Below are 55,641 nucleotides of genomic sequence, written 5' to 3'. Positions count from 1 at the left end.
ATGATCGGCGACGACAAATCCTTCATCAGCACGAACTGCCCGCCGCCCATATCACGGCGATAGGTCTGCAGCAGGAAGGGTTTTGTGTTGGCCGCGACCTTCTTCACCGCGCGATCGGTGAACAGGCGGCGGTTGCGGCAATTGGCGTTGTTCCAGACCGGGTCCTTGCCCTGCGGCAGCCGGTAGTTCGGATTGTGGGTCGGCAGATAGCCGCTCTTCGCCCAGGCGACGCAGAACACGATGCGGGGATCGGATTTCTGGATCGGGTCCTGGATCGCCGGCAGCACGCGATCGGTGAACTCGACATATTTGGTGAGATATTGCTTGGGATCGGTGCCGGCGATCTCCCGGTAGTTCTCATCCATGAGCTGGTCGAGTGTGATCTCGCCGCGATCGACCGCGGCCTCGAACTCGGCCGTGATCCGCCTGGCGGTGTCGACGACGAGGCGGATCAGCGGCGCATCCGACGTCTCCACGCCGCTGTCGGCGATCAGCGCGATCAGGCCTTCGGAGGTGTCGAGCAGCTTCGTCACGCGTTGGTCGGCGTTCCTGAGATCGCGCGAGGACAGGTCGACGCCCTTGGCGAGCTCGTTGAGCTCGGAGATGACGGTGTCGCAATGGCCGAGATTGGAGGTCGCCGCGCGCGTGACGCTGTCGATCTCGGCCTCCACCGAGGCAAAGCCCTGCTGGACGCGCGAGATGATGCCGGAGATCTGCTGGGCGCCTTCGCCGGCGGTCTTCGCGCGCTGGGACGCATCGCTGCTCTCGCCGATCAGCCCTTCGATCTGGCCGTCGAGATCGCGCACGGTGTCGGAGATCTGGTGCGTGGCCTGCCGGGTCGCCTCCGCGAGGTTCTTGACCTCGCTTGCGACCACGGCGAAGCCGCGTCCGGCATTGCCGGCACGTGCCGCCTCGATCGTTGCGTTGAGAGCGAGCAGATTGGTCTGCTTGGCGATCGCCTCGATCGAGCCGGAGACCTTTGCGACCTGCGCCAGCGCCGAGCCGACGGCGCTCAAGCGCGCCTCGATCCGCTCCACCGCCGCGACAAGCTCGGAGATATGGCTGACAGCGGTGTCGACCGCACCGCGCGACTGCGCGATCTCGCCGACCGCCGCCGACGTGGTCGATTGCACGGCCTGCGAGGCGTTGGCGATGTCGTGGTTGGCTGAGACCATGGTCTCGGCCGTCTTCTGCAGGTGATGGAACCGCTCCGACTGGTTGGCGACGCGGTTGGCGACCTCCTGGACATTGCCGGCAATGTCGGCGAGCTCGACGCCGAGGCCGCCGATGCGGTCGGCGAGCTGGTCGATCAGCCGCTCGGCGAGCGTTCGGTTGGATCCAGTGTCCATGACTGCAAGCTGGGCAAGGGACATCTACGGGCTTTCTCCAGTCGGAGCCGTTCGCCGGCCCTCCGCGGCATTCCCATTCCAGCCTCACTTAAAGACGTGATTCGCGGCTGCCGTCTTGCCTGAGCGTGCACTACAGCTTGTAGGCCGTCCTGAACCCGCCCCAGTGCCGGCCCTGCACGCGGATCGGCACGTCGATCTCGCGCATCATCACGGTGTTGCCGTTGCCCATGTCGCGCGCATAGCTCTGGATCAGGTACGAGCGCAAATTGTGCGCCGCAGCCAACCCCGCCGGATCGTTGAAGATGCGGCGGTTGCGGCAATTGGCCGTGTTCCAGGCGGTGTCGCCCGGCCGCTGCGGGTGCGAATAGATCTTGTTGTGGACGGGCAGGAAGCCGTTGCGGTCGACCATAGCGCAGAACGCCATGCGCGTCTCCTTGGCGAGGAAGGTTTCCTGGAAGGGCGCCAATGTGCGGTCGGCCCAGTCCAGATATTTTGTGCGGTATTGCTGCGGATTGGTGCCGGCGATCTCCGCGTAGTCGGTGTCGAACAGGTCATCGATCTTGACCTCGCCGCGCGCGACCGCCTGCTCGAACAGCTTGGTGAGTGCGTTGCCCGCCTCCATCGCGCGGGTGACGAACTCCGTGTTCTCCTCGTGGATCGACCAGAGCTTGTCTTCGATCTTCTCGCGCTGCGCGGCATTGGGGCTGACGAATTGCGTGTGGGCCCCGGCCTTGGACTGCTCGACCACGCGCAGGCGGCAGGCGCCGACGTCTTCGAGGCTACCGTCGATGATCGCCTGCGGCGCGAGCCGGCCTGCTTCCGCACCGCCGATCAGGACGCCGTCCATCGCGATCTCGTAGACCGGCAGCACGCCGCGCGGGGTTTCGAATTTGAGGTGGCAGGGCAGCCGCTCGGTCTTGCGGCGATCGTTGTGCTCGCTCTGGCGCAGCAGCACCGCGCAGCGCGATTTCAGCTTCTGGGCAAAGGTCGTCACGGCCTTGCCGGCGCTGGCGACGTTCTCGCCATGGGTCTCGGCGGCCTTGGTCGCGGCGTCGATCTCGGCCGCGCTTTCGCCGACCGAGATGATGAACTGCGATGCGCTGGCCGCGTTGCCGGAGACCTCGCCGGTGGTGGCGTTCTGCTCGGCGACCGCGCCATTAACGGTGTCGAACACCGGGCGGATCGCCTCGATCGCCTGCGAGATCCGGTGCACAGCGTCTGCGGAACCTGCGGCATCGCGCTGGAGTGCGTCGATTTTTCTGGAGATCTCCTCGGTGGCGCCCTGGGTCTGCACCGCGAGTGCCTTGACCTCGGTGGCAACGACGGCAAAGCCCTTGCCGGCAGCGCCAGCCCGCGCGGCCTCGATGGTGGAGTTGAGCGCGAGCAGCGTGGTCTGCCGCGCGATCTGGGCGATCAGATTGACGACGTTGCCGATCGCCGCGGAGGATTCACGGAGGCGGTCGACATTGGCGCGCGCCTCCTGCGCGGCGGCGCTGGCCTCATCGGCGAGCTTGCCGGCCTCGCGGACCTGCGCGCCGATGCCTTGCGCGGATTGGGTGAACTTGTCGGCGGCATGGGCAAAGCCCGAGGCGTTCGACTGGGCGGCATTGGTCCGCCCGGTCAGCGCGTTGGTGCGCTGGCGGATATCCGCGAGCGTAGACGCGGTCGCTTCCGCACCACCGGCCACCGAATTGGCCGCGCGCTCGAGCTGGCGGATCATGGCGCCGAGCTCGAGTTCCAGCAGTTCCAGGATTTCCCGGGCCGAATCGACCTCGGCGGCCGGAGCGGGCGCGGGCGCCGGCTGTGCGGCCTGCGGGGCTGCCGCTGGTGCGGCCACGTCCGGCAGGCGCTTCCGAAATAATGCGAACGCCATTGGGTCTACTCTTGTCGGGAGATGGGCGGACGCTATTTTCGCAGGTCGGAATGAAATCAGGGTTAACGATGCCTGACTTCTGGGCACGGGCGACTACTGTATTACCTTAAAGTATGAGAGGCTCTTTCATTCCGGTGGGTTGGCGGCCTATAAGGCCGCGCTTCCCGACGCTCACCTTTGGCGCACGATTCCTAGAGAAGATCACGCATGGCCGGACATTCCCAATTCAAGAACATCATGCACCGCAAGGGGCGGCAGGATGCCCAGAAGTCGAAGCTGTTCGGCAAGCTGGCGCGGGAAATCACTGTCGCGGCCAAGCTGGGCACGCCCGACCCCAACATGAACCCGCGCCTGCGTGCGGCCATCATCGCGGCGCGCCAGGAGAACATGCCGAAGGACAATATCGAGCGCGCCATCAAGAAGGCGCTCGGCAACGAGGGCGAGAACTATGACGAGATCCGCTACGAGGGCTATGGCCCCGGCGGCGTCGCCGTCATCGTCGAGGCCCTGACCGACAACCGCAACCGCGCCGCCTCCGACATCCGCTCCTTCTTCACCAAATCCGGCGGCAATCTCGGCGAAACCGGCTCGGTGTCGTTCATGTTCGACCGCACCGGCATCATCGAATACGACCGCAGCGTCGCCGATGACGACGCGGTGCTCGATGCCGCGATCGAGGCCGGCGCCGACGATGTGGTCTCGGGCGAAGGCGGCCACGAGATCTACGCCTCCACCGAAGGCTATCGCGACGTCGCCAAGGCGCTGGAAGCCAAGTTCGGCGAGCCGCGCAAGGCCGCGCTGATCTGGAAGCCGCAGAACACGGTCGCGGTCGACGACGAGACCGGCGAGAAGCTGCTGAAGCTGATGGACCTGCTCAACGAGCACGACGACGTCCAGAACGTCTACGCCAATTTCGAGATTTCGGACGCGCTGGTCGCGAAGATGGGCGGCTGAGGGCCTCAGAGCGGCGCTCACCTGGGAGACCGTCTTTCTCCGGGGACTTCTGTTCTGTTTCTGTTTCGCTATCATGGGCCAACCGCTATCACTGGCCCATGACCGCGCTCCCGATTCGCCAACCCGTTCGCATCATCGGCATCGACCCCGGCCTGCGCCGCACCGGCTGGGGCGTGATCGAGGCCGACGGCAATCGCCTGATCTATGTCGCCTGCGGTTCGGTGGAACCGCCGGACGATTTGCCGCTGGCGAGCCGGCTGCTCGCGATCCATGAGGGGCTCACGGCGGTTCTCTCCCATCACACTCCGATGGAAGCCGCGGTCGAGCAGACCTTCGTGAACAAGGACGGCGTCGCGACGCTGAAACTCGGCCAAGCCCGCGGCGTCGCCATGCTGGCGCCCGCAATGTTCGGCATCTCTGTCGCCGAATACGCGCCGAACCAGGTGAAGAAAACGGTGGTCGGCGCCGGCCACGCCGACAAGCAACAGATCGCGATGATGCTGAAGATATTGCTGCCCAAGGCCGAGCCGCCGTCGGCCGACGCCGCGGACGCGCTCGCCATCGCCATCACCCATGCCCATCACCGCCAGAGCACGGCGCTCAGGCTGAAGGTGGTAGGACTATGATCGGCAAGCTCAAAGGCCTGATCGATTCCTACGGCGAGGATTATGTCCTCCTCGACGTCGGCGGCGTCGGCTATCAGGTGCATTGCTCGGCGCGGACGCTGCAGCATCTGCCTTCGCCGGGCGAGGCAGCGGTGCTCTCGATCGAAACCTATGTCCGTGAGGATCAAATCAAACTGTTCGGCTTTCGCAGCGACCAGGAGCGCGAATGGTTTCGCCTGCTCCAGACCGTGCAGGGCGTCGGTGCCAAGGTCGCGCTCGCCGTGCTCGGCACGCTCGCGCCGGCCGATCTCGCCAATGCAATTGCCTTGCGCGACAAGGCTGCCGTGGCCCGCACCCCCGGCGTCGGGCCCAAGGTGGCCGAGCGCATCGTCACCGAGTTGAAGGACAAGGCGCCGGCCTTCGCCAATGTCGATCCCGCCATCGTGCATCTCGCCGGCGCCGTCGACGAGCAGCGCGCGCCGCGCCCGGTGGCGGACGCGATCTCCGCGCTGGTCAATCTCGGCTACGGCCAGCCGCAGGCCGCCGCGGCCATCGCCTCAGCCTCGCGCAGCGCGGGTGAGAAAGCCGAAACGGCGCAGCTCATTCGCCTCGGCCTGAAGGAGCTCGCGAAGTGAGCGATCCCAAGGCCAACCGGATGGTCACGCCCGAGCGTCGCAGCGACGATGTCGGCGACACCGCGCTGCGCCCGCAATCGCTGTCCGACTTCGTCGGCCAGCAGCAGGCGCGCAAGAATCTCTCGATCTTCATCGAGGCGGCGCGCAAGCGCGGCGAGGCGCTTGATCACGTGCTGTTCGTCGGTCCTCCTGGCCTCGGCAAGACCACGCTGGCGCAGATCGTGGCCAAGGAGCTCGGCGTCGGCTTTCGCGCCACGTCGGGTCCGGTCATTGCCAAGGCTGGCGATCTCGCCGCGCTCTTGACCAATCTCGAAGAGCGCGACGTGCTCTTCATCGACGAGATCCATCGGCTCAGTCCCGCGGTGGAAGAGGTGCTCTATCCCGCGATGGAGGATTTTCAGCTCGACCTCATCATCGGCGAAGGCCCGGCGGCGCGTTCGGTCAAGATCGAGCTGTCGAAATTCACCCTCGTCGGTGCCACCACGCGCGCCGGCCTGCTCACCAATCCCCTGCGCGATCGCTTCGGCATTCCGGTCCGCCTCAACTTCTATACGATCGAGGAGCTTGAGAGCATCGTCACCCGGGGCGCGCGTGTGCTTAATGTCGGCATGAGCGCCGATGGCGCCAACGAGATTGCGCGCCGCGCGCGCGGTACGCCGCGCATCGCCGGCCGCCTGTTGCGCCGCGTGCGCGATTTTGCCTCGGCGGCCGATGCCGCGTCGATCGACCGCAAGATCGCCGACCACGCGCTCAGCGCGCTCGAGGTCGACGCCGCGGGCCTCGACGCCATGGACCGCCGCTATCTCACGACCATCGCGATGAACTACGGCGGTGGCCCGGTCGGCGTGGAGACGATGGCGGCGGCGCTGTCCGAGCCACGCGATGCGATCGAGGACATCATCGAGCCGTATCTCATTCAATGCGGCTATCTCCAGCGTACCCCGCGCGGCCGCCTGCTCACCTCGCACGCCTTCCGCCATCTTGGCATCGCCGAGCCGTCGCGCGACGCGGCGGCCCAGTTCGGCCTGTTCGGCACGGACGAAAGCGACGAGTGACCTGCGCCGGCGCATGGCCCTGGTGTCATGAACTTCCGTTAATCTCTTTGCAGATGATCTGCACAAGCACACCGCAATTCCGCTCAAATCCGGCCGCATCGAGGACGTGCATCAGAAGCGGACTTCCATGATCAATCGGCGTCATCTCATCCGTTCCATCGGCGGCCTCTCCGCCCTCGGCGTCTCGACAGCGGCTTACGGCGTCGGCGTCGAGCCGGTGCTGCGGCTGCGCGTGACGCGCTATCATCCAAAGCCGCGGCAATGGCCGGCGGATTTTCCGCTGAAGATTGCCGTCGTCGCCGACATCCATGCCTGCGATCCCTGGATGTCGCTGGATCGGATCGAGGCCATCGTCGAGCGCACCAACGCGCTGAACGCCGACCTCGTCGTGCTGCTCGGCGACTATGTCGCTGGCCATCACCATGTCACGCGCATCATCCCGGCCGATGAATGGGCGAGGGTGCTGACCGGCCTGAAGGCGCCGCTCGGCGTTCATGCCGTCATGGGTAACCACGACTATTGGGACGACAAGGTCGTGCAGCGGGCCGGGCGCGGGCCGACGGTCGCCCATCGTGCGCTGGAAGCGGCCGGCATTCCCGTCTATGAGAATGACGTCGTCCGTCTCACCAGGGATGGTCGCCCGTTCTGGCTTGCCGGCCTCGGCGATCAACTCGCCTATGCGCCGTCGCAGCGCTACGGCCGCGCCCAGCGCTTCGGTGCCGACGATCTCACCGCGACGCTCGCAAAGGTCAGCGATGATGCGCCAATCATCCTGCTCGCGCATGAGCCCTATATCGCGCCGCGCGTGCCCGCGCGCGTCGCGCTCCAGCTGTCCGGCCACACCCATGGCGGCCAGATTCGCCTGTTCGGTTGGTCGCCCGCGCTTCCGCCACAGCACGGTGTTCCGCTCGTCTATGGCCATCTGCGGCTGAAGTGCGACGTCATCATCTCCGGCGGCCTCGGTTGCAGCATTATGCCGATCCGCGTCGGCGTGCCGCCGGAGATCGTCGAGGTGACGCTGGGGCGGCCGCCGGTGGCAACTGTGTCCTAGCCGCGCTTGCGCGGCCGGCCGTTTTTGCGCAAAACGGGCCGGTAGCGACAAGCGAAGAGGCTCGCGACGTGACAGCTCATCTCGACGGCGAGATCCGCGACGGCCGCCACCATATGCAGGTCCGCGTCTACTACGAGGACACGGATTTCTCAGGCATCGTCTATCACGCCAATTATCTGCGCTTCATGGAGCGCGGGCGCACCAACCATCTGCGGCTGATGGGTGCGGAGCAGCAGGCGCTGTTCGATCAGCCCGAGACCGAGGGCGCCAGCTTTGCCTTCGTCGTGCGCTCAATGCATCTGGATTTTCACAAGCCCGCGCGGATGGACGACGTGCTTGACATCGTGACCTGGCCGGTTGCGGTGAAGGGCGCCTCCATCATGCTGGCGCAGGAGGTGCGGCGCGGCGGGGACGTGCTGGTCAAGGCCGAGGTGCGCGTCGCCTTCATCAGCGGCGGCCGGGCGCAACCGATCCCGAAATCGATCCGCACGCTGATGAAGGCCGATTTGATTTCCTGATCGCCCGATAAGTGATCGGCCGATGGGTAACAGCCTATCGACTCCGCCGACTGCAGCGATAGATTGCGCCCCAAACCAACCGATGAGGCCATCATGTCGCGCCCGCCGCTTCCGCCCTTCACCCGAGAGACCGCCGCGCAAAAGGCGCGCATGGCCGAGGATGCCTGGAATTCGCGCGATCCGGTGCGCGTCTCGCTCGCCTATACCGAGGACAGCCGCTGGCGCAATCGCTCGGAAGTATTCCAGGGCCGCGAGGCGATCGTCGCGTTCCTCACCCGCAAATGGGAGAAGGAGCAGGAGTACCGCCTGATCAAGGACCTCTGGGCCTTCGATGAAAACCGCATCGCGGTGCGCTTCCAGTACGAATGGCACGATTCGAGCGGCCAGTGGTATCGCTCCTACGGCAATGAGCAGTGGGAGTTCGACGAGCACGGCCTGATGCGGCGACGCGAGGCCTCGATCAACGACATCGCGATTGCCGAGAAGGATCGCCGCTTTCACTGGGCCGCGCCGGGGCCGCGGCCGGCGGATGTGCCGGGGCTGGGAAGCGAGCCGTTCTGAATTGCCTCCTCTCCCTCTCCCCGCAAGCGGGGCGAGGTGAAATCAGCGCCTCGCCAAGAACCTCGTGATCGCTCCGCCGAGCTTCGCGTTGTCCAGCGGCTGTGCCAGCGAGTCCCTCGCCGTGGCAACAACATCATCCGGCGCCTTGCCGTTGCGCAGCTCGCAGCACACTTGCGCGAACTCCACGTCGAACTCGGGGTGCGGTTGCACCGTCAGGGTTGCGCCGTTGGCGTAGAGCAGGCCGGCATGCGGGGTGAATTCGGACGAGAGGATCGTCAGCGCATCGTTCGGCGGCTCGATGACCTGATCCTGATGTGAGGCGGCGATCGCAACCGCCTCGCCCTCGACGACGCCATTCTCCGGCAGCACCTGATAGACGTGCCGGCCGATGCCCCAACCATTCTCCGATTTACGCACGGTGCCGCCGAGCGCCTGCGCAATCAGCTGATGGCCGAAGCAAACGCCCACCATCGGCGTCTTGTTGGCGTAGGCGGAGCGCACGAAATCTTCCAGCGGCGCGATCCAGTCGAGCCCGTCATAGACGCCGGCGGCAGCACCGGTGATCAGCACGGCCTCGAGCTTGCTCGGATCGGGCAGCATATCGCCATTCGGGATGCTGACGACGTCGACCGTAGCCGTGGGATCCTCGGCGCGGACCATGCGCTCGAACATGTCGGGAAAGGAGCCGTGCTGCTCGCGATATTTTGGCGGAACCTGCCCGGTCTCGATGATGGTGATGCGTGCCATGTGCCCCTCAGGTCAAAGATTGCGAAGCTCAGTCGCTTCCTGCCCCATGTTGCTGGTGTGACGCTGTACGTTCCAGCAGCGCACTCTCCTTGCGGATCTCGCCGAGAAACGCCTTGGCCAGACGCGACAGCGGCTCCGCCTCCGACCATAGCATGTAGGCGACCGCGCGGGTCGTCGGCGTGAACGGCCGGACGACGAGGCCGTGGCCACCGTTCTGGCGCGGCGAGAAGGGGTCGACCACGGCGGCGCCGACGCCGGCGGCGGCGAGCACGCAGGCCGTATTGCAATAGCGCACCTCGACCGTCGGCTGGAACGGCGCGCCGGCCCGGGCAAAGCTGTCGCGCACGGCTTCGCCGAGCCGGGTGCCGCGCTCGAGCCCGATGAAGGGGAGACCGGATAGATCCGCGGCCGAGATCACCGTCCTCTCGGCGAGCGGATGCTGCGGCGGCAGCACGCAGACCATCTCGCCGGAGTGCACCACCTCATGCGCGATGCCGGGATGATGCGTCAGCCCGAGCGCGAAGCCGAGCTCGGCGACGCGGCTGAGCACGCCCTCGATGATGCCCTCATAGCGCCGGACATCGAAGAACACGCGTGTCTCCGGACGACGGCGCAGGAAGCCTGATAGCGCCGAGGGAATGATGCCGTAGGCGAGCGGCGGCGTTGCCACGATCGCGAGATGCCCGGAGCGGTTCTCGCGCAGATCGCGGACGCGGTTCTCGAGCTTGGCGTGCAGCGCAAAAATCGCTTCGCTCTCCTTGTAGAGCGCCATCGCCTCCGCGGTCGGAAACAGCCGGTTGTTGACGCGCTCGAACAGCGCAAAGCCCGCCTGTGCTTCCATGGTCTTCAGCGCGTTGCTGACCGCGGGCTGCGACAGTGCCAGCTCGTCGGCCGCCGCCACCGTGGTGCGGTGGCGGATGACGGCACGCAGGATCTCGAGCTGGCGCAGGTTCATATCACTGCCGATTATACTCAGGGCCAAAACATCATAGCACGATGAATTGCTTTTGCAGCCCCGCTTGCGCCTAATGGTCGCGGATTTGCATGCTGGATCAAAGGGTTCATTCGCCCATTGAGGCAGCATTGCGCACAGATTGGAGGCAATCTTGGTTCGTGTCCTTCGCGCGGCCGCCGCCCAGATGGGGCCGACGCAAAAAGCCGATACGCGCGAGCATACGTTGAAGCGGATGCTCGACATGCTGGAGGAGGCCGCCAGCCGCGGTGCGAGCCTGGTCGTGTTTCCCGAGCTCGCTTTCACCACCTTCTTCCCGCGCTGGCTGCTCGAAGGCGATGCGCTCGACAGGTACTTCGAGCACGGCATGCCGAACCCGGCCGTGGCAAAGCTGTTCGATCGCGCGCGTGCACTGCGCGTCGGCTTCTATGTCGGCTATGCCGAGCAGACCGCCGATGGCCGCCGCTACAATTGCGCCATCCTGGTCGATCGCGACGGCGAGATTCTCGGCCGTTATCGCAAGGTGCATCTGCCGGGCTCGGTCGAGCCGCGGGAGGGCGCGCGCTATCAGCAGCTCGAGAAGCGCTACTTCGAATATGGCGATCTCGGCTTTCCCGCGTTCCGCGCCGGCTCGGCCTGGGCCCATGCGATCATGGGCATGATGATCTGCAACGATCGCCGCTGGCCGGAATCCTGGCGCGTGCTCGGCCTGCAGGGCGTCGAGCTCGTCTGCATCGGCTACAATTCGGCGGCTTATGATCCCAATGGCGGCGTCACGGAAGATGCCTCCTTGCGCACCTTCCACTCGACGCTGGTGACGCAGGCCAACGCCTATATGAACGCGACCTGGGCGATCTCGGTCGCCAAGGCCGGTGACGAGGACGGCTCGGGCCTGATCGGCGGCTCCTGCATCGTCGATCCCAACGGCCGCATTGTCGCGCAGGCCGCGACCCTGACCGACGAGGTGATCGTCGCCGATATCGATCTCGACCTCTGCCGCCAGGGCAAGGACAAGATGTTCAATTTCGCCGCTCACCGGCGGCCTGAGCAATACAGGGTGATCGCCGAGCGCGCCGGCGTCATCGAGCCGGCCGTGCTCGACGCGGACTGACGATCTGGCACGGTGCTGGCAAGGATCGTCAAAGGAAAAGATCGGCAAAGCAAACAGTTGGCAAAGGAGCTGACATGACGCGCCTCTCGCATCTTCTCGCTTTCGCAGCGCTGGCTGCCGTGACGTCTGCGCAAGCGGCGGAGCTTCCGGCGGAGATCAAGCAGGCGGGCGCGCTAAAACTCACGGTCAACTCGACCTACGCGCCGATGGAATACCGCGATCCCGCCAGCAATGAGCTGGTGGGACTCGACATCGATCTTGCGAACGAGCTCGCCAAGCGGCTCGGCGGCCTCAAGATCGTCTGGAGCGAGACGCCGTTCGCCGAGCTGATCCCCTCGCTCCAGACCAAGCGCGCCGATTTCATTATCTCCGGCATCTCCGATCGTGCCTCGCGGCGCGAGAGCGCCGATTTCGTCGATTACCTCACGACCGGCCCGCAGTTCTTCGTGATGGCGGAGAGCGACGCGAAGGCCGCGACCGATCTCTGCGGCAAGAAGGTCGGCACCACCCGCAGCACCAGCTTCCCCGTCGAAATCGAGAAGTGGAGCAAGCAGAATTGCGAGGCGGGCGGCAAGCCGGCGATCCAATATGTGCCGGGCGAGAACTCGATCGACGTCCGCAATCAACTCAAGCAGGGCCGCATCGACGCCGCCGTGCAGGGCAGCGAGACGCTTCCTTATGCGCAGACGCAGGAGCCGGGCAAATACCGCGTCGTCGGCGAGTCCTTCGCCAAGGGCTATCAGGGCATCATGTTCCGCAAGGACGATGCCGCGCTCCGTGAAGTCGTGACGGAGAAGCTCATCGCGATGATCGCCGATGGTTCTTACAAGGCGGTTCTCGACAAATGGGGCCTGGGCGCGAATGCCGTGACCGAACCCATGCTGAACGTGGCGCCGCAATGAAGCCGGCGCCGGCACTCGCGGAGGGTTTTCCCGATCTGTCGGGAATGCGGATCGCGCGCGAGCCGCACTGGTTTCGCTGGCTCAGCGCAGCCCTGATCGTCCTGGTGCTGGCGGCGATCGCGCGGGCGTTTGCCAATGGCCAGATCGAATGGTCCTATGTCAGCCGCTTCATCACCGCAAAGGTGATCCTCGAAGGCATCGTCAACACCATGGTGATGGCGGTGCTGGCGATGGCGCTCGGCATCTTTCTCGGCATCGTCGTCGCGATCATGCGGCTGTCGCCCAATCCGGTGCTGAAGACCGTGGCGGCCGGCTACACCTGGCTGTTCCGCGGCACGCCGCTGATCCTGCAATTGCTGCTCTGGTTCAACCTCGCGCTGGTGTTTCCGACCATCGGCATTCCCGGCCTGTGGAGCGCGCGCGCCGTCGACGTGATGACGCCGTTCCTGGCGGCGTTGCTCGGGCTCGGCATCAACCAGGGCGCCTACACGTCCGAGGTGATGCGCGCCGGCATGCTGTCGGTCGATATCGGACAATATGAGGCGGCGCAGGCCATCGGCATGGGACGGCTGCGTGCGCTGCGCCGGATCATTTTGCCGCAGGCGATGCGCGTGGTGATCCCGCCGCTCGGCAACGAGTTCATCGGCATGGTGAAGGCGACCTCGCTTGCGAGCGTCATCCAATACCCCGAGGTGCTGCACAACGCCGAAAACATCTACTACGCCAATTCCCGCGTGATCGAGCTGCTGATCGTCGCCGGGCTCTGGTACCTGCTCGTCGTCTCGATCCTGACGCCGCTCCAGATGCTGCTCGAACGCCGTTTTGCACGCGGCACATTGCGATTTGCGCGATGACAAAGCCCCTCGTCGCGATTCGCTCCGTAGCCAAGAATTTTGGAGAGTTCCAGGCTCTCAAAAACGTCTCGCTCGACGTCTGGCCCGGCGAGGTGATGTGTCTGATCGGCGCCTCCGGCTCGGGCAAGACCACGCTGCTCCGTTGCATCAACCAGCTCGCCGTCATCGACAGCGGCGGCATCTGGCTCGACGGCGAGCTCCTCGGCGTGCGCGAGCAAAGCGGGCGGCTTCATCGCCTCTCCGAGCGCGAGATCGGGCGGCAGCGGTTGAAGACCGGCATGGTGTTCCAGCGCTTCAACCTGTTTCCGCACAAGACGGCGCTCGAAAACATCATCGAAGGCCCGCTCCAGGTGCAGGGCCGCAAATCCGACGAAGTCCACGCCGAAGCCATCGAGCTGCTCCGCCGCGTCGGGTTATCCGCCAAGGCCGATTCGTATCCCGCGCAGCTCTCTGGCGGCCAGCAGCAGCGCGTCGCGATTGCGCGGGCACTTGCGATGAAGCCGATGCTGATGCTGTTCGACGAGCCGACCAGCGCGCTCGATCCGGAGCTTGTCGGCGAGGTGCTCGCGGTGATGAAGGAGCTGGCAAAGAGCGGTATGACCATGATGGTGGTGACGCACGAGCTCGGCTTTGCCCGCGAGGTCGCCGACCGCGTCGTCTACATGGACCAGGGCGCGATCGTCGAGCAGGGGCGCGCCTCGGACGTGTTGGGTGCGCCGCGCGAAGAGCGCACCAAGGCGTTTCTTTCGGCAGTGATCTGAGCACTAATAAAAATTGGGGGCGTGTTGATGAAGAGAGTTTTGGTTGCGGCGGCGCTGTTCGGTGTCATGACCGTTTCGGCTCTAAGTGTTCAGGCTTGGGCGATCGAGTTGCCACCGGAGATCGCCAAGCGCGGCAGCATCAAGGTGGCGCTCGTACCGAACTATCCACCGATGGAGTTCCGCGATCCCGCCACCAACGCGCTCGCCGGCTTCGACATCGATCTCGGTGAAGCCATCGGCCGCAAGCTTGGCGTCAAGATCGAATGGCAGGAGACGAGCTTCGACCAATTCATGCCGTCGATTTCGACCGGTCGTGTCGATGCGATTCTCTCCGGCTTCACCGATTATGCGAGCCGGCACGAGACCGCGTCTTTCGTCGATTATCTCAAGAGTGGCCCGAATTTCTTCGTGCAGCAGTCGCGTGCGGCCGAGTTCAAGGACATGGCCGCGCTCTGCGGCAAGAAGGTCGGCGCCAGCCGCCGCACCAAGTTTCCGGGCGAGATCGCGGCCTGGAGCGAGAAGAACTGCGGCAGCGCTCCGATCGTCTTCGTCGGCACCGACGGCTCGGCCGATGCCCGCACCCAGCTCAAGCAGGGCCGCATCGATGCCGCCGTGCAGGGCAACGAGACGCTGCCCTACATCATGGACCTCGAGCCCGGCGCCTATGCGCCGGTCGGTACGCCCATCTCGCAGCAATTCACCGGCATCGCCATTCCGGTCAAGGAAAAGGCGCTTGCGCAGGCCATGCTCGAAGCTGTCGACGCGCTGATCGCCGACGGCAGCTACAAGACCCTGCTTGCCAAATGGAAACTGACGGACAACGCACTCGAAAAGGCGACCATCAATGCTGGACAGTAAGGCACTTCAGAGCATCCCGCTCACCCCAGCCAACACCGCGGATCCCGCCCCGGACTATCCTTGGCCGAAGCCGTACAAGTCGGCGATGTTCCTGTCGTTCGACGTCGACGCGGAGAGCGCGTGGACCAGCAAGGACGCAGTGCACGCCCAGCGGCTCATCACGATGAGCTATGGCGGCTATGAGGCGCGCGTCGGCACGCCGAAATTGCTCGAGCTGCTCGACCAGCTCGATCTCAAGGCGACGTTCTTCGTCACGGGATGGTCGGTTGATGCGCATCCGGCGATGGCGGAGTCGATCCTCAAGGCCGGCCACGAGATCGGCCATCACGGCTATCACCATCTGCTGCCCGATCCCGGTGATCCCTGGATCGAGGACGAGCTTGAGCGCGGTTTCGAGGCGCTGAAGCGTCGGCTCGGCGTCAGGCCGACCGGCTATCGGGCTCCTTACGGCGAATTCACTGAGGAGCTGCGCGCAGCACTGGTGCGTCACGGCATCGTCTACACGTCCTCGTTCCGCGACGACGTGCGGCCCTATCGTCATCGTCTCGCTGACGGCAAGCCAGGCACGATCGAGCTACCGGTGACTGCGAGCTATGACGACTGGATGCACGGCCTCTCGGCGCGCTTCAGCCCGCGCTCGATCTTCCCCAAGGAGCATGTGCTTTCGATCTGGAAGGACGAGCTCGACGAAACCAGGGACTGGGGCGCGATGGTGACGACCGTGCTGCATCCGCAATGCAGCGGCCGTCCGATGCGGCTGCGCCTGCTGCGCGAGTTCCTGGTCTACGCAAAATCCTGCCCGGACGTCTGGATTACCACCGGCGAGAAGATCGCTGAAAACTTCCTGCGCCACGAGGCCGCCAACCGTTGAGCCATGCCATGACCCGTCGCCGCATCCTCGTCATCAACCCCAACTCCTCGGCGTCGGTGACGGCGGCGATCGATGATGCGGTGGCGCCGCTGCGCATCGCCGGCGGCCCTGACATCGAGGTGGTCGGCCTCGCCGAGGGGCCGCCCGGCATCAACTCGCAGCGCGATGCCGATGGCGTGGTGATGCCGCTGGTCAATCGCGTCACGGGTGACGATGCGGATGCGTTCGTGCTCGCCTGCTTCAGCGATCCCGGCCTGCATGCGGTGCGCGAGGCGGCCGGCGGTCGGCCGGTGCTGGGCATCGCCGAATGCGGCATCTTTCGCGCGCTGATGCTGGGCGAACGTTTTGGAATCATCGCGCTGTCGCCGTCGAGCATCCGCAGGCAGCAGCGGATGGCGCGGGTGATGGGTATCGACAGCCGCTATGCCGGAAGCTGGTCGGTCGGCGCAAGCGCGGCGGAGACGGCGGGCGCGGACATCCGCGGGCGGTTGATCGACGCCGGCCGCGCGCTGGTCACGCAGTGTCGCGCCGATGTCGTGGTGATGGGCTGTGCCGGCATGGCGTCGCATCGCGCGGCGATTGCGGAAGCGATCGGCGTGCCCGTGGTCGAACCGGCGCAGCAGGCGGTCGCGGCTGCGATCGGCGCGGTCTTGTTGAATACCTAGGATATCTTCAGGAGCCTTTTGTAATGCCCATCTCCCGTCGCTCGCTCCTCAAGGCCGCCGCAACCGTGCCGGCGCTTTCGATGCCGGGCATCGTCCGCGCCGAATCCCAGAGCACGCTGCGCTTCATTCCTGTCATCGACCTCGCCTTCGTCGATCCCATCTATTCAACCGCGCAGGTCTCGCGAAACCACGGCTTCATGGTCTACGACACGCTCTATGGCATGAGCTCCGCGCTCCAGGTCTCGCCGCAGATGCTGTCGGGGCAGGCCATCTCCGGCGACGGGCTGCAATGGGACCTCAGCTTGCGCGACGGCCTGTTCTGGCATGACGGCGAGCGTGTGCTCGCGCGCGACTGCGTCGCAAGCATCCGCCGCTGGGCCGCGCGCGATGGCTTCGGCGGCGAGCTGATGGAAGCGACCGCCGAGCTGTCAGCTGCGGACGACCGCACCATCCGTTTCCGTCTCAAGCGTCCGTTCCCGCTGCTGCCGCAGGCGCTCGGCAAGGCCGCGATCAATCCCTGCTTCATGATGCCGGAGCGGCTGGCGAGCCAGGACCCGTTCAAGCCGTTGACCGAAGTCATCGGCAGCGGTCCGTTCCGCTATCTCGCCGACGAGCGCGTGCAAGGCGCCCGCAACGCCTATGCCAAATTCGAGCGCTATCAGCCGCGCACCGACGGCAAGCCGGATTGGACCGCGGGACCGAAGATCGTTCACTACGACCGCGTGGTCTGGACCACCACGCCCGATGCCGGCACCGGCGTTGCCGCGCTCCAGACCGGCGAGCAGGACTGGCAGGAAACCACGCCGCACGATCTGTTGCCGATCATCAAGGCCGCCGGCGACATCGAGACGCGTATCCTCGATCCCCGCGGCTACGCCTGCATGCTGCGCCTCAATCATCTGCAGCCGCCGTTCGACAATCCTGCCGTTCGCCGTGCGCTGCTCGGCGCGATCGATCAGTCCGCGTTCATGACGGCGGTGGCCGGCACCGACCCGGCGTTCCAGGTCTCGCCAATTGGCTTTTTCGCGCCGGGTACGCCGATGGCGAGCGAGGTTGGCCTCGACGTGTTCCGCGGTCCGCGCAACTACGACAAGGTCAAGGCCGACCTGAAGGCCGCCGGTTACAATGGCGAGAAGATCGTGGTGCTCGTGCCCACCAATTCGCTGGCGCAGAAGCCGCTCGGCGAGATCGCGGTCGATAGCTTGCGCAAGGCCGGCATGAACGTCGAATATGCCGGGCTCGATTTTGCCGCCGTGCTGCAGCGTCAGCTCAAGAAGGAGCCGATCGGGCAGGGCGGCTGGAGTGCTGCGGTCGGCAATTGGCAGGGCATCGACTGGCTCAACCCGGCCGGCAACACCAACATCCGCGGCGAAGGCAAGGTCGCCGGCTGGTATGCGAGCGAGAAGATGGCGCCCTTGCGCAGCCAGTGGCTGGCGGCGTCAGAGCTTGCCGAGCAGCAGCGCATCTGCCGCGAGATCCAGGCAGTCGCCTTCGAGGAAATCCCCTATATTCCAATCGGCCTGTACAAGCAGCCAACCGCCTATCGCAAAGCCATCACCGGCATTCTCGACGGCACCGCAGTCTTCTGGAACGTACGCCCCGCATGAGCACCACAGCAATCTTCGGCAGCTATGTACTGTCACGCAAGGACGGCGCGCAGGACGTGTTGCGCGACCATTGGGTTCTGGTTGAAGGCAAGAAGATCGCCGCGGTCACGCGCGACAAGCCGAGCGCGGATCAAGTCTACGACCGCCCCGGCCGCTTCGTTCTGCCGGGCCTGCTCAATCTGCACAATCACTGCTTCTCCGAAGCGGTGGCGCGCAGCCACAGCGAGGACGGCAACGGCCGCAAGAACAACCAGAGCATCGTCTACACGGTGCTGCTGCCGCTGACCAAACGCGGCGCCGATATCCTGTCGGCGGAAGAGCGTCTCGCGGTCGCGCGGCTCGGCATCCTCCAGCTCCTCAAGGGCGGCGCCACCACCGTGATGGAGCCGTTCAGGAATTCGATCCCCGAGATGTTCGACGCGGCAGAAGAGATGGGCATCCGCTTCTACGGCGCGCCTTATCTGTTCTCGACGTCGGACGCCAAGGCCGGCCCCGACGGCGTGGTGCGCTATTCCGGCGACGACGGCACCGCCGACATGGCGACATGGGACGCGCTCTACCAGCGCTGGAACAATCGCGGCGACGGCCGCATCTCTCTCGCGATGAGCCCGCACGCCACCGACACCTGCGGTCCCGATCTGCTGAAGGCCTGCGCCGCGCGGGCGCGTGAGCTCGGCGTGCCCATCACGACGCACATGGCGCAGAGCCGCGCCGAGGTCGAGACCATCGGCAAGCGCTATGGTGGCCGCACGCCGGCGCAATATCTGGACTGGCTCGGCCTGCTCGCACCCGATCTCATGGCAGCGCACTGCATGTTCAGCAGCGACGACGATCTGAAGCTGATGGCCGCGCGCGGCATGACCGTGCTCAATTGCCCGCGCGTGTTCGCGCGTGCCGGCGTGACGGCGGCCTTCAGCCGGTTTGCGGAGCACGGCGTGCGTACGGTGGTCGGCACCGACGGCTACAACATGGACCTGCTTGGCGAGCTCAACGCAGCGTCGCTGATCTCCAAGGTCACCTCGCAGCGCGCCGATGTCGCCAACTCGCCCGAGCTGATCGAGGCGAACACAGCTGTTGCCGCCGATGTCATCAAGCGCCCGGACCTCGGCCGCATCGAGCCGGGCGCCACCGCCGATCTCACCGTCGTCGATCTCACCCATCCGCATCTTCAGCCATTGTTCGATCCGCGCCGCGCGCTGATCGCACTCGCCAACCGCGCCAATATCGATCAGGTCATGGTCGATGGACGCGTGCTGGTTGATGAGGGACGCTATCTCGGCGCGGACGAGGCGGCGATCACAGCTGCCGGCACCGCCGGGATCGGCAAGATCTGGGACCTGCCGGAGGCGCAGGCCGCGTTTAACGGCTAGCTGTCAAACTCGGCGAGCGACTTCCGCATGGTCTCGACCAGATCGAGCGCCACCGGCGAGGGGCTGCGCTGCGCGGGAAAGACGGCGGAGAATTCGAAATCGATGCGCGGCAGGAAGCGGCGCACGACGACGCCGCGGGTCGAAAATTCCTGCGCGGTGAAGGGATCGCAGATTGCGACGCCAAGCCCGGACGACACCATGCCGCACATGATCTCCGACAGCGTGGTCTCCACCCGCAGCACGCGGCGGACATCGTGGCGGTGGAAGACCTGGTCAACGAGATGCCGGCTCGACGTGCCCGAAGACAGCGAGATGAACGTCTCGCCCTCGAAGTCGCGCGGCTCCAGCACTTCTTTTTCCGCGAGGCGATGACCCGTCGGCAGCACCGCGACGCGTGCAGGGGCGGGAAGCTTCTGGCTCGGCAGGCCGGAATGCGCGATCGGCACCTCGGCAAAGCCGACGTCACACTGATTGTTCAGCACCCAGTCGACCACGATCGGCGAGATCACGCCGAAGAAGGCGAGGTTGAGATTCGGGCGCTCCTTGAGGAAGTGACCCGTGAGCCGGGGCAGATAGCCATTCGACAGCGCCGGCAGCGCCGCGATCCGCAGCGAGCCTGTGCGGCGGCCGCGGATTTCCTCGGCTGCGGCGGTGATGCGCTCGAGGCCGACAAAGGAGCGCTCCACTTCGGTATAGAGCGCCATCGCCGCCGCCGTCGGCACGAGACCAGTGCCGCGCCGTTCGAACAGCTCCATTTTCAGCAGCGCCTGGAGGTCGCGCAGCAACCGGCTCACCGCCGGCTGCGTGACGGTCATCAGCGCCGCCGCCTCGGTGACGCTGCCGGTCAGCATCGTCGCGCGGAAGGCCTCCACCTGCCGCGAATTGATCCGCGCCATCCCAGATTCCATTCATAACATTTGAGCATGCAGAGGGTGCCATTATTCATTGGACGATGGAAGCTCGGGTTTGCGATCTTTTTCATCAGGACTGGAGACAGCCCGCTTTTTCGGCAGATTGGAGGGGTTCAAACCTCCGAATCGCGCCAAAACCTGCCGAGCGGGGGCCGGAGCCCTGGTTGGAGAGGGGGATTGCGCGGAAGTAAATGCGGAAGGCGCTTCAGCCAGAGATTTGTCGGCACGTCACCTCATTCCGGTATTGGAGATCGGTCCACATGAAGACTTTTCGCCTTCTGACAGCGGTCAGCATCGCGGCGCTCGTCGCCGTCCCGTCGGTCGCCTCGGCCCAGCAGAAAACGCTCTATGTCGCCGGCTACGGCGGCTCGTTCGAGAAGACCATCCGCGATGAGGTGATCCCGGCCTTCGAGAAGGAGAACGGCGTCAAGGTCGAATACGTCGCCGGCAATTCCACCGACACGCTGGCAAAACTCCAGGCGCAGAAGGGCAATCAGCAGATTGACGTCGCCATCGTCGACGATGGCCCGATGTACCAGGCGATCCAGCTCGGCTTCTGCGGCAAGCTCGAGGGCCTGCCGGCCGCCGATCTCTACGACACCGCGCGCTTCAAGGACGATCGCGCCGTCGCGATCGGCATTGTTGCCACCGGCTTGATGTACAACACCAAGGTGTTTGCCGAGAAAGGCTGGGCGCCGCCGACCTCGTGGAATGATCTGAAGGACACGAAGTACGCAAAACAGCTCGTGATCCCGCCGATCAACAACACCTACGGCTTAGAGGCGCTGGTGATGCTGTCGAAGATGAACGGCGGCGGCGAGGCCAACGTCGATTCCGGCTTCAAGATCTTCAAGGAGCAGATCAATCCGAACGTGCTCGCCTATGAGCCGTCGCCGGGCAAGATGACCGAGCTGTTCCAGTCCGGCCAGGCCGTCATCGCGGTGTGGGGCACCGGCCGCGTGCAGAGCTTCGCCAACACCGGCTTCCCCGTCGATTTCGTCTACCCGAAGGAAGGCGCGGCAACGCTGCTGACGACGGCCTGTCCGATCGCCAAGCCCAACGCCTCGCCTCTCGCCTCAAACTTCGTCAAGATGCTGCTCGATCCCAAAATCCAGCTCGTGATGCTGAAGGACTACGGCTACGGCCCGGTGCTGAAATCGCTGGTGGTGCCGCCGGAGCTCGGCAAGATGGCCCCGGTCGGCGAGCGCGCGGCAAAGCTCTACAATCCGGACTGGACCGTCATCAACGACAAGCGCGAGGAGTGGACCAAGCGCTGGAATCGCGAGGTCGAGCGCTGATCTGATCGTACGTAGCGGAGACAGCGTATGGCCTTTCTTGAGCTCGAAGGGGTCGCCAAGCAGTTCGGCGCGCAGACTGTGGTCGACGACTTCAGTCTCGCGGTGGGCAAGGGGGAGTTCATCTCCTTCCTTGGCCCCTCCGGCTGCGGCAAGACCACGACGTTGCAGATGATCGCGGGCTTCCTCGATCCCACGCGCGGTGCGATCCGCCTCGAGGACAAGGACCTGACCGCGATCCATCCGGCCAAGCGCGGGCTCGGCATCGTGTTCCAGAGCTACGCGCTGTTTCCGCACATGACGGCGGCGGAGAACGTCGCGTTCGGTCTGGAGATGCGCAACGTGTCGCGCGCTGACAGGGCCGAACGCGTTCGTGCTGCGCTCGCAATGGTGGGTCTCGCCGGTTACGAGGACCGCCATCCGCGCCGGATGTCAGGCGGCCAGCAGCAGCGCGTGGCGCTGGCGCGTGCGCTGGTGATCAAGCCGAGCGTGCTGCTGCTCGACGAGCCGTTGTCCAACCTCGACGCAAAGCTGCGCGAGGAGATGCAGATCGAGCTGCGTCAGATCCAGCGCACCATCGGCACCACCACGATCCTCGTCACCCACGACCAGAACGAGGCGATGTCGCTGTCCGACCGCATCGTGGTCATGAGCCAGGGCAAGATCGAACAGATCGGCACGCCGCAGGAGACGTATGAGAAGCCGGCCTCGGCCTTCGTCTCGCAGTTTTTGGGCAAGACCAACGATTTTGCCGGGGCGATCGATCGGACTGCGACCCCGGCGCTGTTGGTGGTGGGCTCCTGGAGCGCGCCGGCGCCGGCCGGTCTCAGCGGCCCTGTCACCGTCAGCATTCGTCCTGAAAGAATCGGCTTTGGCGATGCGGGTCTCGGCGCAAAGATCGTCACCCGGATCTTCCAGGGCAATCACTGGCTGTTCCAGTGCGACAGCGAATGCGGTCCGGCGATCGTGATCCGTCAGAATGACGGTCAACCGCAGCCGACTGAAGGCGAGGCCGTTCGCCTCACCTGGCGGCCCGAGGACATGAGCGTGCGTGCGAGGACCGTCGCATGAGCGCGGCCGCAGAGGAACGCAACGCGCGCGCGCCGTGGGCGCTGACGGCGCCTGCCCTGATGCTGTTCGTCGGCGTGCTGCTGATTCCGCTGGCGATGACCGTGATGCTGTCGTTCCACGATTGGGGCCAGTACAAGGGCATTGAGCCTGTCTTCATTCTGAAGAACTGGAAGGAGATCGCGACTGATCCCTATTACGCCGAAATGTTCTGGCGGACCTTTCGCATTGCGATCCTGACCACGTTGCTCACCGCTCTGCTTGGTGCGCCCGAGGCCTACATCCTCAACCGCATGAGCGGCCGCTGGAAGAGCTTTTTCCTGCTCGTGATCCTCGGGCCGCTGCTGATCTCCGTGGTGGCGCGCACGCTCGGCTGGGCGCTGCTGTTCGGCGGCAATAACGGCCTCGTCAACAAGCTGCTGATGTCGGCAGGCGTAATCCGCTTCCCCATCCCCTTCATGTTCACCGAAACCGGCATGGTGGTCGCGCTCGCGCATGTCATGATGCCGTTCATGGTGCTCTCGGTGTGGGCCGCGCTGCAGCGGCTCGATCCGCAGATCGAGAATGCCGCGATGTCGCTCGGCGCGGGCCCCATCACCATCATCCGTCGTATCATCATGCCGCAGATCATGCCGGGTGTGCTGTCGGGCGCGATCATCGTGTTCTCGCTCTCGGCCAGCGCCTTCGCAACGCCCGCGATCATTGGTGGCCGCCGGCTCAAGGTCGCCGCGACGCTTGCTTATGATGAGTTCCTCAACACGCTGAACTGGCCGCTTGGCGCGGCCGTCGCCACGCTGCTATTGGTCGCGCTGGTACTGATCGTCGTCGGCAGCAACGCGCTGATCGAACGCCGCTATGCCGAGGTGTTCCGATGAGACGGAACGGCCCGCTCGCGCTGATCTTCCACACCATCTTCGTCATTGTCATGGTGGCACCGATCCTGGTCGTCTGCCTTGTTGCGTTCACGCCCGAAGGTTTTCTGTCGCTGCCGACCAACGGCTTTTCGCTGCGCTGGTTCAGGGCGATCGGCAACTATCCCGAGTTCATCCATGCCTTCTGGGTCAGCCTTGGGCTCGGCGCGCTGTCGTCCTTCGTGGCGCTGCTGTTCGCGGTGCCGGCGGCGCTCGCCATCGCGCGCTATCGCTTCCGCGGGCGCGATGCGCTGGCGGCGCTGTTCCTGTCGCCGCTGATGATCCCGCATGTCGTGCTCGGCATCGCCTTCCTGCGCTTCTTCACCTCGGCCGGGCTTGGCGGCAGTTTTGCGGCGCTGATCATCGCGCATGTCATCATCGTGTTCCCGTTCGCGCTACGGCTGACGCTGGCGGCTGCAACAGGCATGGACCGCACGGTCGAGATGGCTGCGGTCTCGCTCGGCGCCGGCGGCTGGACGCTGTTTCGCCGTGTGACCTTGCCGTTGATCCTGCCCGGCGTCATCAGCGGCTGGGCGCTGGCCTTCATCCAGTCCTTTGACGATCTCACCATGACCGTCTTCCTTGCAGCACCCGGCACCGAGACGTTGCCGGTGCGCATGTTCCTTTATATTCAGGACAACATTGATCCGCTGGTGACGTCGGTCTCGGCCTGCGTGATCGCGATCACCATGACCGCCCTCATTCTGCTCGACCGCTTCTACGGGCTCGACCGCGTGCTCGCCGGCAAGGGCGACACGGGACGATAGGAGAACCTATGCCCAAAGACTATGACGTCGCCGTCGTCGGCGGCGGACTGCTCGGCTCCGCCATTGCCTGGGGCCTCGGCCGGCTCGGCAAGAGTGTGGCCGTGCTCGACGAAGGCGACATCACCAAGCGCGCCTCGCGTGCGAATTTTGCGCTGGTCTGGGTGCAGAGCAAGGGCCTTGGCATGCCGGCTTATACGGTCTGGACCGTGCAGGCGTCGCAAGCGTGGGCCCGGCTGGCGTCCGAGTTGAAGCAACAGACGGGCCTCGATGTGTCGCTCCAGCAGAACGGCGGCTTCCATCTCACGCTCGGCGACGACGAATTCGGTCAGCGCACCGAACTGGTCAAGCGCATGCACAACCAGACGGGGGCGGCTGACTACAAGATGGAGATGCTGTCTGCCTCCGAGGTGAAGAAGTCGCTCCCGTTGATCGGACCGGAGGTTTCGGGCGGCAGCTATTGTCCGCTCGATGGCCACGTCAATTCGCTGCGCACCTTTCGCGCCTTCCACACCGGCTTCAGGGAATTCGGCATCGATTATCTCCCGGAGCAGCCGGTTTCGGCGATCAGCAAGAGCGGCGGCGAATTCCGCCTGACCACGCCGAAGGGCGAGCTTCGCGCCGCCAAAATCGTGCTCGCCGCCGGCAATGCCAACCAGACGCTCGCGCCGATGGTCGGTCTCTACGCGCCGATGGGCCCGACCCGCGGCCAGATCGTGGTCACCGAGCGCACCATGCCGTTCCTGCCGCATCCGCTGACCACGATCCGCCAGACCGACGAGGGCACGGTGATGATCGGCGACAGCAAGGAAGACGAACTCGACGACCGTGCGCTGAAGCATTCGATCAGCGCAGTGATGACCGATCGCGCGCAGCGCATGTTCCCGCATTTGTCGCGGCTCAACGTGGTCCGAAGCTGGGCCGGCATCCGCGTCATGCCGCAGGACGGCTTTCCGATCTACGACCAGTCGGAGACGCATCCCGGCGCCTTCGTCGCGTGCTGCCATTCCGGCGTCACGCTCGCCTCCAACCACGCTTTCGAGATCGCGCGCATGGTCGCGCAAGGCGCGCTCGAGCCGGAGCTGGTCGGCGCGTTCTCCGCGAGCCGCTTTGGCGGCGCGGGCGCGGCGAACAACAGCGGCTACTAGAGATTTTTAAGGAGCCATGAGGCATCCCATGTTTAGACGATCCGAACAGGACAAACGCCCACAGGTGCAGATATTCGTCGACGGCGTTGCCGTCGCGGCGCGCCAGGGCGACACCGTCTCCGCCGCACTGCTGGCATCGAGCCGCGACGTGCGCCGGTCGACTGCAGTGAGCGGCGCGCCGCGTCTGCCCTATTGCATGATGGGCGTGTGCTTCGACTGCCTCGTCACCATCGACGGCGTCGGCAATCGCCAGGGCTGCCTCGTACCCGTCGCCGAGGGCATGCAGGTGGAAATCCAGAAGGGCAAGCGGGAGATCGGAAGATGACTGGGGCTCCCAAGCGCGAAGATTATGACGTCGTGGTGATCGGCGCCGGGCCCGCGGGCCTCGCGGCCGCCGCGACATCCGCCGAAGCAGGTCTCACGACGCTGCTGCTCGACGAGAATATCGGTCCCGGCGGGCAGGTGTTTCGTGCCATTGCGTCCACGCCGGTGACCGAGCGCAGTCAACTTGGTGCCGACTATTGGGTTGGCGCCGATCTCGTGCAGTCGCTCCGCGCGAGCAGCGCCGAGGTCATCCACCGTGCCACGGTCTGGAGCCTCGATCGCAACCTCGACATCGCCGTCTCGATCGGTGGCGCCTCGGCCTTCGTCAAGGCAAAGCGCGTCATCCTCGCGACCGGCGCGCTGGAGCGGCCGTTTCCGATTCCCGGCTGGACATTGCCGGGCGTGATGACGGCAGGCGCCGCGCAGACCATGCTGAAATCGTCGGCGCTGGTTCCGGATGGCCGCACGGTGATTGCGGGACAGGGGCCGCTGCTCTGGTTGCTCGCCGCGCAGATATTGCGCCTCGGCGGCCGCATCGACCGCATCCTCGACACCACCGAGCGAAGCAATTATTTCGCCGCGCTCCCGCACGCTTTCGCCTTTCTGACCTCGCCCTATTTCACCAAGGGCCTGTCGATGATGCGCGAGGTGAAAGCGAAAGTGCAGGTCGTCTCCGGCGTCACCGAGCTCTCTGCGGCTGACGATGGTCAACTCACGAGCGTGAGCTATGTCGCCGGCGGCAAGCGCGAGATCATCCCTGCCGATCTCCTGCTGCTGCATCAGGGCGTCGTTCCCAACGTCAACCTTGCGATGTCCGCAGACGTTGAGCATCGCTGGGACGATTTGCAGCTGTGCTGGTCGCCTGTGCTCGACGCGAGCGGCAATTCTTCGGTCGCGGGAATCGCGATCGCCGGCGACGGCGCCGGCATCGGCGGCGCGAACGCTGCTGTGGTCCGCGGCCGCATCGCGGCGCGCTCGGCGGTGGAAGCACTGGCGCCCGCCGCCGCTGCGAAGCTCGCGCCCATGGCGACGCTTCGCACCGATCTCGCCAAGGCTGAGCGCGGCCGCGTCTTCCTCGACACGTTGTTCCGCCCGTCGCCGCACTTCCGCATTCCCGCGGGCGACACCATCGTCTGCCGCTGCGAGGAGGTCACCGCAAAGGACGTTCTCGATTCCGTTGCGATCGGCGCAACCGGGCCGAACCAGCTCAAGGCCTATCGCCGCACCGGCATGGGCCCGTGTCAGGGCCGGCTCTGCGGCCTCACCGTCACCGAGCTGATGGCGCAGGCCCGGGCTAAGACCCCGCAGGAGATCGGTTATTACCGGCTGCGCGCGCCGGTGAAGCCGATTACGCTCGCCGAGCTTGCCGCCGTTCCGAAGAGCGAGGCCGACGTCAAGGCCGTGGTGCGCGGATGACGAGAAACGTGGATGCGATCGTCGTCGGCGGCGGCATCCACGGATGCTCGACCGCGCTGCATCTGTGCCTCGCCGGCCTGAAGCCGGTGCTGATCGAGAAGGACTATGCCGGCCGCCACGCCTCCGGCGTCAATGCCGGCGGCGTCCGCCAGCTCGCGCGGCACATTCCCGAGATTCCGCTGTCGATCCGCTCGATGGGCATCTGGGAAAAGATCAAGGGTCTCCTCGACGACGATTGCAGCTTTGAGAGTTACGGCCAGGTGCTGGTCGCCGAAAACGAGGAGGAGCTCGCCGTTTGCCGCGCGCGCGTCGCCGAACTCAACGCACTCGGCTTTACCCATGAAGAACTGATCGACGCGACCGAGCTGCGTCGACTCGTGCCTGCGGTCGCCGAAACCTGTCCTGGTGGCGTGGTTTCGCGCCGCGACGGCGCGGCCAATCCGGCGCAGACGACGACCGCGTTTCGGCGCAAGGCCGAGCAACTCGGCGCGACCGTGCGCGAGGGCGTGGCGGCCAGCAACATCCGCTACAGCGACGGCCTCTGGCACGTCGATGTCGGTACTGAAACCTTCGCCGCGCCGGTGCTCGTCAACGCCGCCGGCGCCTGGGCCGGCAAGATCGCGGCTGCGCTTGGCGAGCCGGTGCCGGTCGAGACCGTGGCGCCGATGCTGATGATCACATCGCGCGTGCCGCACTTCATCGACCCCGTCGTGATCCTGCGCGGCCGCAAGCTCTCTTTCAAGCAGTTCAAGAACGGCACCGTGCTGATCGGCGGCGGCCATCTGGCGACGCCCTATCAGGACCGCAACGAGACGGTGCTGGACTGGAGGAGTCTCGCGACCAGCGCGCGCACCGTGTTCGAGCTGTTTCCGGTAATGCGCAGCGCCACCATCGTCCGCGCCTGGGCCGGCATCGAGGCGAAGATGAAGGACGACATTCCCGTGTTCGGGCCGAGCAGCCGCCACAAGGGTCTCTATCACCAGTTCGGCTTCTCTTTGCACGGCTTCCAGCTTGGTCCCGGCGCCGGCGCCGTGATGGCGGAGCTGATCGTCAATGGCGGCACCCAGACCCGCGTCAGCGAGCTCGGCATCGACCGCTTCCATCCTTCAACGCTCTAGGAACAAGGGAACATCATGAGCATCACCCGCAGCATCCGCACGCCCATCATGCACCGCGCTGTCGAAGCCAACGGCTTCGTCTTTGTCGGCGGCACCATCGCCGACGACACTTCGGTCTCGATGGGTGAGCAGACCCGCAACATCCTCGGCAAGATCGCCGGTTACCTGAAGGAAGCCGGCACCGACAAGAGCCAGGTCGTCAGCGCCTCGATCTTCGTCACGGATCTCTCCAGGAAGAAGGAGATGGATGCGGCCTGGACCGAGTTCTTCGGCGACAATCTGCCGACCCGCGCCACCGTCGGCGTCGCCGATCTCGGTGGCGGTGCGCTGATCGAGGTCGTCGTCACCGCGCTCAAGGGCTGATCCGGTCAGTCAGATTGGGCGAACATCCCGACCAGGGTCTCGCGCAGCCAGCGCTGCGCGGGAACGGTATCGTTGCGCTGGTGCCAGAACAGGCTGACGATGCGCGGCGGCGCCTGGAGCGGAAGCGGCATCGCATGCAGGAACGGTGCGTGGCGGGACTCGGAGCGGAGATCGCGCGGCAGCACCGCAATGAGATCGGACTGACGCACGGTCTCGTAGGCGGCGCTGTAATGGTTGACGGTCGCCACCAGATTGCGCGACAGCCCGCGAGAGGCGAGGAAGAGGTCGTAGGATGGCAGCGTCTTGCCTGCGAGGCTCACATCGATATGTCGGGCGTTGAGAAATGCGCGCGTGCCCAGCCGCTTCCCCGCGGCAAGCGGGTGGCCGCGCCGCATGAAGCAGGCATAGTCGACGGTCCATAGCGAGCGCGAGCGGATGGCGGCCGGCTGCTGCGCCTCGTTGACATAGACGCTCAAGACACAGTCGACCCTGTTGTCCTCGAGCTGGTCGGCGATCTCCACGATGGTGTTGGGAACGGTGTGGACGCGCGACTTCGGCGCGACCTTGCCGAGATGGTTCAGCAGGTCCGGCATGACCAGCGCGGCCACATAGTCCGACATCGACAGGGTGAACTCGGTCTGGGCGCGGCCGGGATCGAACACCTGCTCGTCGAGCGCGCCACGCACGCTCTCCAGCGCCTCGCCGATCGGCTCCCACAGCACCACGGCGCGCTGAGTGGGACGGATGCCAGTGCCCGATCGTACGAACAGGGGATCTCCGAGCGAGTCGCGCAGGCGTGCGAGTGCGTTGCTGACGGCGGGCTGCGTCATCGTCAGCGCGCTGGCGGCGCGCGTGACGCTGCCCTCGGTCATCAGCGCCTCGAAGACTTTCAGCAGGTTGAGGTCGAGCGCGCGGAACGACAAACATTCACCATGGTGATATATAAGATCAAGATTATAAATTATGACGATAATGTCGCTTTGTCTATGGTTCCCTCCCGAGCGGCGCGCCGGGCCCGTGAAAATCGAGGGGGACTTTCATGTCGATGATATCGGCGCGCATCGAGCGCCTTCCGTTCGCGCGCTTCCACGCGCATCTCCTGCTGATGGGCGGGCTCGGCTACACGTTCGACGCGATGGATGCGGCGGTGCTGGCCTTCATCCTGCCGGTGCTGCGCACGGCATGGAATTTGTCGAGCGTCCAGATCGGCGTGCTCGGCAGCAGCACCTATATCGGCTTCCTGTTTGGCGCCCTGTTCGCAGGAACGCTCGGTGACCTGATCGGGCGCCGTGCAGTGATGATGTCGGCGCTGGCGCTCTACTGCGCGGCGTCCATCGTCAGCGCGATGGTCGATAGCTGGTCGGCCTTCTTCGCTGCACGCGTCGTCGCCGGCATGGGCACCGGCGCGGAGAGCGCGATCATCGCGCCCTATCTGGCGGAGTTCGTGGCGCGGCGTTACCGCGGCAGCTTTACCGGCGCGCTGGCCGGCTTCTTCTCCTTCGGCTTCGTCGCGGCGGCCTTGCTCGGCTACTTCATCGTGCCCGCCTATGATAACGGCTGGCGCATCGTACTGGTGATCACGGCGGTGCCGGTCGTCATGCTGTTGTGGTGGCGTCGGGCCCTTCCGGAATCGCCGCGCTGGCTCGAGAGCCGCGGACGGGAGAAGGAAGCCGAGGCCGTGCTCGACAGGATCGAGGCGCGCTTTGCGCGCGAGGGCCTTGTCCTGCCGCAGCCAGTTGTCGAAGCCACGGCACCGACCGGGACGGGCGGAACGCTGCTCGCTAATTTCGCAGCGCTTCTGGCTGCCCGGCAGGCGCGCATCACCATCATGACCTGGATCATGTGGCTCGCGATCACCTTCAGCTATTATTCCTTCTTCGTCTGGATCCCGGGCCTGCTGGTCCAGAACGGCATGAGCATCACCAAGAGTTTTGGCTATTCGATCGCGATCTATTGCGCGCAGATTCCCGGCTATTTCAGCGCCGCGTATTTCAACGAGCGCATCGGGCGGCAGGCGACGATCGCGACCTACATGGTGCTCGGCGGCGCCAGCGCGCTCGGCCTCGCTTTCGCGCAGAGCGACCAGCAGATCATGGTCGCGGGAATCTTCCTGTCACTGTTCATGAACGGCACCTATGCCGGCGTTTATGCCTACACCGCTGAGGTGTTCCCGACGCCGGTCAGGACGACCGGTGCCGGGCTTGCTTCCGCGATCGGCCGCATCGGTGCGATCGTGTCGCCGATCCTGGTTGGCTACCTCTATCCCAATTTCGGCTTCGCCGGCGTGTTCGGCGTCACCACCACCGTGCTGCTGCTGGGGGCGGTCACCGTCGTGCTGATGGGCGTGCCGACGCGCGGCCGGTCGCTGGAAGAGATCGCGGCGGGCGAAGTTGCATGACGCGGACCAAATCGAAGGCTGATCCCTGGCTTTGCGCCGTCGCGGCAGCGCAGAGCAGCGTGGATCAGCCGAATGCGTTGTTCGCAGCGCTCGACCAGGCCGTGAAGTCGGCGATCGGGCACAAGCTGTTCACGATCCTGACGTACGACGACGCCAGCGGCGAAGCGGCACGGGTCTATTCCAACCTTCCCGGACCCTATCCCGCGGGCGGACGCAAGCGCCTGGCGCCGGGTCCGTGGACCGAGGCCGTGCTCGACCGCGGCGAGGCCTATATCGGCCGCACGCAGGACGATTTGCGCAACGTATTTTCCGACCACGAACTGATTGCCTCGCTTGGCTGCGCGAGCGTGCTCAACATGCCCGTGCGCTGGCGCGGACGCACGCTCGGCTCGCTCAATCTGCTGCACGAGGCGGGCTGGTACGACGAGGACGACGTCGCTGCCTGTCTCCCCTTTGCCCAGCTTACATTGCCGGCACTGCTTGCGCCGGCGCCCTGACAGGAAACCACCATGCCCAGCATCCTCTTCAAGAACGCCGCCCTGCTTGACCCGCTCCAGCCGGAGTTGCTGACGGGCCATGACGTGCTGGTCGAGGACAATCTGATCAAGGAGGTCTCGGATCAGCCGATCAATGTCACCGCCGATCGAACCATCGATCTGAAGGGCAAGACGCTGATGCCCGGCCTGATTGATCTTCATGTTCACACCATCGCGATCGAGCTCAATCTGGCGCAGCAGGTCCACATTCCCAACGTGCTGGTGACGCTGCGCTCGACGCTTCTGCTGCGTGGCATGCTGCGGCGGGGCTTTACGACCGTCCGCGACGCCGGCGGCGCCGGCCACGCGATGAAGCAGGCGATCGAGACCGGTCTGACCGACGGTCCGCGGCTGTTCGTGTCCGGTCGTGCGCTGAGCCAGACAGGCGGCCACGCCGACATGCGGGCGCGGTCGGATTACCTCGCCAGCGATACGGCCTGCCCCTGCTGCGTGCGCGTCGGTGCGTTGGGGCGTGTTGCCGACGGTGTCGACGGCGTACGCAAGGCGGTGCGCGAGGAGCTGCAGATGGGCGCCGACCAGATCAAGATCATGGCGTCCGGCGGGGTTGCCTCTCCGACCGATCCGGTCGGCGCCTTCGGCTACTCCGAGGACGAAATCCGCGCCATCGTCGAGGAGGCGCAGGGCCGCCAGACCTATGTGCTCGCCCATGCCTATACCGCAGCGGCGATCGCGCGCGCGGTTCGCTGCGGCGTGCGCACCATCGAGCACGGCAATCTCGTCGACGAACCGACCGCGCGCCTGATGGCCGAGAAGGGCGCCTATGTGGTGCCGACGCTCGTGACCTATGAAGCCCTTGCCAATGAGGGCGCGCAATACGGTCTGCCGCCGGAGAGCGTTGCCAAGATCGCCGACGTCCGCGATGCCGGCCTGCGCTCGCTCGAGATCTATCGCAAGGCCGGGGTGAAGATGGGCTATGGCAGCGATCTGCTTGGACCGTCGCAGCGCCTCCAGAGCGATGAATTCCGCATCCGCGCCGAAATTCAGGGCGCGCGCGAGGTCATCGCCAGCGCGACACTGGTCGGTGCCGAGGTGCTCGGTATGGAGGGCAAGCTCGGCCGGATCGTGCCCGAGGCGCTTGCGGATCTGCTGGTGATCGACGGCAACCCGCTCCGTGACGTCTCCTGCCTGCTCGGCCAGGGCGAGCACATTCCGCTGGTGATGAAGGCTGGCAAGGTCCAGTTCGACAGGCTGGCCGCTTAGTCGTGAGGCATTGAGGGCCTCGCAGAGGACACGGCTTGATCTTGCCGCGCAGCGGGATTATGAGCAGATGCTCAACAAGGATATTCGCAACCATGGATTTTACCCCGACCGCAACGCCGATCCGCATTGCTCACGGGGAATTCCATGCCTGCTTCAATCATCCTGTCGCACCTGTCGCTGTCCACGCCTGACGGCCGCTCGCTTCTCTCCAACATCGATCTGACCATCGGCACTGAGCGAGCCGGTCTTGTCGGCCGCAATGGCGTCGGCAAGACGACTCTGCTCGCTGCGATCACGGGCGAGCACGTTCCGCAGTCGGGGCGTGTGATCGCCAACGGCACCGTTGGGCTCCTGCGCCAGGACGCCCAGCTCCGCGCGGGTGCTGTGGTCGTCGACCTCTTCGGCGTGCGCGATGCCCTGGACCTGTTGCGCCGGGCCGAGCGTGGTGAGGCCTCGGCCGAGGATGTCGCCGATGTCGACTGGGCTCTCGAGACGCGGCTCGCATCGGCCCTGGCCCGCGTTGGCTTCGATATCGACCCCGACACGGAATTGGACCGCTTGTCGGGCGGGCAGGTCACGCGCGTTCGTCTTGCCGCGCTGCTCTTTGCCGAGCCGGACTTCCTGCTGCTGGACGAGCCCACCAACAATCTCGATCGGGACGGGCGCCGTGCCGTGATTGATCTCCTGGCCGCCTGGCGTGGCGGCGCGATCGTCGTCAGCCATGACCGCGCCCTGCTCGAGACGATGGACGCCATCGTCGAGCTGACCTCGCTTGGCGCTATGAGATATGGCGGCAATTGGAGCAGCTACCGCGCGCAGAAGGCTGTCGAGCTCGCGGCCGTCAGGCGCGACCTCGCGCATGCCGAGAAGCATCTGTCCGAGATCGACGGCAAGGCGCAGGAGGCGGCCGAGCGCAAGGCGAGCAAGGACAGCAGCGGCAAGAAGAAGCGCGCCAAGGGCGACATGCCGCGTATTCTCGCCGGCGCACGTCGGGATCGCAGCGAGGACAGCGGCGGCAAGGCTGCGCAGATCGCAGAACGACGCCGCGCGGAGGCGCTTGATGCGGTCGACACCGCACGCCGGCGCATCGAGATCCTCCAGCCGCTGTCGGTAAAGCTGCCCTCGACGCAGTTGCCGGCAGGGAGGGAGGTGGTCTGGCTCGATCGCGTCAGTGCGGGCTATCAGCCGGAGCGGCCGATCCTACGCGACCTATCGCTCGCCATCGTTGGGCCGGAGCGCGTTGCGATTGTTGGGCCGAATGGCTCCGGCAAGACGACGTTGTTGAAGCTCATCGCGGGCGAGCTTCGCCCCGTCGCGGGCACCGTGCGGGTCAGGCCGGACTTCGCACTGTTCGATCAGAAAGTCAGCCTGCTCGATCCCGCGATCTCGATCCTGGACAATTTCGCGCGCCTCAATCCAAGGGCGGGTGCCAACAAATGCCATGCCGCGCTGGCGCGCTTCATGTTTCGCGCCGATGCGGCCCTGCAGATCGTCGGCAGCCTGAGCGGCGGGCAATTGTTTCGCGCGGGGCTCGCCTGCGTGCTGGGCGGATCGATGCCGCCGTCATTGCTGATCCTGGACGAGCCGACCAATCATCTGGACCTCGACTCGATCGAGGCCATGGAAGCCGGCTTGAAGGCCTATGATGGCGCGCTGCTCGTCGTCAGCCATGACGAGGCGTTCCTTGAGGCGATCGGGGTCACACGGCGGCTCGATCTCGCCACCGAATTGTTCGGCCAGCCGGAACAATGATACCGGCCGCCGGCTGATTATCTTTTGCAGGAAAAGGGGCAAATCCTTCCGTGTCAGCCGCAAGCAGCGGCCGGGAACCACGGAGAAGGCAAATGTCCAACGCAAGCAAAAAAGTCGCCATAGTCACCGGGGGCTCGCGCGGCATCGGGGCTGCAATCGCCGAACGGCTCGCCGGCGACGGCTTTGCCGTTGTCATCAATTATGCCGGCAGCGCGGCTGAAGCGGAGGCACTGGCCGCCAAGATCGCGCAGGCCGGTGGCCGGGCCATCACCGCCCAGGCCGACGTTAGCGACCCCGCCGCGGTGACGCGGATGTTCGACGCGGCGGAGAGCGCGTTCGGTGGCGTCGACGTGCTCGTCAACAATGCCGGCGTGATGCGGCTGGCGGCAGTTGCCGAGGCCGACGATGCAATCTTCGACAGCCAGATCGCGATCAATCTGAAGGGCAGCTTCAACACACTGCGCGAGGCGGCGCGCCGGCTGCGCAATGGCGGTCGCATCGTCAATCTTTCGTCAAGCCAGGCCGGCTCTCTGTTTCCGACCTATGGCATCTATGCCGCGACCAAGGCAGCGGTCGAGGCCTTGACCCATGTGCTCGCCAAGGAGCTCCGTGGCCGCAACATCACGGTGAACGCGGTCGCGCCGGGACCGACGGCCACAAAACTGTTCCTCGACGGCAAGTCGGGCGAGTTGATCGATCGCCTTGCCAAGCTCGCGCCGCTGGAGCGGCTCGGTCAGCCAACGGACGTCGCCGCCGCGGTCTCGTTCCTCACTGGCCCCGATGGTGGCTGGATCAATGGGCAGGTGCTGCGCGCCAACGGCGGGATCATCTGATCCCGCCCCGCAGATCCTGCTGCAATCTTTCAAAAACCCGACGCTCTGCCCCCAGCGCGTCGGGTGGAATGAATGAGTATCAATCGGTGATCCCAACACCGTTGTTGTGACGCGTGCTGCACCAATTGACCACTCCGGGAAACTACCGCAACGGAACCGGAATCCACGTGGCGTCGAGTGGTGCGCTACGCGCCGCCGCCGGGCTCCAGCGCTTCGCCCATCTCCAGCGGATGCGCCATGGTTTCATGGAGCGCGTCGCGGTCGAGCTCTCCTTCCGAGATGCTGATGACGACGCAGGCGACGCCGTTACCGATGAGATTGGTCAGCGCGCGGCACTCGCTCATGAACTTGTCGATGCCGACCAGGATCGCGATCGACTGGATCGGAATATCAGGCACGATCGAGAGTGTCGCGGCGAGGGTGATGAAGCCAGCGCCGGTCACGCCGGATGCGCCCTTCGAGGTGATCATGGCAATGCCCAGAATGCCGAGCTCCTGCCAGATGGTCAGATGGGTGTTGGTTGCCTGCGCAAGGAACAGCGTCGCAAGCGTCATGTAGATGTTGGTGCCGTCGAGGTTGAAGCTGTAGCCGGTCGGGATGACCAGGCCGACCACCGAGCGCGAGGCGCCGAGATGCTCCATCTTCTGGATCATCTGCGGCAGCACTGTCTCCGACGAGGAGGTGCCGAGCACGATCAGAAGCTCGTCCTTGATGTAGGCGATGAAGCGCAGGATCGAGAAGCCGGCGAGCCTGGCGATCGAGCCCAGCACGATCAGTACGAACAGGATGCTGGTCAGATAGAACGTGCCGATCAGGGCGGCGAGGTTGAGCAGTGAGCCGAGGCCGTAGGCGCCGACGGTGAACGCCATTGCGCCGAAGGCGCCGATCGGCGCCACGCGCACGATGATGCGGATGATGCCGAAGAACATCTTGGCGGCCTTGTCGATGGCGTCCGCGATCGGCTCGCCGGCCTTGCCGAGGAAGGCGATGGCGAAGCCGGAGAGGATCGAGATCAAGAGCACCTGGAGCAGGTCGCCGCGTGCGATCGCGCCCACATAGCTATCGGGGATGATCCCCATCAAATGGGCGATGATGCCATCTTCCTTGGCCTTGGTGACGTAGGTCGCGACCGACTTCGGGTCGATCGTCGCGGGGTCGATGTTGAAGCCATGTCCCGGCTGGAGGATCTCTCCAACGAGCAGGCCCATCGCGAGCGCGACGGTCGAGACCATCTCGAAATAGATCAGCGACTTCAGCCCGACCCGGCCGACGCGCTTGAGGTCGCCCATCGAGGAGATGCCGTGGACCACGGTGCAGAAGATCACCGGCGCGATCATCATCTTGATCAGCGCGATGAAGGCGTCGCCGAGCGGCTTCAGTTCCTTGCCGAGATCGGGAAAGAAATAGCCGATGAGAACGCCGAGTGCGATCGCGATCAGGACCTGGATGTAGAGGATCTTGTACCAGGGCTGGTGCCGGCGGTGGACGGCTGACTGGATCGCCACTTGTGTCATATTGCTTGCCCCGGAACGCATTGATCTTGCATGATTCACATCATGTGATGTTCGCCGCATAAGCAACAATCACATTTTTGTCGGATCGCACGAAGATCAATCGCTGCACCGCAACGGGGGGAACATGTCGAACGCAACGGGCTCGGACGAGCAGGCGCTTAGCTATTTTCCGCGTTGGACGCTGAAGACCTCGGGCGTCATCATGCCCGAGGAGCGGCTGTCATGGGGCCAGACCATCGTCTCCGGTCTCCAGCATTGCGTTGCAATGTCGGGGTCGACGATCATCGCGCCGCTGCTGATGGGGTTCGATCCCAATGTTGCGGTCCTGTTCTCCGGCGTCGGCACGCTGATCTTCTTCGTCATCGTCGCGGGCCGCGTGCCGAGCTATCTCGGCTCGAGCTTCGCCTTCATCGCCGTTGTCCTCGCCGCCACCGGCTATGCCGGGCATGGGCCGAATCCGAACCTGTCGGTTGCGCTCGGCGGCATCGTCGCGGCCGGTGTGTTGTATGGTGTGATCGCGCTGGTCGTGATGTGGTCGGGGATCGGTTGGGTCGAGCGCTTGATGCCGCCGGCCGTCACCGGTGCCGTGGTCGCCGCGATCGGCCTCAACCTTGCGCCCGTGGCGGTCAAGGCGGTGAGCGCCAACGCGTTCGAGACCTGGATCGGGCTCGCCACCGTTCTGATCATCGGCGTGGTCGCCGTGGCCGCCCCGGGCCTGTGGCGCCGCCTGCCGATCATCCTCGGCGCGATCGGCGGATATTTTTTGTATCTGCTGTTCGCGAACGGCCTCGGCTTCGGCAAGCCGATCGACTTCATGCAGCTCTCGGCCGCGCCGTGGTTCGGCCTGCCGAACTTCACGACGCCGACCTTCCATGCCGATGCGATCTTTCTGATCGCGCCGGTTGCGGTCATTCTCGTCGCCGAGAACCTCGGTCACATCAAGGCCGTCGGCGCCATGACCGGTAGGAGCCTCGATGGCTATCTCGGCCGTGCGCTGTTCGCCGACAGCCTCGCGACGATCGTGGCCGCCTGCGGCGGCGGCACCGGCGTCACAACTTACGCCGAGAACATCGGCGTCATGGCGGCGACGAAGGTCTATTCGACGCTGCTGTTTGCGTTCGCCGCGACAGTTTCGGTCCTGCTCGGCTTCTCGCCGAAATTCGGCGCGCTGATCCTGTCGATCCCCGGTCCCGTCATCGGCGGCCTCTCGATCGTGCTGTTCGGATTGATCGCGGCGATGGCGGGTCGGATCTGGGTCGAGAACAAGGTCGATTTCGCCAACCCGGCGAACCTCATCACTGTCGCCGTGGCGCTGACCGCAGGCGCCGGCGATCTCACGCTGAAATTCGGCGCGTTCACCATTGGCGGGATCGGCACCGCTACCTTCGGCGCCATCATTCTCTACCAGATCCTGACCTCACCGATCGCGCGCCGCGCCAAATGAATCCCAGGGATGCACTGAGGGATGGAACAAAACACCGGTTCCGTCCATAACGAGGCATCCCGGAGAAAGCTCATGCCACACACCGACCTCTCAACCGCCTTTCCCTCACGCCTCGTCGGCCGATATGCGCTGGTGACCGGTGCATCCCAGGGCATCGGCCGCGCCGTTGCTGTCAGGCTCGCCCAGGAAGGCGCGACCGTCGCCATCAATTATGTCGATCACCCCGAGAAGGCGGAGGAGACGCTTGCGCTCGCAAGGACGGGATCGGGCGATCGCGGCCACGGCAAGCTCGACCATGTCATCGTCAAGGCAGACGTCAGCGATGACCTGGAGGTGGCTGCGATGTTCGAAACGATCCTGGCACGCTGGAAGCGCCTCGACTGTCTCGTCAACAATGCCGGCTTCCAGCGCGAATCGCCGAGCGAGGCGCTCGACATCGAAACCTATCGCCGCATCATCGATGTCAATCTCAATGGCGCCGTGCTCTGCGCGCAGAAGGCGCTGGCGCATTTCGACGCGCGCGGCGGAGGCGGCAGCATCATCAACTGCTCCAGCGTGCACCAGATCGTTCCGAAGCCGGGCTATCTCGCTTATTCGATCAGCAAGGGCGGCATGGCCAATCTGACCCGCACGCTGGCGCTGGAATTCGCCGGACGCGGCATCCGCGTCAACGCGGTCGGTCCCGGCGCGATCGACACGCCGATCAACGCGGCCTGGACCGGCGAGGCTGAAAAGCGGGCCAACGTCGCGAGCCACATCCCGCTCGGGCGCGTCGGAGCCCCAGAAGAGATCGCCGCCGTATTCGCCTTCCTCGCCTCGGACGATGCGAGCTACATCACCGGGCAAACCATCTACGCCTGCGGCGGTCTCACGCTCTTCCCGGAGTTCCGCGAGAACTGGGCGAGCTAGAAACGCGGATTCAATGGCGGGGTTGCCAACTCAAGCTACGCCCGAACGGATCGCTCAAAAATCTCCCGCGACCAAATTGTAAGAGCCCCTGCTGCCGCGGACATAGGCCTTGGCAGCGGCAGCACATATCAGGTCGCGGTGGCAATCAAACGCATCCAGAAAGCCCAATTCGTTGGAATCGCCGTTCGGCTGGAGCCGCTTCAATGCGCCTTCCTCGATGAAAAATGAGGCCTCGATGGCGCTGTCGTGTCCCCAAAACCGCACGGCGCGCCGCGTTCGATCATAGGAGCGGCTGTGATTTGGAAAATCAATCATGGTTCGGGCCGATCAATTTGCAGGTGCCGCGCGCCGGCATTGACGCCGTTTGAACCAGGGCACGTTGGGTGGCGAAACTCGGCTTGCGTAGGTCAAGAACACGGACGCTTCGTCGAGACGCCGACAAAATCTGGCGTCGGAAAGCCCTTCGGCGACGGAAGAGACGGTGGAACGACGCGTTTGCGCTTGCTTCAGATGATGATTTGGCAACCGGGTTACAACCCGGTTCGATGCTTATCGTGGCAAATAGTTTTTGCCGGGCCTCGCTATTCGGCAAAAGGTCACTATATCGAGGGCATCACCGCGCGCCCCTCGGCTGTTATCGGTGACTGAGAGCAATGGCTCCCGCCGCGACCAAAAGGCGGCTTATATGTCGGATTCCCCTGGATTCAGTCTTCGCGCGTGGCTCGTACCTCCGGTATTGCTACCCGTCTTCTTTGTGCTGTTGGTCGCCGCTTCGATGCTGATTCAATGGTAGTCGGCTTCGGCGCGCCTTCGCCATCGGATCAGGCAAGCAGCTCATTGGATTCAATTCAGCCGTCGTTGGCTTCCGAGCTCAATTCCAGGGCGATCGACGCCCTTGGCAGGGCTCGCGAGATGCCGTCAGGAGACAAGCGCACGGCGGCCATGCGCAGCGCCGCGGTCCTTGGAAACGCCGCTGAAATCCTCGCGTATTTCTCGGCAACGAAGGAACGCAAGCCAAATGACGATGCCGCTGACCGGCAGCAACCCACATGATGTAGTCGCCAATGCTCGAGATCGATCTTAGTAGGGGCCAGCCCCCCGGCGGCACAGAATCGTACGAGGATGCTCTGGCGGCAGAGAATGTCAGCCTGCGGCTTCTCCTGGCCCAGGCCGAGATCAATACGAGCGATCTGCTTGCCAGGGCGGGCATCGATGCCAAAGAGCGAGAGACGTCCGACAAGCTACAGAAATTGATGCTTGAAGAGCTGCACCACCGCGTCAAGAACACACTTGCGACCGCTTCCGCGATCGTCGCACAGAGCCTGCGCAACGTGCAAGGCGTGGACCACGCGCAGCAGGCTATCGAGGGGCGGCTATTGGCACTCGGCCGGGCACACGATCTCCTCTTGCAGACAAGATGGGCCAACGCCGATCTCGGCGCGGTCGTTCGCAGCGCCATCGAAGCTTTCGATGATCGCAATGAGTCGAAGTTCTCGATTTCAGGACCCGATATCCGGATCAATTCGGGTGCGGTGATCGCCGTCGCGATGACACTCAACGAGCTTTGTACCAACGCCACCAAATATGGCGCCTTTTCGGTCCCAAAGGGGTGCGTCGATCTCCATTGGACGGTCGACCAGCAGACGCAACGTTTGCACCTGACCTGGACCGAGAAGGATGGTCCGTTGATCCAGCCACCCGCAAAGCGCAGCTTCGGGACGAAATTGATCGAGACGCTTGGCCGCCAACTCCAGGGCAACGTGCAATTGACCTATGCGGAGAGGGGCTTCACGTACAGGTTCGACGTTCCACTGGCTTCGCTGAGCGTCCCGACGCCGGCATAGCCTGCAAGTGGCAGGTTGGGTGCGCGGAGACTTTCAGCGAAGGAGCCCGCATGTTTAAATTCTTACAGTATCGTGCAAGAGCGGCCGCGTACGGCGAACTGGCCAGGAGTTCGTCCGGCAAGGACGATACCCGCAAATTTGAGAAACTACAGGACAGCCTCGCATCGCGCGCGGACAACGAGCAGGTCCTCGCGGAGAATTACGTAGATGCAGTCAACGCCGGGGAGGCGGAGCGTTCGCGCGGCGCAGCCCTCGCGGCGGAGGAAGAGCGCGTCTTGCGGTGTCTCGGCGCGGCCATCATCATGCAATGGAATTCCCTGCCGACGACGCTTCAGCGGGAGATTTTCGACACCGCCGGGTCGGTGGGAACATTGCTGGAGACAGCGGCGCTCCGCGGGCAGCTCGCCCGGTTTCTTCACAAGCACAAGCATGACGTCAGTCCCCACAAGGTCTGATGGAAGCATCGCGATGCAATCCAGCAACAGTCGGAAAAAACCGGGCTGTCGGCGCTGCACTCACAGGCGAACTCAACCGAACGGTTGATGTCCGGCCCGCCGTCCTAACCCACATTCGCGGTGGCCGTATCCGGCCAACGATCGGGATCGACCCGACCTCTGGACCTGAGAGCGCAAATGCTTGGTGCGATCACTAACGCCATGTTTTGTTTGACCAAAGCCTTGGCTGCGGCCGTGGCGCTTGCCATGTTCGTCTTGACGCTTGATCTGGCGCCCGCCGCCGCGCAAGGGGTCTGCGGCGCGGCGGTAACAGGCATTGCGCTCGGTTCTGCGCCTGGCCTCGGCGCCGTCGCTTGTGGCGGCGAAGCGACCGGTAACGGCAGCGTGGCGATCGGCCAGAGCGAGGCAGTGGGTAGCGCCAGCACGGCAGTCGGTGCGGCCAGCAAGGCGGAGGGAAGTGGCGGGACGGCAAGCGGGTTCGGCAGCACGGCGATCGGCGTCTTCAGCACGGCGACCGGCATACGCACTCTAGCAAGCGCTGACTACAGCACGGCGACCGGCGCCTCCAGCAAAGCCGCGGGCGTCGGCAGCACCGCGATGGGCGGCGGCGATCTCATTGGTGGCGTTGAAACGGGTGCCTCCGCGTCCGGGAATTATAGCGTCGCGATCGGAGGTGGCGGCGACGGGGCCGCCGGCGTAGGCGCACATTCCAACGGCGACAAATCGATCGCGGTCGGCCTGGGCAGCGTCGCAGCGGGGGTATCTGCCACCGCGATCGGGAGCGGAGCCAGCGCCAGCACAACAAATGCCCTCGCTCTGGGCAACGCGGTGACGGCAAGCGGCGGCAATTCCTTCGCGGCCGGCAACAACTCCCACGCCACCGGGGCGAGCGCCGTCGCGATCGGCGATGGCGCAGCGGCCGGCACCGGCGCCAATGCGATTGCCATCGGCACCGGCGCTGTCTCGACCTGATCGATTGCAGTCGGCGCAGATTCGGCCGCGGCGTTCGGCAACACAGCCGTGGGCGACGGCGCGAAGGCAAGTGCCGCCGCCGGCAGTTCGGCCTTCGGCAACGGCGCGACCGCGTCCACGCTCAATGCGACCGCGATCGGTGCGGGAGCCTCGGCTGGTTTTACCAACTCCACCGCGGTCGGCGCCGGCGCAGCGGCGACCGCCGCCAATCAGGTCGCAATCGGCACGGCGAGCAACACCTATCGCATGGCCGGCGTTGCATCGGCGGCGAGCCTTGCGGCGCAGAGCGGGCCGGTCTCCTTCGTCACCACCGATGCGGCCGGCAATCTGGCGACGTCGAGCTTCAATCCGGCGAGCCTCACCTCGCTTCAGTCGCAGTTCACCTCCCTCCAGTCGCAGATGACCTCGTTGCAGTCGCAAGTGATGGACAACCGGCTTGAAGCCCGCAGCGGCACGGCCGTCGCACTTGCGGCCGGTTCGATGCCGGCACTGCAAGCGGGTCGCAAATTCGCGCTCTCGGCCGGCTACGGCAATTTCGAGGGCGCGAATGCCTTTGCGCTCGGCGCAACCGCACTGCTCTATGACGGCAAGAGTTATGCGGTCATCGCCAATGCCGGCGGCGGCATCGGGCTCGAGCGCAACGTAGCAGGCGGGCGCGGTGCCGTTTCCATCCAGTGGTAGGAACAACGCGTTCGCCATGACATTGCGTTGGTTGAGTGCGGCCCTCGGCCTGCTGATTCTGGGAGCGGTGACGACCTCCGCGCAGCAGACGCCGCCGCAGCAGCAACAGACGCCGCCGCAGCAGCAGGCCAAGCCCGCCAACATCGACCGCAACGGTGTGCTCATGCTGATCCGGTCGACGCTGCTCGCGCTCGACCAGGCCAACAAGACCGGCAACTACACCGTACTGCGCGACCTCGGCGCGCCCGGCTTCCAGGTTAACAGCGCCGCGCGGCTCGCGGAAATCTTCGCCAAGCAGCGCGGCGACAAGCTCGATCTCTCCGGCGTCGCCGTCATCGATCCGCAATTGTCGTTGCTACCGCAGATCGAGCCGAACGGTCTGTTGCGCATGGCCGGATTTTTTCCATCGGTGCCGTCGCAGGTGAATTTCGAACTGTTGTTTGCACCGGTCGAAGGACAATGGCGCGTGTTCGGTGTGTCGTTGTCGGTCGGCCAATCCGCGCCGGTGGCGCCTGCCGCGCCCGAAACGCCCGCGGGCAAGGCCGTCATCTCGCAGAAGCAGGCTGCGCCGCCGAAACCTGGCGTGCCTTCGAAACAGCCGGCAGCGTCCGCAACGCAATGATCGGCGGATCGCTGCCCGGAGCGCGGGTGATCTGGCAAAAGTGGCCGGCGCAGACTACATCTGCGCCATGACAAATCCACCGCTCCAGGAATTCGTCGGCCGGCACGAAAAGCTGTTCGTGCTGACCGGCGCCGGCTGTAGCACCAATTCCGGCATTCCCGACTATCGCGACAGCCACGGCAACTGGAAGCGGACCCAGCCGGTCAACTTCCAGGCCTTCATGTCCGAACAGCATACGCGCCAGCGCTACTGGGCGCGCAGCCTGATCGGCTGGCGGCGGTTCGGCCAAGCGAAGCCGAACGATGCGCATCATGCGCTCGCCCGGCTCGAGGCGGGCGGGCGGTGCGAGATGCTGCTGACCCAGAATGTCGACCGGTTGCATCAATCCGCCGGCCACCGGCAGGTGATCGATTTGCACGGGCGGCTCGACCTGGTCCGCTGCATGGGCTGCGGGGCTAAGACGCCGCGCAACGAATTCCAGGATGCGCTCTGCCGCGCCAATGCGGAATGGCTGACGCTCGACGCGGCGGACGCGCCTGATGGCGACGCCGATCTGGAGCATGCGGATTTCTCGTCGTTCAAGGTGCCTGCTTGCGAAGCCTGCGGCGGCATCCTCAAGCCCGACGTCGTGTTCTTCGGCGAGAACGTCCCGCGCGACGTGGTCGCGACCGCGCAAGACCATCTGGCGCAGGCCGATGCGATGCTGATCGTCGGATCGTCGCTGATGGTCTATTCCGGCTTCCGCTTCGTGAAGGCTGCGGCAGATCGGCAGATTCCGATCGCCGCGATCAATCTCGGGCGCACCCGTGCCGACGATCTCCTGACGCTCAAGGTCGAGGAGCGCTGCGAGGCGGCGCTCGCATTCCTGCTCTGAACGCAGAAGGCGGGCACGCCCTCTATCGCATAGGTGCCACGCGCTTCACCATCGGCGCTGCCGCTGGTATGGAAATTGCTGCGATTTTCGCGATAATTGGTCGATCAGCACGGAGAGTTTCGGAATGCTTGAGGGAGCCGAGGTGCGGCTTGCCGTCGATATCGGGGGCACTTTCACGGATATCGTGCTGGATGTGGGCGAGGCGCGCAAGACGCGCAAGGTGCTGACGACGCCGCAACGGCCCGAGCAGGCGGTGCTCGACGGGATGCGTCTCATTCTCGCTGACGCGAGTGCCCGTATCAGCGACATCGACGTCTTCATTCACGGCACAACGCTCGCGACCAACGCCATCATCGAGCGGCGCGGCGCCAAGACCGCGCTGATTGCGACCGACGGCTTTCGCGACGTGCTCGATATCGGCACCGAGAGCCGTTACGACCAGTATGACCTTTCCATCGACAAGCCGAAGCCGCTGGCGCCGCGCTCCCTTCGCTTCACCGTGCCCGAGCGCGTCGACGCCCATGGCACCGTTCGTCTCCCGCTGGACGAAGCAGCCGTGCGCGCACTCGCGCCGAAATTGCGTGAGCTGAAGGTCGAAAGCGTCGCGATCGCCTTCCTTCATTCCTATGCCAATCCCGAGCACGAGCGACGTACTGCTGCGATTTTGGGCGAGGAGATGCCCGGCATCTCCGTGACAGTGTCATCGGCTGTGTGTCCGGAAATCCGCGAATATGAGCGCACGTCGACCGCGGTCGCCAACGCCTATGTGCAACCGCTGATCGATGGCTATCTCGCCCGCATGGCGGACGCCTTGCAGGTCGAGCAGTATCGCGGCGCGATCTATCTCGTGACCTCCGGCGGAGGCGTCACTTCGATCGAGACGGCGCGGCGCTTTCCTGTGCGTCTGGTCGAATCCGGCCCCGCCGGCGGCGCCATCTTCGCGGCGCAGATCGCGGCACGGCTCGGCGAGAGCAAGGTGCTCTCCTTCGACATGGGCGGCACCACCGCAAAGATCTGCCTGATCGAGAAGTACCAGCCCGAGACCTCGCGCGTGTTCGAGGTCGATCGCGCCGCGCGTTTCCTCAAAGGCTCCGGCCTGCCGGTGCGTATCCCCGTGATCGAAATGGTCGAGATCGGCGCCGGTGGCGGCTCGATCGCCCATGTCGACGCGATGAAGCGTGTCACCGTGGGTCCCGAGAGCGCGTCTTCCGAACCGGGACCGGCCTGCTATGGCCGCGGCGGCCAGCGTCCGGCCGTGACGGATGCCGACGTCGCGCTCGGCATGATCGATCCCGACGCCTTTGCGGGTGGCACGATCAAGCTCGACCCGGAGCTTTCGAAGCAGGCGCTGCTGCGCGCGGTCGGCGAGCCGCTGGGCCTGTCGGCGGAAACCGCGGCCTATGCGGTGCACGAGGTCGTCTGCGAGAACATGGCGAGCGCGGCGCGCGTGCACGCGGTCGAGCGCGGCGAGATCGTCGGCCAGCACACGCTGATCGCCTTTGGCGGTGCCGCGCCGCTGCATGCCGCGCGTGTCGCCGAGAAGATCGGCGTTTCCAGGGTGATCGTGCCCTCGAATGCCGGCGTCGGTTCGGCAGTTGGCTTCCTCGCGGCGCCCATCGCCTATGAGCTCGTGCGCAGCCGTCACGTCCGGCTCGACGATTTCGACACGGGCGCGGTCTCCGACCTGCTTCAGGAGATGGTGACCGAAGCACGTGCGCTGGTCGAGCCCGGTGCTGCCGGCGCGCCAGTTCGCGAGCGCCGCGCGGCGTTCATGCGCTATGTCGGCCAGGGCCACGAGATCACCGTCGAGCTGCCGAACCGGCCGCTGACGTCAGCCGATCTCGCCGGCCTGCGCCAGAAATTCGAGGCGGATTATTCGGCGATGTTCGAGCGTCCGATCCCAGGCGCAGCGATCGAGGTGCTGAGCTGGTCGGTGCTTGCTACGACGGACGCGCGCAATCCCTCTGTCGTCGCCGCGGTCACGCGCAAGCCTGCGGCCAAAGCCTCCGGCAGCCGCAAATTCTTCGACGGCCGGGCTGGAGAAGTGATCGAGATCCCGCTCTACCGCCGCGAGGACATGGCACCGGGCGCGACGATTGCGGGTCCTGCTGTGATCGCCGAGGACGAAACGTCCACCTTCGTCTCGAACAGTTTTGATGCGCATATCGACGGTGCCGGCAGCATCGTCATGGAACGGAAGGCGGCCTGATCATGAGCAAGGCAAAAGGCGCGAGCCTGATCGACCTCCAGATCATGTGGCATCGGCTGATCGCCGTGGTCGAGGAGCAGGGGCAAGTGCTGCTCCGCACCGCGTTCAGCCCGATCGTGCGCGAATGTGGCGACCTCTCCGCCGGCGTGTTCGACCTCAGGGGGCGGATGCTGGCGCAGGCCGTGACGGGCACGCCCGGCCATGTCAACTCGATGGCGGAATCGGTCAAGCACTTCATCAACCACTTCCCGCTCGAGACGATGAAGCAAGGTGACGCCTACATCACCAACGATCCCTGGATGGGCACCGGCCATCTCAACGACTTCGTCGTCACCACGCCCTGCTTCAAGGACGGCAAGATCGTCGCGCTGTTCTCCTGCACCAGCCATCTCATGGACATCGGCGGCATCGGCTTCGGCCCCGACGCCACCGACGTGTTCATGGAGGGGCTCTACATCCCCATGCTGAAGCTGATCGACCAGGGCGTCGTCAACGAGACGCTGATGGCGATGATCCGCACCAATACGCGGCTGCCGATCGACACCGAGGGCGACACCTATTCGCTGGCCGGCTGCAACGATGTAGGCTGCGAGCGCCTGGTCGAGATGATGACCGAGTTCGGCATCGACACGCTCGACGAGCTCGGCGACTACATCTGTGACCGCTCGCGCGAGGCTGTGCTCGCGGAGATCGCAAAACTGCCGAAGGGAAGCTGGCACAACAGCATGGTCGTGGACGGCTACGATGCGCCGGTCACGCTGGCGGCGACGCTGACGATTTCGGATGCCGGCATTCACGTCGATTTCGACGGCACCTCCGCGGCTTCAAAGTTTGGCATCAACGTGCCGCTCTCCTACACTACGGCCTATACCGTGTTCGGCCTCGGCTGCGTCGTCGCCTCGCAGATCCCGAACAATGCCGGCTCGCTCTCGCCGCTGACGGTGTCGGCGCCGTCGGGCGTAATCCTCAACGCACCGAAGCCGGCGCCGGTGGCGTCGCGCCACATCGTCGGCCAGATGTTGCCCGACGTCGTGTTCGGCTGCCTGCGCCAGATCATTCCCGAGCGTGTGCCCGCGGAAGGCACCTCGTGCCTGTGGAATCTGAACGTGCGCGGCCAGACCCGCTCGGGCGTCGGCGGCAATTACGGGTTCTCGATGGCGGTGACGTCCAACGGCGGCACCGGCGCGCGTTTCGGCAAGGATGGGCTGTCCGCGACCGCCTACCCAAGCGGCGTGCGCGGCACGCCGGTCGAGATCGCCGAGACGCAGACGCCGCTGATCTTCTGGCGCAAGGAGCTGCGTCCGGATTCCGGCGGAGCAGGGCGCACCCGCGGCGGCCTCGGCCAGATCATCGAGGTCGGCACCGGCATCGATGCGCCCTTCGACATCCTTGCGGCGTTCGATCGCATCGACCATCCGCCGCGCGGACGCGATGGCGGCCAGAACGGCGAAGCCGGTTATGTCGGCCTGAAGTCCGGACAGAAGATGCGCGGCAAGGGCTTTCAGACCATTCCGCCGGATGACCGGCTCGTGGTGATGACCCCGGGTGGCGCCGGCATCGGCGATCCCCGGGAGCGTCCGCCGGAAAGCGTGCGCGACGACCTCGAAAGCGGATTGGTGTCTTCAGACAATGCCGTGGCGATCTATGGGCGCGCGGGGTGAGGTGACTCGACTCCATCGCCTGTGTCGCGCCGCTCTATCTCGTCACGATGATCGACTTCGCGCTGCTGCCGACGATCTGGCCGAGCATCGCCATGATGGTGCCGAAAGTGCTTTACGGCTAACCCGCGTCAGTCCGGGATTTGTCGATTGAGACGAAACGGTCAGCGCCGCTGCCGTTTCAAATGCGTCCTCGCGCGTCAAATTCGCGCCACGCGTCCATTCCGTCTTTGCACTCCCCGTGATCCGGCGTACGCTACGCCCGCGAGCAGAAGTGCAATAGCAACCACTCCAGTGAACGTAACTCCTTTGGCGATATGCGCCGAAAGAGGGGGATATTCGTTGGCAGCTCATGTCCGACGGAGAACAATCGACGTGTACTGAACTGCGGACACCCCTCGCGGCGGCGCTTGCAAGACGCAATCCACAAACACAAAGCGGGAGGAAGTGCATATGAGGAAGCAGTGGCTTTACTCGGGCTTACCTGTTCTCGTCGCTGCGACACTTGCGGCGTCGGCTGCGTGGGCTCAAGCCGTGGATACTGCCCGGATTGAGGCAGGCGGTCAGAACGATTGGCTCACCTATCACGGCTCATACAAGTCGTATCACTACAGTCCTCTGTCACAGATCAATACCGGTAATGTGAGCAATCTGGGGGTCGCCTGGATCCACATCCCCGGGCGTTCGACCCGGGGGTTGCAATCGATGCCGCTCGCGGCCGATGGCGTGCTCTACTACACTGGCTCCTATAGCCGCACCTTTGCGCTGAACGGCGCTACCGGCGAGGTGATCTGGTCCTACTTCCCCGAGCTGGATGAAGCCTTGGTCGCGCGGCAGACCCATTCGCCCTACAATCGCGGCGCCGCCCTCGGAGAGGGAAAGGTCTATGTGGGGACAATGGATGGCCATCTCATCGGGCTCGACATGAAGACCGGAAAGGTCATGTGGGATACCAAGCTGATTGATTCCCAGAAGCTGACCGTTGGGTTCACCGGAGCGCCGCTTTACGCCAAAGGCACGGTGGTGATCGGCGCGCAGGGCGGCGAATGGCCGGGCCGGGGTCCGATCTTCGGTGTTGATGCCACCACCGGCAAGAAGAAATGGGAATTCCTGACGGTTGCCGGCACCGACGAGGCCATGAAGACCTGGGGCAATGACTCCTGGCGCACCGGCGGCGGCGGCGGATGGATGCCGGGCACCTACGATGCTGAGAACAACACCATCCTGTGGGGCACTGCTAACCCGGCGCCGCTCTACGACTGGTCGGGAGCCGATTACAAGACACAGGGCGCGCGTCCGGGAGACAATCTCTATACCACCTCGGTGATCGCGCTCGATATCGATACCGGCAAGCTGAAATCCTATCACCAGGAGCTGCCTCACGACGCCTGGGACTTCGACAGCGCGGTCGGCGAGTTCGTGATGCTCGAACGCGACGGCCAGAAGTACGTCGTCCATCCGAACAAGAGCGGATACATCTTCGTCTATGACCGCAATCTCGGCGTCAAGAACGTCTGGCGGATCACGCAGAACAGCAATTTCGTCAAGGACATCGATCCCAAGACGGGTGAGCTGATCGGCCGTCGCGACTTCCCCGCCGGCAAGGTTTCCGAGCCGTTGTGCCCGCACATTTCCGGTGGGGTGAGCTGGAACGCCGGGTCGTACAACCCGAAGACCGGGCTCTATTACAAGCTCGGCCAGGAATGGTGCATGACGCTCGAGGTTCAGAAGACGACTCCGATCGTTGCTCCTCAAGCTCAGCTCAACATTGGCGCCGACTTCAAGATCGCGCCGCCGCCTGGCGGTGAGATCTATGGCCATCTCGACGCGCGCGACCCCATCACCGGCGCCAAGAAGTGGGAAGTGCGTTTCCCTGAGCCACCGCTCGGAAGCGTAATGTCGACCGGAGGCAATCTTGTGTTCGTGCCGGATTCGCGAGGCACGGTTCACGCCTACGATGCCGATTCCGGTGCCGAGCTCTGGAGCCACGGCGACGGCACCGGCCATCAGGGCGGCATCATCAGCTATGCCGTCAATGGCAAGCAGTACATCGCGGTTGTTGCCGGCTTCGGCGGTATGGCTTCGGATGACTACGCGCCGACCTTCGGCGGCGTCTACAAGAGCATGCCGCGCGACGACGGCGCGCTCGTCGTCTACAGTCTGAAATAAGCCCTCGTGGCGCGGGGAGGGAACGGCATGACGCTGCTCCCTCCCTGTCGAAGCGAGGCTGATGAGCCTCGGCGCGAATTGGATTTCCGACAGGTAGGTTTGGCCGGTATGCGATTGGCTCGGACCATTACGACATTGTCGACGCCGACACTTGCCGTGCTCCTCACGATTTCAGCCTTGCCGTCCCGCGCGCAGCAGCCTCCGCCGTCCGCGCCGGACAGTGAGCAGCTCGATGTCGGACAGTTGTTCGCGACGACCTGTGGCTGGTGTCACTCCGCCGGCGGTCGTGCGGCCGGCAAGGGGCCGCAGCTCATGGACACCAAGCGAGACGACGACTTCCTTCGCATTCGCATCAAGAACGGCAAGGAAGGCGCCATGCCTGCCTTCGGCGCCGTGTTCAACGATGCGCAGATCGACGAGATCATCAAATACATTCGCGCCCTGAAGCCAAGTGAAGGCTAAGTCGGCAAAAAAGTACGGATCCGCACTGGACATCTCATGAAGACCTGTCTCCCCTTCGTGGTCGTCGCAATGCTGGGACTAAACGGTGTGGCGCAGGCCCGCTCCCTCGATGCAATTCGCGACTCCGGTGTGCTCGGACTATGCGCGCACCCCAACTCGTTGCCCTTCGCCAACAAGGCTGGCGACCCTCCGGGATTTCAGATCGAGCTGGGCAACGCGTTCGCGCGCGAGCTTGGCGTTTCGCTCAGGCCCGATTGGATCATCACTCAGTACCAGATGCGCAGTGCGGGCTGTGACATCTTGCTCGACGTCATCGCCGACCGCGAGGCGCAAGGCGAAACCCGCTTGAGGATCTCAAAACCGTATTATCGCACGGGCGTCGCACTCGCCGTGCCGTCATCCAGCACGCTGACCTCGTTCAAGAGCCTCAACGGGTCGACCAAAGTGGGGGTGCAGGTCGGATCCGTTGCAGCCATGATCATCGGTCAACGGCGCGTCCCGACATCGACCTTCGGCTTCGAGAGCGACAGCCTCGACGCCCTGTCAAACCATGAGATCGATGCCGCTGCGGTCACACCCACGGTGGCGAGCTATTTCAATCTGACGCATCCGGACAAGGCACTCCGCATTCTGGATCGCGACGAGAGCGTGGCCGATCTCAACTGGAACGTCGCCGTCGGTATGGTCCGTCCCGATGATGCGTTGCGCGAAGCCATCGATGGAGCGCTTGAACGATTGCGAAACGACGGAACGATCGATCGGATATACGGCCGCTACGGGGTCCTACTGCAGGCGCCGAGGTAGCTACCGCCGTCCCGGTCGGGACGGCGGGTTATTTCGATGTCGCTACGCTGCCGCCTTCTTCCGAGCCTGTTCGGCCTTGTACAGCTCGAACTCCTCCGCGACCGCCTTCGCCACCGACGGCCGTTGGCGCAGGCGCTCGTAATAGGCCTTCACGTTCGGCCATTTCGAAAGCTCGATCGGCGGCGTCGCCATGGTCCAGTTGATGACCGTGACGAGATAGGCATCGGCAACGCTGAAATGGTCGAGCAGGAACTCGCGCCCCTTCAGGTAGTTGTCGAGATAGTCGAGCCGCGACAGGTTCTTCTCCAGCACGTAGGCTTTCACGTCCTGCGACGCCTTGCGGTCGAGCACGGGCACGAACAGGCCCTTGTGCAGCTCGGTGCCAATGAAGCAGAGCCATTGATGCAGCCGCGTGCGATCGATGCCCGCCGCGGCGCCGAGGCCGGATTGCGGAAAACGGTCGGCGACATATTGCAGGATCGCGGCGTTCTCGGTCAGCACCACGCCCTCGTCGGTGCGCAGCGTCGGTACCAGGCCGATCGGATTGACGGTGCGGAAGTCGGAGCCGTCCTTCAGCACCTTCTTGGTCGGCGGATCGACTTCGAGATAATTAGCCTCGGCGCCGGCCTCGTAGAGCGCGACGCGCGTCGCCATGGAGCAGGCGAGCGGCGAGAAATAAAGATCCATCGTGGGCCTCCTTGGGCAATTCTCTTTGTGAGTGTCGCTCATCCTGGCCAGATTGATTTTTGTACCATCTTGCATAATATGGGGTCGGTCAAGGATTAATTTGCGACATGGTACAAAAATCAAAGCCGCCAGCTGCTGCCACTGAACCCGAGCGCCGCGGCGAACCCGAGCGCCGCGGCGAACCTAAGCGCCGCGGGCGGCCGCGCGCCTATGAGCCCGACGTCGCGCTCGGAAAAGCGCTCGATCTGTTTCGCAAGCAGGGTTTTGCCGCGACCTCGCTCGACGATCTCAGCGAGGCAACGGGCATGAACCGGCCGAGCCTTTACGGAGCGTTCGGCGACAAGCGCGAGCTCTACATCAAGAGCTATCAGCGCTACCGCGAGGACGCGCGCGCATCGATGGTCGAGATCTTTCGCCAGGAGATGCCGGTGCGCGAGCGGCTCGCGCGCATCTATGCCTCCGCGCTGAACATCTATCTCTCCGGCGAGACCGGCCCGCGCGGCTGCTTCACGGTGGTGACGGCGGCGTCCGAAGCGGTCGGCGATCCAGAAATTCGTGCCATGGTGCTGGAGGGGCTGACCGAGCTCGACAAGGCCTTCGCCAGTTGTTTCCGCCGCGCCAAGGAGAACGGCGAGTTGCCCCCGAGCGCCGATCCTGCCGCGCTCGCGCAACTCGCCTCCGCCACCATCCACACACTCGCCATCCGCTCCCGCGCGCGCGTCTCGCGCAAGGAGCTGGAGGGAATCGTGAAGGGCGCGATTGATGTGATGGTGGGGGTTAAGCCTTAGCCGTCGCCCAATTACGCCGCTCGAATCTGCGCGAGGAAACGATCCACCTCGTCGCGCAGGCGCTGCGACTGCTTTGACAGCTCGATCGCCGACACCAGCACCTCTTCCGCGGCCGTGCCCGTGGCGGCGATGCCGTCGGTGACGCCGGCGATGTTCTGCGAGACCTCGCCGGTGCGCGCGGCGGCCTGCTGGACGTTCTGCGCGATCTCCTGTGTCGCCGTGCCCTGCTGGCCGACAGCGGCCGCGATCGCGGCGGAGATCTCGTCGACCTGCTGAATCGTCGCGCAGATCGACTGGATGCCCTCGACGGCGCCGGTGGTCTCGCCCTGGACGGCCGTCACCTGCGCGCCGATCTCTTCGGTCGCCTTCGCGGTCTGGGTCGCGAGCGCCTTGACTTCGGAGGCGACCACCGCAAAGCCGCGGCCGGCTTCGCCCGCGCGCGCGGCCTCGATCGTGGCATTCAGCGCCAGCAGATTGGTCTGCCCCGCAATGCCGTTGATGAAGGAAACGACGTCGCCGATTTTCTGCGCGGCGTCCGCCAGGCTCTGCACCCGCTCGTTCGACTGCCGGCCGTCGCTGGCGGCCTTGCCCACCACTTGGGTCGCATGCGCCAGCCGCCGGCTGATCTCGGTCATCGACGAGGACAATTCTTCCGCTGCGGCTGCCACCGTCTGCACGTTCTCCGAAGCCAGCGCCGAGGCCGACGACACCGCGCGGGTCTGATTGCGCGACTGCGCGACGATATCGGACATCGAGCGCGCGGTGTGTTCCATCTCGACCGCGGCCGAGGACACCGTGGTGACGACGTCGCGGATGCTGGCCTCGAAATTATCGGCGAGGGCGGCAAAGGCGCGCCGCTTCTCGGCCTCGGACTGCGCCTTTGCCTCGAGCTGATCGGTCTGGAGCTTGCTGAAATTCACGGCATTGTCGCGGAAAACCGCGACCGCCTTCACCATCGCGCCGACTTCGTCATTCGCCTTGCTTTCGGGGACGGCGACGTCGAGCCGGCCGTCGGCGAGCTCGCGCATCACGCTGGTGATGGAGAGGATCGGCCGCGAGATGCCGCGGGCAATGAGATAGCCGACGATTGCAGCCAGCATGAGCCCGAGCGCGGCGATCGCGATTGCGAGCATCCAGGCGCGGTCGGCGGAGGCCTCGTAATCGGAATTGTCCATCACCAGCTCGACGGCGCCGAGCGGTTTTCCGGAAAAATCCTTGATCGGCCCGAGCAGCGCGGCGATCGGCGTCGCGTCGAGCTTGGCCTGCTTCACGGTGAAGCCGCCGCCGGCGGCGCGGCCGTAATCGGCCGCGTCGAAGAAGCTCTTGCCCTTCAGCGTGCCGCCGAACAGCTTGAAGCCCGCTCCGTCGGCAAGATGGAAGGCGATGTCGACATGGCGGTTGGTCTTGAAATCGTCGAGGAAGGACTGGCCGAAGGTCAGGCCGAATTCCACCGAGCCGAGATGTTTGCCGGCTTGAGCGATCGGCACCACGCCGCGGATGCCGAGCCCGGCCAGGCCGCCTTCGAGGCCGACGACGACCCTGTGCTCCTGATTGGCGTCGACGACGGTCTTGCGGAAGCTCGAGAGGTCGTCGCCGAACTTTGCCGGCTGGTGCACGCGCAGGAAGGAGGTCGCAGGCGGCGTGTGGAATTGGAATTGCTCGACGCCGTACTCCGATTTGGTGGCGGCGAACACCGGCCCGAACAGGCGCACCAGCGCCTCGCGATCCTGCCTGGCCATCGCCTCCTGCGCCGCCGGCATCGCGGCCACGACCGCGCTCATGGCGGCGGCGCGATGGGACTCTTCGGCGATCCGCGACAGCAGCGCATCATAATGGCTGCGCAGCTCGCGCTGGTCGGCGCGGTCGATGATGCCCGCGATGATCCACATGGCGCCCAGCACGGCAATCAGCGCGGTCGCCGCCGCCGTCAGCGCCAGCGCCACCGTGATCCGCATCCTGAGGCCGAGGGGAGAGCGCATGTCCGACCCGTTCGTTGAGCATTGATTAACAATGCCTATCAACTTCTCGCTAAGAGAGGGTGAATGGGGCGGACGGAGCGGGGGTTGTGGATGGGGAAGCTATGGAGCCTTAATACCCCCGCCCGCGATCCACCACATTCTCCAGCGCGCCCCCCGCCTCGAACGTTGCGATCTGCTCGGCGACATAGGCCGAGATCGCATCCGCGTCCGTGT

The 55,641-nt window shown here is 65.0% G+C and carries 56 protein-coding genes (2 of these 56 running past the window's edge); 45 read left to right on the top strand and 11 right to left on the bottom strand.

Features of this window, described 5'->3' with window-relative positions:
- On the bottom strand, nt 1-1,373 hold the 5' portion of the coding sequence (locus tag FXB40_RS10235; RefSeq protein ID WP_148772080.1) for a methyl-accepting chemotaxis protein. The gene continues 52 nt to the left of window position 1, outside the view; 1,373 of the gene's 1,425 nt are visible here — the first part of the coding sequence; its start codon is at nt 1,371-1,373; its stop codon lies beyond the left edge, outside the window.
- A 106-nt stretch (nt 1,374-1,479) separates the two neighbouring features.
- The gene (locus FXB40_RS10230; RefSeq protein WP_148772079.1) at nt 1,480-3,222 is read right to left on the bottom strand and encodes a methyl-accepting chemotaxis protein; all 1,743 of its coding nucleotides are present in this window, start codon (nt 3,220-3,222) and stop codon (nt 1,480-1,482) included.
- A 207-nt stretch (nt 3,223-3,429) separates the two neighbouring features.
- Here FXB40_RS10230 and FXB40_RS10225 point away from each other — a divergent pair, with 207 nt between their 5' ends.
- From FXB40_RS10225 to FXB40_RS10195, 7 genes are all read left to right on the top strand, one after another.
- On the top strand, nt 3,430-4,176 hold the full coding sequence (locus tag FXB40_RS10225; RefSeq protein WP_148772078.1) for a YebC/PmpR family DNA-binding transcriptional regulator: 747 nt from the start codon (nt 3,430-3,432) through the stop codon (nt 4,174-4,176).
- 98 nt (nt 4,177-4,274) lie between these two features.
- A complete protein-coding gene (gene ruvC, locus FXB40_RS10220) occupies nt 4,275-4,802 on the top strand; it encodes a crossover junction endodeoxyribonuclease RuvC (RefSeq protein WP_148772077.1) in 528 nt (175 codons plus the stop codon).
- On the top strand, nt 4,799-5,416 hold the full coding sequence (ruvA, locus tag FXB40_RS10215; RefSeq protein ID WP_148772076.1) for a Holliday junction branch migration protein RuvA: 618 nt from the start codon (nt 4,799-4,801) through the stop codon (nt 5,414-5,416). The genes ruvC and ruvA overlap by 4 nt, the downstream gene beginning before the upstream one ends.
- A gap of 20 nt (nt 5,417-5,436) precedes the next feature.
- Nucleotides 5,437-6,471, top strand: coding sequence for a Holliday junction branch migration DNA helicase RuvB (gene ruvB / locus FXB40_RS10210; RefSeq protein WP_187436772.1), 1,035 nt, complete (start codon nt 5,437-5,439; stop codon nt 6,469-6,471).
- A 127-nt stretch (nt 6,472-6,598) separates the two neighbouring features.
- Nucleotides 6,599-7,522 (top strand): metallophosphoesterase, encoded by a 924-nt coding sequence (locus FXB40_RS10205; RefSeq protein ID WP_148772074.1) that lies wholly within the window; start codon nt 6,599-6,601, stop codon nt 7,520-7,522.
- Between the two features lie 68 nt (nt 7,523-7,590).
- The gene (ybgC, locus tag FXB40_RS10200) at nt 7,591-8,040 is read left to right on the top strand and encodes a tol-pal system-associated acyl-CoA thioesterase (protein WP_148772073.1); all 450 of its coding nucleotides are present in this window, start codon (nt 7,591-7,593) and stop codon (nt 8,038-8,040) included.
- A gap of 93 nt (nt 8,041-8,133) precedes the next feature.
- Entirely contained in the window at nt 8,134-8,601 is a 468-nt protein-coding gene (locus FXB40_RS10195; protein ID WP_148772072.1) for a nuclear transport factor 2 family protein, read from the top strand.
- A 42-nt stretch (nt 8,602-8,643) separates the two neighbouring features.
- Here the strand turns inward: FXB40_RS10195 and FXB40_RS10190 are convergent, their stop codons facing one another.
- Together FXB40_RS10190 and FXB40_RS10185 are read right to left on the bottom strand one after the other, a co-directional pair.
- Entirely contained in the window at nt 8,644-9,348 is a 705-nt protein-coding gene (locus tag FXB40_RS10190) for a type 1 glutamine amidotransferase (RefSeq protein ID WP_148772071.1), read from the bottom strand.
- 28 nt (nt 9,349-9,376) lie between these two features.
- A complete protein-coding gene (locus FXB40_RS10185; RefSeq protein WP_148772070.1) occupies nt 9,377-10,303 on the bottom strand; it encodes a LysR family transcriptional regulator in 927 nt (308 codons plus the stop codon).
- A 151-nt stretch (nt 10,304-10,454) separates the two neighbouring features.
- On the opposite strand from FXB40_RS10185, the gene FXB40_RS10180 reads away from it, so the two are divergent.
- From FXB40_RS10180 to FXB40_RS10140, 9 genes are all read left to right on the top strand, one after another.
- Nucleotides 10,455-11,411, top strand: a complete 957-nt coding sequence (locus tag FXB40_RS10180; protein WP_148772069.1) for an N-carbamoyl-D-amino-acid hydrolase — start codon at nt 10,455-10,457, stop codon at nt 11,409-11,411.
- Between the two features lie 74 nt (nt 11,412-11,485).
- A complete protein-coding gene (locus FXB40_RS10175; protein ID WP_148772068.1) occupies nt 11,486-12,313 on the top strand; it encodes an ABC transporter substrate-binding protein in 828 nt (275 codons plus the stop codon).
- Nucleotides 12,310-13,167 carry an amino acid ABC transporter permease gene (locus FXB40_RS10170; RefSeq protein ID WP_187436760.1) on the top strand — a complete coding sequence of 286 codons (858 nt, stop codon included), beginning with the start codon at nt 12,310-12,312 and terminating at the stop codon, nt 13,165-13,167. The genes FXB40_RS10175 and FXB40_RS10170 overlap by 4 nt, the downstream gene beginning before the upstream one ends.
- Complete coding sequence (locus tag FXB40_RS10165) at nt 13,164-13,928, top strand: amino acid ABC transporter ATP-binding protein (RefSeq protein ID WP_148772066.1); 765 nt, start codon at nt 13,164-13,166, stop codon at nt 13,926-13,928. Before FXB40_RS10170 ends, FXB40_RS10165 begins: the two co-directional genes overlap by 4 nt.
- 27 nt (nt 13,929-13,955) lie before the next feature.
- Nucleotides 13,956-14,786, top strand: coding sequence for an ABC transporter substrate-binding protein (locus FXB40_RS10160; protein WP_187436759.1), 831 nt, complete (start codon nt 13,956-13,958; stop codon nt 14,784-14,786).
- A complete protein-coding gene (locus FXB40_RS10155; protein ID WP_148772064.1) occupies nt 14,773-15,657 on the top strand; it encodes a polysaccharide deacetylase family protein in 885 nt (294 codons plus the stop codon). Before FXB40_RS10160 ends, FXB40_RS10155 begins: the two co-directional genes overlap by 14 nt.
- An 8-nt stretch (nt 15,658-15,665) precedes the next feature.
- The gene (locus tag FXB40_RS10150) at nt 15,666-16,322 is read left to right on the top strand and encodes an aspartate/glutamate racemase family protein (RefSeq protein ID WP_148772063.1); all 657 of its coding nucleotides are present in this window, start codon (nt 15,666-15,668) and stop codon (nt 16,320-16,322) included.
- 23 nt (nt 16,323-16,345) lie between these two features.
- Nucleotides 16,346-17,929 (top strand): ABC transporter substrate-binding protein, encoded by a 1,584-nt coding sequence (locus FXB40_RS10145; protein WP_148772062.1) that lies wholly within the window; start codon nt 16,346-16,348, stop codon nt 17,927-17,929.
- The gene (locus FXB40_RS10140) at nt 17,926-19,299 is read left to right on the top strand and encodes an amidohydrolase family protein (protein ID WP_148772061.1); all 1,374 of its coding nucleotides are present in this window, start codon (nt 17,926-17,928) and stop codon (nt 19,297-19,299) included. Before FXB40_RS10145 ends, FXB40_RS10140 begins: the two co-directional genes overlap by 4 nt.
- Here FXB40_RS10140 and FXB40_RS10135 read toward each other — a convergent pair.
- Nucleotides 19,296-20,195 (bottom strand): LysR substrate-binding domain-containing protein, encoded by a 900-nt coding sequence (locus FXB40_RS10135; RefSeq protein WP_148772060.1) that lies wholly within the window; start codon nt 20,193-20,195, stop codon nt 19,296-19,298. The two genes, FXB40_RS10140 and FXB40_RS10135, sit on opposite strands and share 4 nt — an antisense overlap.
- A gap of 275 nt (nt 20,196-20,470) precedes the next feature.
- On the opposite strand from FXB40_RS10135, the gene FXB40_RS10130 reads away from it, so the two are divergent.
- From FXB40_RS10130 to FXB40_RS10090, 9 genes are read left to right on the top strand one after another with little or no spacing between them, the layout of a single operon-like run.
- Nucleotides 20,471-21,508: an ABC transporter substrate-binding protein gene (locus FXB40_RS10130; RefSeq protein WP_148772059.1), complete on the top strand. Its 1,038-nt coding sequence runs from the start codon at nt 20,471-20,473 to the stop codon at nt 21,506-21,508.
- A gap of 27 nt (nt 21,509-21,535) precedes the next feature.
- Nucleotides 21,536-22,576, top strand: coding sequence for an ABC transporter ATP-binding protein (locus tag FXB40_RS10125; RefSeq protein ID WP_148772058.1), 1,041 nt, complete (start codon nt 21,536-21,538; stop codon nt 22,574-22,576).
- Nucleotides 22,573-23,448 carry an ABC transporter permease gene (locus FXB40_RS10120; protein WP_148772057.1) on the top strand — a complete coding sequence of 292 codons (876 nt, stop codon included), beginning with the start codon at nt 22,573-22,575 and terminating at the stop codon, nt 23,446-23,448. The genes FXB40_RS10125 and FXB40_RS10120 overlap by 4 nt, the downstream gene beginning before the upstream one ends.
- Complete coding sequence (locus tag FXB40_RS10115) at nt 23,445-24,251, top strand: ABC transporter permease (RefSeq protein ID WP_014439756.1); 807 nt, start codon at nt 23,445-23,447, stop codon at nt 24,249-24,251. Before FXB40_RS10120 ends, FXB40_RS10115 begins: the two co-directional genes overlap by 4 nt.
- 8 nt (nt 24,252-24,259) lie before the next feature.
- Nucleotides 24,260-25,396: an NAD(P)/FAD-dependent oxidoreductase gene (locus FXB40_RS10110; protein ID WP_148772056.1), complete on the top strand. Its 1,137-nt coding sequence runs from the start codon at nt 24,260-24,262 to the stop codon at nt 25,394-25,396.
- Between the two features lie 28 nt (nt 25,397-25,424).
- Nucleotides 25,425-25,721 carry a (2Fe-2S)-binding protein gene (locus tag FXB40_RS10105; RefSeq protein WP_148772055.1) on the top strand — a complete coding sequence of 99 codons (297 nt, stop codon included), beginning with the start codon at nt 25,425-25,427 and terminating at the stop codon, nt 25,719-25,721.
- Nucleotides 25,718-27,136: an FAD/NAD(P)-dependent oxidoreductase gene (locus FXB40_RS10100; RefSeq protein WP_148772054.1), complete on the top strand. Its 1,419-nt coding sequence runs from the start codon at nt 25,718-25,720 to the stop codon at nt 27,134-27,136. Before FXB40_RS10105 ends, FXB40_RS10100 begins: the two co-directional genes overlap by 4 nt.
- On the top strand, nt 27,133-28,254 hold the full coding sequence (locus FXB40_RS10095) for an NAD(P)/FAD-dependent oxidoreductase (protein ID WP_148772053.1): 1,122 nt from the start codon (nt 27,133-27,135) through the stop codon (nt 28,252-28,254). Before FXB40_RS10100 ends, FXB40_RS10095 begins: the two co-directional genes overlap by 4 nt.
- Before the next feature lie 15 nt (nt 28,255-28,269).
- Nucleotides 28,270-28,617: a RidA family protein gene (locus FXB40_RS10090; protein WP_148772052.1), complete on the top strand. Its 348-nt coding sequence runs from the start codon at nt 28,270-28,272 to the stop codon at nt 28,615-28,617.
- A 5-nt stretch (nt 28,618-28,622) separates the two neighbouring features.
- On the opposite strand, the gene FXB40_RS10085 is transcribed toward FXB40_RS10090, so the two are convergent.
- Nucleotides 28,623-29,489: a LysR family transcriptional regulator gene (locus tag FXB40_RS10085; protein WP_347339754.1), complete on the bottom strand. Its 867-nt coding sequence runs from the start codon at nt 29,487-29,489 to the stop codon at nt 28,623-28,625.
- 167 nt (nt 29,490-29,656) lie between these two features.
- Between FXB40_RS10085 and FXB40_RS10080 the strand changes: the two genes are divergently transcribed.
- From FXB40_RS10080 to FXB40_RS10060, 5 genes are all read left to right on the top strand, one after another.
- Nucleotides 29,657-31,015 (top strand): MFS transporter, encoded by a 1,359-nt coding sequence (locus FXB40_RS10080; RefSeq protein ID WP_148772050.1) that lies wholly within the window; start codon nt 29,657-29,659, stop codon nt 31,013-31,015.
- On the top strand, nt 31,012-31,512 hold the full coding sequence (locus FXB40_RS10075) for a GAF domain-containing protein (protein WP_148772049.1): 501 nt from the start codon (nt 31,012-31,014) through the stop codon (nt 31,510-31,512). Before FXB40_RS10080 ends, FXB40_RS10075 begins: the two co-directional genes overlap by 4 nt.
- A 12-nt stretch (nt 31,513-31,524) precedes the next feature.
- The gene (locus tag FXB40_RS10070) at nt 31,525-32,772 is read left to right on the top strand and encodes a metal-dependent hydrolase family protein (protein WP_148772048.1); all 1,248 of its coding nucleotides are present in this window, start codon (nt 31,525-31,527) and stop codon (nt 32,770-32,772) included.
- A gap of 144 nt (nt 32,773-32,916) precedes the next feature.
- Nucleotides 32,917-34,524, top strand: a complete 1,608-nt coding sequence (locus FXB40_RS10065; protein WP_148772047.1) for an ABC-F family ATP-binding cassette domain-containing protein — start codon at nt 32,917-32,919, stop codon at nt 34,522-34,524.
- Between the two features lie 92 nt (nt 34,525-34,616).
- On the top strand, nt 34,617-35,357 hold the full coding sequence (locus tag FXB40_RS10060; RefSeq protein WP_148772046.1) for an SDR family oxidoreductase: 741 nt from the start codon (nt 34,617-34,619) through the stop codon (nt 35,355-35,357).
- A 185-nt stretch (nt 35,358-35,542) separates the two neighbouring features.
- Here FXB40_RS10060 and FXB40_RS10055 read toward each other — a convergent pair whose 3' ends face one another.
- Nucleotides 35,543-36,871: a dicarboxylate/amino acid:cation symporter gene (locus tag FXB40_RS10055; protein ID WP_148772045.1), complete on the bottom strand. Its 1,329-nt coding sequence runs from the start codon at nt 36,869-36,871 to the stop codon at nt 35,543-35,545.
- Nucleotides 36,872-36,995: 124 nt separating this feature from the next.
- Here FXB40_RS10055 and FXB40_RS10050 point away from each other — a divergent pair, with 124 nt between their 5' ends.
- Together FXB40_RS10050 and FXB40_RS10045 are read left to right on the top strand one after the other, a co-directional pair.
- Nucleotides 36,996-38,315, top strand: a complete 1,320-nt coding sequence (locus FXB40_RS10050) for a solute carrier family 23 protein (RefSeq protein WP_148772044.1) — start codon at nt 36,996-36,998, stop codon at nt 38,313-38,315.
- A gap of 72 nt (nt 38,316-38,387) precedes the next feature.
- Nucleotides 38,388-39,224: an SDR family oxidoreductase gene (locus FXB40_RS10045; RefSeq protein ID WP_148772043.1), complete on the top strand. Its 837-nt coding sequence runs from the start codon at nt 38,388-38,390 to the stop codon at nt 39,222-39,224.
- Nucleotides 39,225-39,278: 54 nt separating this feature from the next.
- Here the strand turns inward: FXB40_RS10045 and FXB40_RS10040 are convergent, their stop codons facing one another.
- Complete coding sequence (locus FXB40_RS10040) at nt 39,279-39,539, bottom strand: DUF1488 family protein (RefSeq protein ID WP_148772042.1); 261 nt, start codon at nt 39,537-39,539, stop codon at nt 39,279-39,281.
- Nucleotides 39,540-39,941: 402 nt separating this feature from the next.
- Here FXB40_RS10040 and FXB40_RS10035 point away from each other — a divergent pair, with 402 nt between their 5' ends.
- The 12 genes from FXB40_RS10035 to FXB40_RS09980 all read left to right on the top strand — a co-directional run bounded on the left by FXB40_RS10035 (nt 39,942) and on the right by FXB40_RS09980 (nt 51,974).
- Nucleotides 39,942-40,277, top strand: a complete 336-nt coding sequence (locus FXB40_RS10035; protein ID WP_246207489.1) for a hypothetical protein — start codon at nt 39,942-39,944, stop codon at nt 40,275-40,277.
- 11 nt (nt 40,278-40,288) lie between these two features.
- Nucleotides 40,289-41,068 carry a sensor histidine kinase gene (locus FXB40_RS10030; RefSeq protein WP_148772040.1) on the top strand — a complete coding sequence of 260 codons (780 nt, stop codon included), beginning with the start codon at nt 40,289-40,291 and terminating at the stop codon, nt 41,066-41,068.
- Between the two features lie 50 nt (nt 41,069-41,118).
- Entirely contained in the window at nt 41,119-41,523 is a 405-nt protein-coding gene (locus tag FXB40_RS10025; RefSeq protein ID WP_148772039.1) for a hypothetical protein, read from the top strand.
- A 246-nt stretch (nt 41,524-41,769) separates the two neighbouring features.
- Nucleotides 41,770-42,495 (top strand): hypothetical protein, encoded by a 726-nt coding sequence (locus tag FXB40_RS10020; RefSeq protein ID WP_148772038.1) that lies wholly within the window; start codon nt 41,770-41,772, stop codon nt 42,493-42,495.
- Between the two features lie 48 nt (nt 42,496-42,543).
- The gene (locus FXB40_RS10015; protein ID WP_148772037.1) at nt 42,544-43,176 is read left to right on the top strand and encodes a YadA-like family protein; all 633 of its coding nucleotides are present in this window, start codon (nt 42,544-42,546) and stop codon (nt 43,174-43,176) included.
- A gap of 16 nt (nt 43,177-43,192) precedes the next feature.
- Nucleotides 43,193-43,798: a hypothetical protein gene (locus FXB40_RS10010; protein WP_148772036.1), complete on the top strand. Its 606-nt coding sequence runs from the start codon at nt 43,193-43,195 to the stop codon at nt 43,796-43,798.
- A gap of 67 nt (nt 43,799-43,865) precedes the next feature.
- Entirely contained in the window at nt 43,866-44,672 is an 807-nt protein-coding gene (locus tag FXB40_RS10005; protein ID WP_148772035.1) for an NAD-dependent protein deacetylase, read from the top strand.
- Between the two features lie 124 nt (nt 44,673-44,796).
- Nucleotides 44,797-46,881, top strand: a complete 2,085-nt coding sequence (locus FXB40_RS10000; protein ID WP_148772034.1) for a hydantoinase/oxoprolinase family protein — start codon at nt 44,797-44,799, stop codon at nt 46,879-46,881.
- Between the two features lie 2 nt (nt 46,882-46,883).
- On the top strand, nt 46,884-48,542 hold the full coding sequence (locus tag FXB40_RS09995) for a hydantoinase B/oxoprolinase family protein (RefSeq protein WP_148772033.1): 1,659 nt from the start codon (nt 46,884-46,886) through the stop codon (nt 48,540-48,542).
- A gap of 450 nt (nt 48,543-48,992) precedes the next feature.
- Nucleotides 48,993-50,708, top strand: coding sequence for a pyrroloquinoline quinone-dependent dehydrogenase (locus FXB40_RS09990; RefSeq protein WP_148772032.1), 1,716 nt, complete (start codon nt 48,993-48,995; stop codon nt 50,706-50,708).
- Nucleotides 50,709-50,735: 27 nt separating this feature from the next.
- The gene (locus FXB40_RS09985) at nt 50,736-51,170 is read left to right on the top strand and encodes a c-type cytochrome (RefSeq protein ID WP_246207487.1); all 435 of its coding nucleotides are present in this window, start codon (nt 50,736-50,738) and stop codon (nt 51,168-51,170) included.
- Nucleotides 51,171-51,206: 36 nt separating this feature from the next.
- Nucleotides 51,207-51,974, top strand: a complete 768-nt coding sequence (locus FXB40_RS09980; protein ID WP_148772031.1) for a substrate-binding periplasmic protein — start codon at nt 51,207-51,209, stop codon at nt 51,972-51,974.
- Between the two features lie 42 nt (nt 51,975-52,016).
- Here FXB40_RS09980 and FXB40_RS09975 read toward each other — a convergent pair whose 3' ends face one another.
- A complete protein-coding gene (locus tag FXB40_RS09975; protein ID WP_148772030.1) occupies nt 52,017-52,661 on the bottom strand; it encodes a glutathione binding-like protein in 645 nt (214 codons plus the stop codon).
- Nucleotides 52,662-52,768: 107 nt separating this feature from the next.
- Between FXB40_RS09975 and FXB40_RS09970 the strand changes: the two genes are divergently transcribed.
- Entirely contained in the window at nt 52,769-53,449 is a 681-nt protein-coding gene (locus FXB40_RS09970) for a TetR/AcrR family transcriptional regulator (RefSeq protein ID WP_148772029.1), read from the top strand.
- Nucleotides 53,450-53,460: 11 nt separating this feature from the next.
- Here the strand turns inward: FXB40_RS09970 and FXB40_RS09965 are convergent, their stop codons facing one another.
- Nucleotides 53,461-55,428, bottom strand: a complete 1,968-nt coding sequence (locus tag FXB40_RS09965) for a methyl-accepting chemotaxis protein (RefSeq protein ID WP_187436758.1) — start codon at nt 55,426-55,428, stop codon at nt 53,461-53,463.
- A 109-nt stretch (nt 55,429-55,537) separates the two neighbouring features.
- Nucleotides 55,538-55,641 carry the final stretch of a 2-hydroxyacid dehydrogenase gene (locus FXB40_RS09960; RefSeq protein ID WP_148772028.1) on the bottom strand. It continues 862 nt past the right edge of the window, so the window shows 104 of its 966 coding nt (coding positions 863-966); its start codon lies beyond the right edge, outside the window; the stop codon is at nt 55,538-55,540.

This window comes from Bradyrhizobium rifense, assembly GCF_008123425.1.
GTDB lineage: Bacteria > Pseudomonadota > Alphaproteobacteria > Rhizobiales > Xanthobacteraceae > Bradyrhizobium > Bradyrhizobium rifense.
The sequence above is the reverse complement of the archived record's forward strand: the minus strand, read 5'-3'. Positions and strand labels throughout refer to the sequence as shown.

Coding starts and splice junctions, on each gene's coding strand:
- FXB40_RS10230 (WP_148772079.1), bottom strand. CDS start 3,222: ATGGCGTTCGCATTATTTCGGAAGCGCCTGCCGGACGTGGCCGCACCA.
- FXB40_RS10225 (WP_148772078.1), top strand. CDS start 3,430: ATGGCCGGACATTCCCAATTCAAGAACATCATGCACCGCAAGGGGCGG.
- ruvC (WP_148772077.1), top strand. CDS start 4,275: ATGACCGCGCTCCCGATTCGCCAACCCGTTCGCATCATCGGCATCGAC.
- ruvA (WP_148772076.1), top strand. CDS start 4,799: ATGATCGGCAAGCTCAAAGGCCTGATCGATTCCTACGGCGAGGATTAT.
- ruvB (WP_187436772.1), top strand. CDS start 5,437: ATGGTCACGCCCGAGCGTCGCAGCGACGATGTCGGCGACACCGCGCTG.
- FXB40_RS10205 (WP_148772074.1), top strand. CDS start 6,599: ATGATCAATCGGCGTCATCTCATCCGTTCCATCGGCGGCCTCTCCGCC.
- FXB40_RS10195 (WP_148772072.1), top strand. CDS start 8,134: ATGTCGCGCCCGCCGCTTCCGCCCTTCACCCGAGAGACCGCCGCGCAA.
- FXB40_RS10190 (WP_148772071.1), bottom strand. CDS start 9,348: ATGGCACGCATCACCATCATCGAGACCGGGCAGGTTCCGCCAAAATAT.
- FXB40_RS10185 (WP_148772070.1), bottom strand. CDS start 10,303: ATGAACCTGCGCCAGCTCGAGATCCTGCGTGCCGTCATCCGCCACCGC.
- FXB40_RS10175 (WP_148772068.1), top strand. CDS start 11,486: ATGACGCGCCTCTCGCATCTTCTCGCTTTCGCAGCGCTGGCTGCCGTG.
- FXB40_RS10170 (WP_187436760.1), top strand. CDS start 12,310: ATGAAGCCGGCGCCGGCACTCGCGGAGGGTTTTCCCGATCTGTCGGGA.
- FXB40_RS10165 (WP_148772066.1), top strand. CDS start 13,164: ATGACAAAGCCCCTCGTCGCGATTCGCTCCGTAGCCAAGAATTTTGGA.
- FXB40_RS10160 (WP_187436759.1), top strand. CDS start 13,956: ATGAAGAGAGTTTTGGTTGCGGCGGCGCTGTTCGGTGTCATGACCGTT.
- FXB40_RS10155 (WP_148772064.1), top strand. CDS start 14,773: ATGCTGGACAGTAAGGCACTTCAGAGCATCCCGCTCACCCCAGCCAAC.
- FXB40_RS10150 (WP_148772063.1), top strand. CDS start 15,666: ATGACCCGTCGCCGCATCCTCGTCATCAACCCCAACTCCTCGGCGTCG.
- FXB40_RS10145 (WP_148772062.1), top strand. CDS start 16,346: ATGCCCATCTCCCGTCGCTCGCTCCTCAAGGCCGCCGCAACCGTGCCG.
- FXB40_RS10140 (WP_148772061.1), top strand. CDS start 17,926: ATGAGCACCACAGCAATCTTCGGCAGCTATGTACTGTCACGCAAGGAC.
- FXB40_RS10135 (WP_148772060.1), bottom strand. CDS start 20,195: ATGGCGCGGATCAATTCGCGGCAGGTGGAGGCCTTCCGCGCGACGATG.
- FXB40_RS10130 (WP_148772059.1), top strand. CDS start 20,471: ATGAAGACTTTTCGCCTTCTGACAGCGGTCAGCATCGCGGCGCTCGTC.
- FXB40_RS10125 (WP_148772058.1), top strand. CDS start 21,536: ATGGCCTTTCTTGAGCTCGAAGGGGTCGCCAAGCAGTTCGGCGCGCAG.
- FXB40_RS10120 (WP_148772057.1), top strand. CDS start 22,573: ATGAGCGCGGCCGCAGAGGAACGCAACGCGCGCGCGCCGTGGGCGCTG.
- FXB40_RS10115 (WP_014439756.1), top strand. CDS start 23,445: ATGAGACGGAACGGCCCGCTCGCGCTGATCTTCCACACCATCTTCGTC.
- FXB40_RS10110 (WP_148772056.1), top strand. CDS start 24,260: ATGCCCAAAGACTATGACGTCGCCGTCGTCGGCGGCGGACTGCTCGGC.
- FXB40_RS10105 (WP_148772055.1), top strand. CDS start 25,425: ATGTTTAGACGATCCGAACAGGACAAACGCCCACAGGTGCAGATATTC.
- FXB40_RS10100 (WP_148772054.1), top strand. CDS start 25,718: ATGACTGGGGCTCCCAAGCGCGAAGATTATGACGTCGTGGTGATCGGC.
- FXB40_RS10095 (WP_148772053.1), top strand. CDS start 27,133: ATGACGAGAAACGTGGATGCGATCGTCGTCGGCGGCGGCATCCACGGA.
- FXB40_RS10090 (WP_148772052.1), top strand. CDS start 28,270: ATGAGCATCACCCGCAGCATCCGCACGCCCATCATGCACCGCGCTGTC.
- FXB40_RS10085 (WP_347339754.1), bottom strand. CDS start 29,489: ATGACCGAGGGCAGCGTCACGCGCGCCGCCAGCGCGCTGACGATGACG.
- FXB40_RS10080 (WP_148772050.1), top strand. CDS start 29,657: ATGTCGATGATATCGGCGCGCATCGAGCGCCTTCCGTTCGCGCGCTTC.
- FXB40_RS10075 (WP_148772049.1), top strand. CDS start 31,012: ATGACGCGGACCAAATCGAAGGCTGATCCCTGGCTTTGCGCCGTCGCG.
- FXB40_RS10070 (WP_148772048.1), top strand. CDS start 31,525: ATGCCCAGCATCCTCTTCAAGAACGCCGCCCTGCTTGACCCGCTCCAG.
- FXB40_RS10065 (WP_148772047.1), top strand. CDS start 32,917: ATGCCTGCTTCAATCATCCTGTCGCACCTGTCGCTGTCCACGCCTGAC.
- FXB40_RS10060 (WP_148772046.1), top strand. CDS start 34,617: ATGTCCAACGCAAGCAAAAAAGTCGCCATAGTCACCGGGGGCTCGCGC.
- FXB40_RS10055 (WP_148772045.1), bottom strand. CDS start 36,871: ATGACACAAGTGGCGATCCAGTCAGCCGTCCACCGCCGGCACCAGCCC.
- FXB40_RS10050 (WP_148772044.1), top strand. CDS start 36,996: ATGTCGAACGCAACGGGCTCGGACGAGCAGGCGCTTAGCTATTTTCCG.
- FXB40_RS10045 (WP_148772043.1), top strand. CDS start 38,388: ATGCCACACACCGACCTCTCAACCGCCTTTCCCTCACGCCTCGTCGGC.
- FXB40_RS10040 (WP_148772042.1), bottom strand. CDS start 39,539: ATGATTGATTTTCCAAATCACAGCCGCTCCTATGATCGAACGCGGCGC.
- FXB40_RS10030 (WP_148772040.1), top strand. CDS start 40,289: ATGCTCGAGATCGATCTTAGTAGGGGCCAGCCCCCCGGCGGCACAGAA.
- FXB40_RS10025 (WP_148772039.1), top strand. CDS start 41,119: ATGTTTAAATTCTTACAGTATCGTGCAAGAGCGGCCGCGTACGGCGAA.
- FXB40_RS10020 (WP_148772038.1), top strand. CDS start 41,770: ATGTTCGTCTTGACGCTTGATCTGGCGCCCGCCGCCGCGCAAGGGGTC.
- FXB40_RS10010 (WP_148772036.1), top strand. CDS start 43,193: ATGACATTGCGTTGGTTGAGTGCGGCCCTCGGCCTGCTGATTCTGGGA.
- FXB40_RS10005 (WP_148772035.1), top strand. CDS start 43,866: ATGACAAATCCACCGCTCCAGGAATTCGTCGGCCGGCACGAAAAGCTG.
- FXB40_RS10000 (WP_148772034.1), top strand. CDS start 44,797: ATGCTTGAGGGAGCCGAGGTGCGGCTTGCCGTCGATATCGGGGGCACT.
- FXB40_RS09995 (WP_148772033.1), top strand. CDS start 46,884: ATGAGCAAGGCAAAAGGCGCGAGCCTGATCGACCTCCAGATCATGTGG.
- FXB40_RS09990 (WP_148772032.1), top strand. CDS start 48,993: ATGAGGAAGCAGTGGCTTTACTCGGGCTTACCTGTTCTCGTCGCTGCG.
- FXB40_RS09985 (WP_246207487.1), top strand. CDS start 50,736: ATGACGCTGCTCCCTCCCTGTCGAAGCGAGGCTGATGAGCCTCGGCGC.
- FXB40_RS09980 (WP_148772031.1), top strand. CDS start 51,207: ATGAAGACCTGTCTCCCCTTCGTGGTCGTCGCAATGCTGGGACTAAAC.
- FXB40_RS09975 (WP_148772030.1), bottom strand. CDS start 52,661: ATGGATCTTTATTTCTCGCCGCTCGCCTGCTCCATGGCGACGCGCGTC.
- FXB40_RS09970 (WP_148772029.1), top strand. CDS start 52,769: ATGGTACAAAAATCAAAGCCGCCAGCTGCTGCCACTGAACCCGAGCGC.
- FXB40_RS09965 (WP_187436758.1), bottom strand. CDS start 55,428: ATGCGCTCTCCCCTCGGCCTCAGGATGCGGATCACGGTGGCGCTGGCG.